Raw genomic sequence first — 47889 nt, forward strand, 5'->3', positions numbered from 1 at the left:
ATGACATCGACAATTATTTGACTATTAGTGCCAATAGCTGCTAAAAGTTTTGATTTCCAGGTATTGAGTTGATTTTCACTTTCTGTTAAGAGTTGCTTGACTAATGATTGAAAGGCTTTAACAACTGCCGCGTAAGGGATGTTTCGTTGAAATTGGTCGAATTTTCCGGCAATAAAATAACCTCTGGCTTTAGTAATTGGTTTATATACTTCTTGTACTAGGGCGGATTTTCCAATGCCCGAGTAACCGGATACTAGCATCATTTCGGTGCTGCCTCTGCTGACTCGCTCAAAGGCTGCTAATAATGTTTCAACTTCTGTTTCTCTGCCGTAGAGTTTTTCGGGGATGAGGAAATGGTCTGTAATATCTCGCGTTCCCAATGCAAACGTCTCAATGTTACCCGTGTTTTGTAACTGAGCCAGACAATTTTCTAAATCGTGTTTCAGTCCTAATGCAGTCTGATAGCGATTTTCCGCATTCTTTGCCATCAGTTTACTAACAATTTGCGATAAAATTAGGGGAACTTCTGGCTTGATTTGATGTACCGGAATCGGCTGTTTTGCTAAATGACAATGCACTAACTCCATTGGGTCGTCTGACTCGAATGGTAACTGTGTTGTCAACAATTCATAGAAGGTCACACCGAGGGAATAAAAGTCACTCCGATAGTCAATGCCTCGATTCATTCTTCCTGTTTTTTCTGGGGAGAGATAAGCTAAGGTTCCTTCGAGGGTGTTGGGATTCTGGATTTCTTGGGTTTCTCTCGGCAGCAGGGAAGAAATACTGAAGTCAATGAGTTTAATTTCTTTGCTATGTGGGTTAATCAGAATATTGGCGGGTTTGATATCTTTATGAATAACTCTGTTTTGATAGAGAGAGTGGAGAATATTTGCTAGTTTGAGGGCTAGGTTGAGAAAGTTTTCTAAAAATACAGATTTATCGGGTTGGTTTTTATTAGTTGCTGACGGGATATAAGTAGACAGGGAAACTCCTCCAAAGTCCTCCATTATCAAAGCATAGGCGTTTTTGTAAGGTGCTAAATCGAGGGGTTCAACCACTCCCGGCAGACGTAGATTTTTGGCAATGGTATATTGATTGCGGAATTGCAGCAGTTCGCTGAAGCTGGGGTATTCATTTCGCAGCAGTTTGATGACGACTGGAGTGCGATCGCTCTCCCGAACACCGCGATAGACTAAAGTGCGAGATCCTGCATAGAGTTGCTCTGTTATGCGATACCCTGGCAGGTCAGTAATTGTCTCCATTTTCCAGTTCTCAATAAATAGGGGGTTACTATATCTCTAGTTTACTCAGCCAACTTGAAAAATTCTCAATGGCCTCTAATGTTCCTGTAATTGTCAGTGGGCATTCTGTACGAACGATCGCAGTTCGTTGGATAGTGAAGCCATATTATTAATTGTTTTACAGGTTTTGATTACCAACTGATAATAAGCGGCAATCCAGGCCGGAAATCTACCTGTTGTCCCTGCACTTCTCCATCAAAACCGAGCTCGACAAAATACTCGGTTCCTATCCGCAATTTTAATTGATTTGTCTCAAGCACTGCTTGAAGTTCAGGTGACGGATTATTTGCAGCAGGACTGACTAATTCTACACGAGTAATTTCCCGGAAACCAACACCATGATCCAAAGGCTGTGACTTAGGGGCCGAGTCTCGATCTGGACGTTTACCAAAGGCAATTTGGAAAAGCATGGGTTCAGTCAACACATCACTATTTGTTCCTACTGCAATACTCATAGTTTCAGATAAATAAGGTGGACGATATGCCCAACTTGAAAATGCAACTGTGTCCTCAGCACCTTTGGCTGGACGCAAACAGATGCCAAATGGACACGCACCATTATTCCGATTTGTCGATCGCTCCCAAAGACGAGTCTGATGAATTGGCTCAGACTGCGCCTCTTCTGGATCGTGAATCCATAACAATTCCAACATTGCGTTATGGAAAAAGAAACAGCGATTGGCTGTACCTTGTCCGTGATGAATGCGAGATCCACCCTCAACTAAACCGAAGGATGATAAACGATTAGCTTCCGAAGCACCAATATCAGTAAGGATGAAAAGATGGTCGAATTCAACTGTCATACAATTATTCATCGAATTACTCGATCGCTCAAGTAATTTTAATCCTCTGTGATTGCTTTTTTTCCGATCGCCACGCTGATGCTGCACAGCGTACTGTACCAAAGCCCAAAACCTGTACTCAGTAAATCTTTCCCAATCTAAAATCTAAAATCTAAAATCGGTCGCCCCAACCTTCAAGTTACAACCAGATTGAGGAACCATCCGCCCGCATCCAGCAGTCTCAACATCCAGTTACCGACAATTCTGCTAAAGTCAGGTCATCCAAGGAGTGCATCTTGTAGAGAGGCGATTCGCAGCCTCTGCCCCGAAAGCAGTAAAATCCCATCAGCTTGTCACCTGCAACCCGATCGGCAGTAAGTTAAAAATTAAGGTAGTTTGAAAATAATCGCCCAAATTTGAAAGAAGCCTTGACATCTGACCTAAACTCTCTAACTTAGACCCTCTAGCTGCGCTGCCATCCACATTTAAAAGATGCCATGTCAACCTTAGTCATCGTCGAATCTCCTACCAAAGCCCGCACCATCCGCAACTTCCTGCCCTCCACCTACCGTGTAGAGGCATCGATGGGCCATGTCCGCGACCTACCATCCTCCGCCGAAGAAATACCAGAAGCCGTTAAAGGAGAAAAATGGGCGCAACTGGGCGTAAACGTGGAAGCAGACTTTGAACCCCTCTACGTCATCCCGAAAGATAAAAAGAAAATTGTTAAAGAACTCAAAGACGCCCTCAAAGACGCCACAGAACTGATACTAGCTACTGACGAAGACCGAGAAGGCGAAAGCATTTCCTGGCATTTGCTGCAAATCCTCAAACCCAAAGTTCCCATCAAGCGGATGGTGTTTCACGAAATCACCCGCGAAGCTATCCGCGACGCCTTAACTCACTGTCGCGATATCGACAATCGAGTAGTACAAGCCCAAGAAACTCGCCGAATTCTCGACAGACTCGTCGGTTACACACTCTCTCCGCTATTGTGGAAAAAAATCGCTTGGGGTTTGTCCGCCGGTAGAGTACAGTCAGTCGCAGTCAGGCTTTTGGTGCGCCGGGAACGGGAACGCCGCGCCTTCCGCCAAGGTAGTTACTGGGATTTAAAAGCCCTTTTGGAAAAGGGCAAAATTTCCTTTGATGCCAAACTCGTGACAGTCGGCAATGTAAAAGTTGCAAACGGCAGCGATTTTGATGAAAATACCGGGCAAATTATCGCAGGCCGCCGTGTACTTTTGCTGAACGAAGAACAGGCGCGGGCTTTACTCTCACGCATTCAAAACAAACCCTGGACTGTCGGGAATATTGAAGAACGGCCAGTCACCCGCAAACCCTCGCCACCATTTACAACCTCGACTTTGCAGCAGGAAGCTAACCGCAAACTGAGGCTGGGTGCGCGGGAAACTATGCGAATTGCCCAAAGTCTCTACGAACGCGGTTTTATCACCTATATGCGGACGGATTCGGTACATTTGTCCGAACAGGCGATCGCAGCGGCGCGCAGTTGCGTGCAAGAACTTTACGGCAGCGAATACCTCAGCCCCCAACCGCGCAAATACACCACCAAAAGCAAAGGCGCCCAGGAAGCCCACGAAGCTATCCGTCCGGCAGGCAGCACTTTTCGGACTCCGCAGCAAACGGGATTGGATGGGATTGATTTCCGCCTCTATGATTTGATTTGGAAGCGGACAGTCGCTTCTCAAATGGCCGATTCCCGCCAAACTCACGTTACGGTACAAACTCAGGTAGAAGATGCCGGTTTCCGTTCCAGCGGCAAACGGATTGATTTTCCAGGCTTTTTGCGGGCTTACGTGGAAGGTTCCGACGATCCGAATGCGGCGTTGGAAGACCAAGAGGTGATTTTGCCGGCGCTGAAGGTGGGGGATAAACCTAATTGTAAGGATTTAGAGGCAGTTGGTCACGAAACTCAACCTCCCGCCCGCTACACGGAAGCTTCTCTGGTCAAAATGCTCGAAAGCGAAGGTGTGGGCCGTCCGAGTACCTATGCGAGTATTATCGGTACAATTGTCGATCGGGGATATGCCAAATTAATAGCTAACGCCCTAATTCCGACCTTCACCGCTTTCGCCGTCACGACTTTATTGGAAACACATTTTCCTGATTTAGTAGACACCGGTTTTACTTCCCGAATGGAACAAACCCTCGATGAAATTGCCACGGGCGAGGCGAAATGGCTGCCGTATTTGCAAAAGTTTTATACAGGGGAAACCGGACTCGCAACCCAAGTCAAAGAACAGGAAAGTCAGATTGACGCGAAAGTTGCCCGAACTGTGGTATTGGAGAATATTACTGCTAAAGTCTGCATCGGCAAATTCGGCGCCTATCTGGAATCTGAAAGCGAAGAAGGCTTGGTAAAAGCATCTATTCCCCAAGATTTGACGCCGGCAGATTTAGATCCGGAACAAGTGGAGTTTCTGTTAAAGCAAAAAACCGAAGGCCCGGAAAAATTGGGTCTTCACCCGGAAACTGGGGAACCGATTTATGTGCTGATTGGCAGTTATGGGCCATACGTTCAGTTAGGGGAAGTTTCGGAAACGAACAAGAAACCGAAGCGGGCTTCTTTACCGAAGGGGACGGATAAGGATAGCGTGACGCTGGATATGGCGGTGAGTTTGTTGACTTTACCCCGGTTGTTGGGCACTCACCCGGAGACGGGAGCGAAGGTGCAAGCTAATTTGGGGATGTACGGGCCTTATGTGGTGCATGACCAGGGTAAGGTGGGGAAAGATTATCGATCGATCAAACCGCCGGATGATGTTTTGACGATAACGCTCGATCGGGCTTTAGAGTTATTATCGCAGCCGAAAGCCGCCCGCGGCCGCAGCAAAACTGCTACACCTTTGAAGGAATTGGGCGCACATCCAGAGTCGGGAGAACCGATCAATGTTTACGATGGCCGCTACGGCCCCTACGTGAAACACGGCGATATCAATGCTTCTTTGTCGAAGGATGAATCTGTGGAGAATTTCACCTTGCAAAGAGCACTGGAATTGTTAGCAACGAAGGAAGCAGCGGGCCCAAAAACTAGCAGCAAATCGAAGAAGTCAACTAAGACAACTGCGGAGAAATCGGAAACTGCAACGAAGAAGACTGCGGCGAAGAAAACCACTGCTAAAAAGACCGAGACTGCGGCGAAGAAAACCACTGCTAAAAAAACGGCGACTGCGACAACAGCCAAGAAAACAACTAAGTAAAATTAGTTGAGTTTTTTCTCATTCCCAAAACTCGGTTTATTCAAAAAACCGGGTTTTTTTATTTATCAAATACTAGAGAACATGACAAAAATAGGTTTGTAGTAAGGAGTTTAGTCCTGACAATTTTTTTCTCTTAGGTATTTGTCATCAGCCTCTGCGGGGTTCGATCGCCCCTATTTTTTTTGAGACATATCAACTCAAACTCTTGTCAAGCCTAGCTTTTGGGCTTACTTGTCACCCGTCGGTCAAATCATCCTATTTACTTATTGACAATTGCTCTTCTCTGTTGAATTGTCAGGGAACGTATATATAAGGTTACAAATTGTATCACAAGCAACAGAAAGTACCGAATGTTTTATGTAATGCCCTACAATTGAGAAAAGAAACAAGATTAAGAGGCGCGATCGCTATGGGTATCAATGAAAACTTAGACTGGGAAGAAGCATTTGAGTACAGAGCGGGCTTGACAGTGGAGTTGAAGTCCCAGCCAGGTGTTTTCGATACGATCGCTTACTATGAAGTGATGATGGTACCGCCCATCTGGTTAGAAAATGACCCGCGTCCCCGCTATCCTCACGAACTGCGAGTCGTTTCCCACCAGCCAACTGTGTCCAATGTTTGCCGGATTTCAGAGAGTCCTGTTTTAGTCGCCTCGTAGGTTTTTTCAGCGGGAAATATTGGCAATGGCATATAGCCAGCAATCAAACCGATGCAGTGATTTTCGGATTGAGATTGCTTGAGTTTACTTTGTGGCATCGGCTAAGTAGTCGTAGGGTGCGCCGCCATGAACAACCCCTAACGCAGCATATCGACAATCTCACAGATCCGCACCTGTGCGATCGAGAGGCGATGTAAACAAACCCAAGACTTATTTTCTAGCGAAACTTTGTAAAAATGGTATTATTTTAGGGTTTCGGTAATTCCTTTCCCTATCAATAACCGCACGTTGGTCTAAAATCTCCTCAGCGACCAGAAAGGCGATATGGGCGATCGACTTTCACGAAAAAACTGCGGTAATCCAAAAGTATATTGGTACAAATGGTAGAAATCCATCTGGGTATTAATGAGAGTTGTTTGAGGTTTTTCCTAGGGCGACTAATTAGGTTTATTAACACAAAAGTGACAACTTTAACCAGAAAAGTTAAATTGGTATGTTAAGATGACACAAGCCCTTACCATACTTGATTTCAATTATGGCTGAAAAATTAATAGTTAAAAACTTTGCTGGCATCAAGGATTTGGAGATTGAAATCAAACGAATAAATATACTTATTGGCCCTCAAGCTAGTGGTAAAAGTGTTTGCGCTAAACTCCTTTTTTATTTTAAGAACTTTGTATGGGAAATTTTCTCGGTTGTAGATAATGAGCAGACAAAACGAAATCTAGATTCAAATTATTCCAAGAGGTTTGAGGAATATTTTCCTCCTGATTGTTGGGGAAAAGAACATTTTTTCATCAGGTATGAAATTTCCAATGTTTTTATAGAAGTTAGTAGAAAACAGGATACCAAAGGTAGAATTTCCCTCAGCTATTCAGATTTTTTCAAGAAAGAATTGGCAGACCTACGCAATTTACTCAAAAAAGCAAGAGAGGAAAGCTCTGAAATAACTTTTAGTTTTAATATTCTTAATAGTTCATTTTTTGGCAATAAAATTTTAAAAGATCGCTTAGTAGAAAGTTTAGGCAGATCCATTGGTCGAGAGGCAGCCTTCAATCAGCTTTTTATTCCTGCTGGCCGCTCATTTTTCGCTAATCTTCAGAGCAATATTTTTTCTTTTCTTTCAAGCAATAATACCTTAGATCCATTTCTAAGATCGTTTGGCTCAACATACGAAGGGATAAAAAATTTGCGTATACAATATAAAATTGATCCTGAAGATAAATATACACAAGATATACTAGAGGAAATAAACACGCTAATAGAGCAGTCTTTATGTGGTAAGCATATACAGGAAAAAGGCAAAGATTTTCTGGAGGTGGCAGATGGAAGACGTATTAGTATTGCGAACTCATCTTCCGGTCAACAGGAAACATTGCCTCTGACAATTATGCTAGCTGCACTAACTGTTCTAGCTTACCCTCCAGCCGGTCAGACAGTGTATATTGAGGAGCCGGAAGCGCATTTATTTCCAAGCGCACAGCGTAATATTGTCGAGTTGATCGCTACTGTCTTTAATTTTCGCAAAGAGCAACTTCAATTCTTTATCACTACCCATAGTCCTTATGTCCTGACAGCACTTAATAATCTACTCCAGGCTGGGCTTCTTTATGAAGAGTCCAGCGAAGATATACAACATCAACTAGAAAAGATTGTATCTAGATACAAATCATTAGATGTTGACGATCTCTCAGCCTATGTTGTGAGCGATGGAAAATGCAATAGTATTGTGTGTCCTGATACTGGGTTGATTGATGCGCGAGTGATTGATTCTGTTTCTGATGAACTAGCTATTGAATTCGATCAACTTCTCAACTTAGTTTGAATCGTATATGAAAAGTCTTCCAGAGTGTGAGGAACATAGATCCGACACCAAGATTGTCTTGCAGGAGAACAAAAGTAAAATAACGTTCCTCAACCCGAATGAAGACGAAATATTAATAATTAAGGTTGATGGCTGCGTTATTAGTGACAATGAGACTTTGCGTTGCGACTACGCACTGATTCCTTCTGATGCAATAGAAATATATGTAGAGTTGAAAGGAAGCGATATTGCACAGGCGGTTAAACAAATAGAATCAACTATTAAATTACTTTCGGAAAATCCCCAAAAGATTAAGAAGCTATGTTTTGTCGTGTCTACACGTGTGCCAAAACAAACAACAAGTATACAACAGCTACAAAGTCAGTTTAAGAAAAAATTTAATGCTAGTTTCCGAATCAAGAATATTCAAGATGAGTATGATTTAAGTACCTCCATAAGCTAAGCTCACGAGAACTTTGATATGACGAACATACAAAACTTTAGCAGAAAAGGAGTCAGCCGACGATCGCCCTGCCTCAACTAAATTTGAGTTCGTATTTATTATAATTAATTCTGACACCTACCTTAAGAAATATCTTTTCGGGACTTCCCTAACACATCCCACCACTCCCAACATCTACTACGGATCAGTGGGCAGTGCACACCCTACAAAAAATTTTGTGTAAATCCTATTTTATATTGCTTAATTCCTTGATCCCCGTAATTTGTCACCTTTATTCGAGCAGAACTGTGCGATGTTTAGCCATAAATTAACATTGATTTAAACTTTAATGGAGGCATAAACAAGCTAGAATTCAATAGTTTGCGTGGAAGACATGGAGTTTAAATACAAAATGTCACAAATAACAAATTAATATCGATCGCACTTCACGATCGCACTTTACAAAACAACCAAAACTCAGGAGTCAATCGCTGATGATGCTAGGAACAACCGAGATCCCGCAATTAAAGCCGCTTTCCGACTCAGAACTACACAAAATGAACGCCTACTGGCGGGCGGCAAACTACCTATCCGTCGGACAAATCTATCTCCTCGACAACCCCCTACTCAAAGAACCCCTCAAAATCGAACACGTCAAACCGAGACTCCTCGGACATTGGGGCACCACTCCAGGCCTCAACTTCATCTACGTTCACCTCAACCGCATCATCAAAGCCCAAGACCTCAACACCATCTACATCGCAGGCCCCGGACACGGCGGGCCGGGCTTGGTCGCCAACACCTATCTCGAAGGCACTTATACCGAATATTACTCGAACATTTCCCAAGATGAAGAGGGTATCAAACGGCTGTTCAAACAGTTCTCCTTTCCCGGCGGTATCCCCAGCCACGTCGCCCCGGAAACCCCCGGTTCGATTCACGAAGGCGGCGAACTCGGCTACGCCCTGGTGCACGCTTACGGGGCGGCCTTCGACAATCCCGATTTGATCGTGGCGGCCGTTGTCGGCGACGGGGAAGCGGAAACGGGCCCGCTGGCTGCTAGCTGGCACTCTAACAAGTTTCTAAACCCGGTTCGGGACGGGGCCGTGTTGCCGATTCTGCACTTGAACGGCTACAAAATTGCCAATCCAACGCTGTTGGCCCGCATTCCGCGCGAGGAATTGGAAAGTTTGATGGTCGGTTACGGCTACAAACCTTATTGGGTGGAAGGTTCAGACCCGGAAACCATGCACCAGTTGATGGCTGCAACTCTCGATACTGCGATCGGCGAAATTAAGGCGATTCAGGAAAAAGCCCGGACAGAGGGCTATTCGGGCCGTCCCCAGTGGCCGATGATTGTGATGAAAACTCCCAAAGGCTGGACGGGGCCGAAGGAAGTTGACGGTAAGAAAACTGAGGATTATTGGCGATCGCACCAAGTCCCACTTTCGGAAATGGCTTCTAAGCCGGGACACGTCCAACTCCTGGAAGATTGGATGAAAAGCTACAAGCCGGAAGAACTCTTCGACGAAAAGGGCAAGTTAATTCCCGAATTGGCGGAACTCGCACCCAAGGGATCTCGGCGGATGGGGGCAAATCCCCACGCTAACGGCGGCCTGCTGCTGCGAGACTTGAAAATGCCGGAATTTGAAGACTTTGCGGTTGACGTGCAAAAACCGGGCACTGTAATGGCAGAAGCAACTCGCGTTTCCGGTCGCTTCCTGCGAGAGGTGATGAAACTGAATCAGGAAAACGCCAATTTCCGCATTGTCGGGCCTGACGAGACGGCCTCAAACCGGCTCGATCCGGTGTTTGAAGTGACGAACCGGATGTGGGCGGGAGAAATTTTGCCCGAAGACGACCACATCTCCCCCGACGGCCGGGTGATGGAAGTCCTCAGCGAACATCTATGTCAGGGATGGCTGGAAGGATATTTGCTGACGGGACGCCACGGCTTTTTCTCTTGTTACGAGGCGTTTATTCACATCATCGATTCGATGTTCAACCAACACGCCAAGTGGTTGAAAACTACTCGTCACATTCCTTGGCGCCGACCGATCGCCTCTCTGAATTACTTACTAACTTCTCACGTTTGGCGGCAAGACCACAACGGTTTTTCTCACCAAGATCCGGGTTTTATCGACCACGTAATTAACAAGAAAGCGGAAGTTGTGCGGATTTATTTGCCGCCGGATGCGAACACTTTGCTGTCAGTAACGGATCACTGTCTTCGCAGCCGCCACTATGTCAACGTGATTATTGCAGGGAAGCAGCCGGCATTGCAGTATTTGGATATGGATGCTGCGATTAAACACTGTACCGCCGGCATCGGCATTTGGGAGTGGGCTAGCAATGATAAAGGCGGGGAACCGGATGTGGTGATGGCTTGCGCGGGTGATGTTCCGACGCTGGAAACTTTGGCTGCGGTTGACATTCTCCGCCGAGATTATCCCGATTTAAAAGTGCGGGTGGTGAATGTGGTGGATTTGATGACGCTGCAACCTGCTAGCGAACATCCCCACGGTTTGTCTGACAAGGAGTTTGATACTTTGTTCACGAAAGATAAGCCGGTGATTTTTGCTTTTCACGGCTATCCTTGGCTGATTCACCGCTTGACTTATCGCCGGACAAATCACCCGAATATTCACGTTCGGGGTTACAAGGAAGAGGGAACGACTACGACGCCGTTTGATATGGTGGTGATTAATGACCTCGATCGATTCCATTTAGTTGGAGATGTACTCGATCGCGTTCCGAAACTGAGTTCTGTCGCAGCTTACGGCAAACAAGCTATTCGTGACAAGCTGATCGAACACAGGCAGTATATCAACGAACACGGCGATGATATGCCGGAAATCCGCGACTGGAAGTGGCCGCACGCGGGCCCGGTTTCGTCGGAAGCGCCGAAGGAAACGAAAGATCCGACAACGACTGGAGATCAAACTGTGCGATCGGGTGCACCGGGATAGGTGCGATCGCTGTCTGAAAAGAAAGTCCTCAGAAATTGAGGGCTTTTTTAGTTGCTATGAGATATCTGTCGTTAGTCCGCGAGTCCGCCAGGGGTTGAAAACCCCTGTCTCATAGCAAAAGTCAGTTGAAACTGACTATCGATTTTAGATTTTAGATGTTAGATTGGAAATTATTGATTTGAGATTGGAGATTTGAGATTTGAAATTAGGAATTAAGTGGTTTATTTAATTGGCTTTTCAGTCCTCTTTCAGAGGACTTTCGCTATGAGACGGGGGTTTTCAACCCCCGGCGGACTTGCGGGTTAATCGATATCTTCATGCCTGCGCCATCTGCGTTATTGAGGCTAGGGCGCGATCGAGTAATACCTCAACTTGGGCGCGAGTTACTCCCGGAAACCATTCGAGAAACTGGTCAATAGATGCTCCATCTTTAATATTCTCGAAAAAGGCGGCAACAGGTACGCGCGTTCCCCGAAATACCCATGCACCACTCACCTTGCTTGGATCGCGTTCAATGACTTCAAAGAGGTCTATAGTCTGCATGACATTCGTCGCTTGTTGCGGATGAAGTAAAACAACTAAGATAGAATTAATCTTAGCATAAATCAACGGTGGTTTAGGATTTGTACATTCAAAAGAGGCGGGAATGCTTAAAGAAATAGAAATCCAAAATTTTAGGTGTTTTGAGCAAATCAAAATTTCTGGGTTTGAAAGAGTCAATTTAATCGGCGGTAAAAATAATGCTGGCAAGACAGCCTTGCTAGAAGCAATTTTTCTCAATTTTGCTCCCGATCTTAGTAGTATAGTAATGCTAAGAGAGCTGAGAAGAGAGTCATCAGCCGCCCTAGATGCTATGCCAGATAGAGCATGGAATAACTTATTTTATGCCTTAAAAAAAGATAAAACTATAGTTATTCAGGGAAAGAATGATAATGCCAATGATAATCTCGATCTAGTAGAGATTCAAATAGAAATCAATTCACGTGATTCTGATTTAATTATTAAAACAATAAAAGGTGAAAAGATCTTTAACGAGTTAGTAGGAAGTGTTACTTATAGAAGCTCAATGAGTAATACAAATTTCCTTGTGTACGAAATACCGATCGTTCCTCCTTTTATCAGAATTCCAGGAAGAAAACTCATAGAGTCATTCGATCACGCGCGCTTGGAAGATAAAGATAGCGAAGTTTTGAAAGCTTTTCAAATTATTGACCCTACGATCGAATCTGTAGAAAGTTTTTCAATTGGCGAACCCACACTTTACTTAAGAAGAAAGGGCGAAAAGCGTTTGCCTTTATCATTGTTTGGAGATGCAATGAATAGAGTTGCATATATTATTCTTAAATTAGTAAACAATAAACACAAAATACTGCTAATTGATGAAATAGAGAATGGCATACACTATACAAACCAGCGGGAGTTTTGGAGAATTTTATTTCGCTTGGCGGTGGAACTGGATACGCAGATTTTTGCCACAACTCACAGTTTAGAGATGCTGCAAGCATTTGCTGATGTGGGTTTGGAACCCAATCAAGAATGCAGCAGCGCATATTTTGAACTAGCAAAGAAACCCAAAACAAATCAAATCATCGGCATCAGACGCGATTTGGAAACCTTGAATTACGCACTAGAGCATCAGAAAGGAGTGAGAGGTGAGTAATATTGTCATAGTAGAAAGTAAAAATGATGCAATTTTTATGAAGGCAATGGTTGAGAAACTAAACTGCGATATTGAGGTAGAACCACCTATCTATATAGATTATGAAAGTTTGGAAGGTTTGAGCGAAACAAAGTTAATCAATACTTTAAAAGATTTAGAAGCCGACCTGCAAAAAAGAGATATTGAAAAGATTGGGATTATTATTGATATTGATAACGATTCAGAGCAAGAGAGGCTGAAATTCGTAGATAAATGTATAAAACAGGTGTTTGAATCTGAAACTTTGTTAAGCACTAAACAATTTATCGATATTTCTGGAGATAATGGAACAAATGCAAAATTGGCTTGTTACTTTACAAATGTTGGAGGTAAAGGCGAACTGGAAACGCTTTTAAAGACAATAAAGGCTAGAGAATCTCCTCATGCTGATTGTTTGAATAGTTGGCAAACTTGCATAGAAAGTCACCGAAAGGAAATCAACCAGAAAGAGTTTGATAAATTTTGGGTGAGCATCTATCTTAGGTATGATACTTGCTCAGATAAGGAACAGCAACAAGCTGGCAGGAAATGCACTATGTCTGGGTTTGATTATGTTATGGAACACAAAAAAGATATTTGGGATTGGGATAATCCTGCTCTCGATGATTTGAAGGAGTTTTTTAAACTCTTTTGCTAACATAGTAAAATTCACACACAATTAACTCATGAGCTTAAAAATCTACTTTCTGCGGCATGGTGAAACGACTTACAGCCAAACAGGTGGTTTCTGCGGCGACCTCGATCCAGAATTAACAGCAGAAGGTGTTCAAATGGCAGCACAGTTTGCCCGAACTTACGCGAAATTGCCTTGGAATGCTGTTTATGTCAGTCCGATGAAACGCACAATTGCTACTGCAAAACCTTTGTGCGATGCTGTGGGAATTGAAATGCAGCTTCGCGACGGACTGAGGGAGATTAAGTACGGTGAGTGGGAGGGCAAAACAGTAGAAGCGGTCAAAATAGAATACGAAGAAGATTATATTAATTGGCTGACTGAACCTGCTTGGAATGCACCAAACGGCGGCGAAACTTCGGTGCAAATTGCTAGTAGAGCTTCCTTAGTTATTGCCGAAATTGAGGAAAAATACAAGAATGGAAATGTGTTGGTTGTCTCGCACAAAGCAACTATTAGAATTATTCTGTGCAGTCTGTTGGGGATTGATTTGGGGCGTTATCGCGATCGCATTAGCGCTTTAGCAGCTTCTGTCAGTATTGTCAAGTTTGATGTTCGCGGGCCGCTGCTGGAGGTTTTGGGCGATCGATCGTACATGGATGAAAACCTCCGCAATTTACCCGGTACTTGAAATCGCGGGTAAGGTGCGGAGGCGCACCCTACAGTCTGCCACTAAATCGCACCGAGGTAAGACAATCCTAAAATCGTACCCGTTCCCAAAATATGACCGAAGCAGAGACTTCCCACAAGTGCACCCAAACTCAAGCCGCCGACCAAACCCGATGAGGGCGCGGCTGGGCCTGTGTGAGGCTTTTGGATGGTTGATCTGCCGATCGCAATAGCTAAAATATTGCAAATAATCATAATCAAACCAGTCGTGGGGCTCCACTCTACGGTTCTGGCGACAGTGGCAAGTAAAATTGGTGTAAACATCGATCGGCTCCTTAAACTTTAGTAAATGAAAATCTGCCTAGAAGATATATCAAAAAAATGCAACTGTTAGCTACAGATTGCATTAACAGTTAATTTTTCGACATTTTTCTTAATAATTTTCCCTGAGTCTCAAGATTTTTTAGTCCCCCTCTGCTGGGAGGAAAGTTTGACAAGACGCGATTTCAATCGCCTAGCGATCGAAAGAACGAATCAACAGGAAATAATAAAGCATGAAAATACTGGTGTTAAATGCGGGTTCTAGCAGTCAAAAGAGCTGTCTTTACGAGTTAAACGATGTCCTGCCCGATCGCCCGCCCCAACCCCTCTGGGAAGCGCAAATTGACTGGACTCACCAGCAGGGTATAGCAGAGTTGAAAGTCAAAACAGCAAAGGGCGATCGGCTTGAAGATGAGTTTGCCTCAGACTCTCGCAAAGATGCTATTTCTCGAATGCTGGAGACTCTTTGGAGGGGAAAAACTCAAACCATTAATAATTTAAAGGAGATTGATATTGTCGGCCACCGCGTCGTACACGGCGGACAAGAATATCAGGAAAGTACGTTAATTTCGCCGGATGTTAAAAAGGCGATCGCCCGTTTATCGGTTTTCGCCCCCGTACACAATCCGGTTAACCTCGAAGGTATCGAAGCGATTGAAAAAATCCTCGAAAAAGTGCCACAAGTAGCAGTATTTGATACAGCTTTTCACGCACAATTGCCGCCCGCAGCCTTTGTATATCCCGGTCCCTATGAATGGCTGGAAAATGGGATTCGGCGCTACGGTTTTCACGGGATTAGCCATCAATATTGCGCGCGTCGGGCTGCCGACATTCTGGGTAAAAATTTGGCAGATTTGCGGTTGATTAGCTGTCATTTGGGCAACGGATGTTCTCTGGCAGCCATTCGCGGGGGCTGGAGTGTAGACACGACGATGGGATTTACGCCTTTGGAAGGTTTGATGATGGGAAGTCGATCTGGTTCGATCGATCCAGGCATTCTCATTCATCTGTTAAAACAATCCGATTTTACTGCTGAGAAACTTGATGGTATTCTCAATCGAAATTCTGGTTTAAAAGGAATTTCAGGGGTGTCTAGCGATCTGCGGCAGATAGGAGATGCGATCGCCCAAGGTAATCAGAGAGCTCAACTTGCTTTGGATATTTACATCCACCGTTTGCGTGCGGGAATTGGTGCGATGCTGGCGAGTTTGGGAGGGTTGGATGCTTTAATGTTTACGGCTGGAGTTGGGGAAAATTCTGCTGTTGTGCGATCGGCAGCTTGCGAAGCTTTTGGATTTATCGGGTTAAAATTGGATGATGAGAAAAATCAACATTCACCGCTCGATCAAGATATTGCTGCAGTGGATTCAGCCGTGAGAATTTTGGTAATTCACACGCAGGAGGATTGGGAAATTGCGCGAGAATGCTGGAAACTTTATCACTAACTTATTTTATGAATTCCTGCAACAGCCATGCCCACTCAGCTTCGCAGAAGGGTCAACAATCACGAACGGCGCCACCGGAATAGATCTAATTCATCTGCGTTAATCTGTGTTAATCTGCCCTCATCTGCGGTGAAAAAAAGAGGATGTAATAACCGCAGATGACAATGGATGGACGGCGATTTACGCAGAGAAAGAGATGTAGAGACGTTTCTTCTTCCATTTTCCCTGAAACATCATAACTCTTTCAGCAATGCTGTTGATTGATAGTAGCGCCGATTACAAAACTTGCCTGGGGGCGATCGGAATTTCAATAATAAACTCGCTCCCCTCTCCGGGTGCAGAAACGCAAGTCAATTTTCCACCGTGAGAACTCACAACAATCGAGTGAGAAATAGACAATCCCAAACCAGTTCCCGAACCCACTGGCTTAGTTGTAAAAAATGGATCGAATATCTTGTGCAGCACCTCAGTGCTCATCCCCGGCCCGCTGTCGGCAATTCTAATTATGACAGAATTCCTGTCAGTCACGTCTGTAGAAATTGTAATTGTAGGCTGTTGATGAGAGTTTTTCGGGTAATCTCTTGCTACGAGGAGAGCATCGATCGCATTGGTGAGAATATTCATAAACACCTGATTGAGTTGTCCGGCGTAGCATTCCACCAGAGGTAGAGAACCGTAGTTTTGAATCACCTCAATAGACGGTCGTTCCAATCTATTTTTGAGGCGGTGTTGCAAAATCAGTAGGGTGCTGTTAATACCCTCATGGATATCCACTGCTTTAAAATCTGCTTCGTCCATCCGTGAAAAGTTCCGCAACGACAGGACAATTTGGCGGATGCGATCGGTACCCATTTTCATCGAAGACAGCATTTTGGGCAGGTCTTCTTGCAAGAACTCCAGGTCGATTTCTTCGGCTGCAATTTGAATTTCGTCAGCAGGGTTAGGATAGTGCTGTTGATAAAGCTGCACGAACTTTAACAAATCTTGGGTGTATTGCTGTGTATGGACGAGGTTGCCGTGAATGAAGTTGACCGGGTTGTTAATTTCGTGGGCAACTCCACCAACCATTTGCCCCAAACTAGACATTTTTTCGCTCTGAATTATCTGTGATTGGCTGCGTTGCAACTCACTTAGGGCGTTTTTGAGTTCACCGGTGCGGTATTCCACCCGGTCTTCTAATTCTGCATTACTTTTTTCTAAGGCGGTAAACGATTCGCGCAGTTGTCTTGCCATCTGGTTAAAGGAGTTGGCAAGGGCGTTGAGTTCTTGAATACGGCTGTCTTCTACAGCTTGGTCGAAGTTGCCAGATGTTATTGCCTCACTCGCCCGGTTCAGTCGCAGAATCGGACGCGCAATCCAGCCGGAGGTGAGAACGCCCATCCCACAAGCTACCCCCAATGCTGCTAAGCAGAGCAAGATTGTGGTGCGGGTGTTGGCATCAATCTGTGCCATGAACTCGCTTTCTGGGACACTCACCACCACTAACCAATCCAATCCATATTGGTCGCGCCAGGGAGTGACTTGCACATAGTAGAGTTCTCCCTGAAAATCAAGTCGGAGATTGGTGTCTTTAGAAATGGATTGAAACCCTTTGAAGCGTTGCTGGATTTGTTTGGCAATTCCCTGCACTATGGGATTGGGACTGTCGATCGCCTTCAAACGCCGAATCTCGTCTTTGACGGTGGTAAAGGGTTGTTCTTTCGCAGAATTAGCGATCAACATTCCATTGCGCTCGATGATGAAAACCTGCCCTGAGCTGCTGACATCCATATTCCGTAAGAAATCGCTCAGTTTCAACAGATGAATATCGACTCCAACCATTCCTAGCAAGCGATTATTTGCGTCATAGATGGGGCGACCAGCGGAGGCAGCGATGTAGGGATGATTGGGATAATTTACGGTGACGATCCGCGACCAGATGGGTTTACCTGCTTTCATGGGTTCGGTGTACCAAGGTTCTTGCAAGTTGTCCCAATCATAAATAGTCACGACGTGAGTGCGATCGCCTTTGTTATCGGTGGCATAGTTGATGACATTATTCGGCGGTTTGGGACTCCAATCATCAATCACGACGCTTTTGGGGTCGTAGCGTGCGGCTCCTACTCCCTCGCCCGCGATCAGTCCAATGCCGATGTAATTCAGGTCATAGGCCTGCATTTGGTGCCAGAAATACTTACCGAGGGTTTGGCGATCGCGCACATCTAGCAATCCCATCCGAATCGCATCGGCGTTAACCTGAATCACTTGATGCGGAATAGATAAATAAGCCTCCAGATGTTGATTCACCGAAATGCTGGTTCGATCCATCAACCGATCCGCCAGGTCGTTTACCGCTTTTTGTCCATTTTTGAACGACAAATATCCAACCAGACCGACCGCTCCAAAGATTTGCAAAACAAATGGCACCATCAGTATGAGCTGCAATGGGATCGCCTGAGTTTTGCCGAAGTGACGTATCTTCATGATCGGAAATTACTTTTATTTTAGTATGATCTACTATCTACAGTTCGATCGTGAAGATACACAGAATATTTACTTTTTTAATAAAAAATCTGACACTTTTTATGCTTTGCCGGAGCCTTGCCACCTCGTCGTGATGAACAATCCTCAGTGCGGCTGCAAAAGGGCGATCGCCCTTTTATGAAAACCAGATCGCTCGCCTTTAATGCAGAGTTTTTGCCGAGCTTGAATTGCAAATTCAAAGTTTAGTAAACGCAATGCGTGGCCGGATTGTTAAGGGTTGCTAACTGGAATTGATTTGGGGATGTTGGTTAATAGTGGTGCCGATTACAAAACTTGCCTGGGGGCGATCGGAATTTCAATAATAAACTCGCTCCCCTCTCCCGGTGCAGAAACGCAAGTCAATTTTCCGCCATGAGAACTCACAACAATCGAGTGAGAAATAGACAATCCCAAACCAGTTCCCGAACCCACGGGCTTAGTTGTAAAAAATGGATCGAATATCTTGTGCAGCACCTCATTGCTCATCCCCGGCCCGCTGTCGGCAATTTTAATTATGGCAGAATTCCTCTCAGTCACCTCTGTAGAAATTGTAATCGTCGGCTGTTGATGAGAGTTTTCCGGGCAATCTCTTGCTACGAGGAGAGCATCGATCGCATTTGTCAAAATATTCATAAATACTTGATTCAACTGAGACGCATAACAAGTAATTAGGGGTAGCGTGCTGTAATTTTTAATTACCTCAATTCCCAAACGCCCGCCCTCTTTTCTCAGGCGCGGTTGCAGCAACATCACCGTACTGTCGATGCCTTGATGGATATCTACCGACTTCATTTGCGCTTCGTCGAGGCGCGAGAAATTCCGCAAGCTTAGCACAATATCCCGGATTCTTTCCGCTCCTACTTTCATGGAATCCAGCAGCTTTTGCAAATCCTCGCTCAAGAATTCCAGCTCAATTGTTTCTATTTCTTCGAGAATTTCATCCGCCGGTTCTGGATAGTGCTGCTGGTAAAGCTCAATCAAGTTTAGCAAGTCTTTAACGTATTCGCTAGCCGGATTAAGATTGCCGTAGATGAAACTTACAGGATTATTAATTTCGTGAGCTACACCAGCGACCATTTGCCCCAAACTAGACATCTTTTCCGTTTGGATTAATTGAGCTTGAGTTAGTTTAAGTTCCCGCAAAGTTTGTTCTAAACGCTCGTTTTTTTCATTTAGCTCCTGCGTCCGCTCTTGCACTTTCTGTTCAACAGAATTGTAAAGTAGAGCATTTTCCAAAGAAATAGCAACTTGGGAAGAAAGCAACCTTAAAACTTCCAATCTGTGGGGAGTAAATGCTCCGACAGTCAAATTGTTTTCTAAATAAAGAATGCCGATCAGTTTGCCTTGATTGATGATTGGAGTACACAAAATAGATTGCAGTTGGTGTTTAGCGATGTAAGGATCTGCTGTGAATAGTCCCTCAGCCGCCGCATTGCTCAACACCAAATCCGAGCGAGTCCTTTCCACATAATTAATCACCGTCACAGGTAAATCATGATAGTCTCCAACAGGCGTAAATTGCAGCACAGCTACATCTTCAGCAAATACTGACGCTTTAGCTGAAATCAACAGTTTACCATCTCTGACTAAAATCAGAAAACCTAATTGAGCCCCCGCATTTTCTAAGGAGATTCTCATCAAAGAAGCCAGCAACTTATCGAGGACAATTTCGCTAGAAATCGCCAGAGATGCTTTCATTACCGTTGCCAAATCCAGCACTCTCGCATCGCTGCCAGTAGAAGTATGAATAGTTGTGGTAGTTTGACTGTTGTTAAAACTGCCGTTGAGCGGCGTCATTTCCCGCAACTGCGGATACTTCTGTTCTAAATCTTCTACTTTGCGAACTGCACCCCAGCGCAAGTAGCACGAGTGAGCTTCGCGCAAGTGAATTTTGGCATATTGATACTTGCCTTTACTCAACCAAAACTTAGCTGCTAGTTCATTAGCTAGCGCTTCATTTTGGACAAACTCATTGTCTTGGGCTAAATTTATAGAAAAATCGTACAGTTCTACAGCTTCTGAATCTTTCTTAGAAATTCTGGCTATTTCTGCTTGAACTAAAAGATACTTGTGCAGAAAATTTTCTGCACAGTTATCTGACCAAATTTTCATCTGTTTTTGGTTTTCCTCTAACTTTTCCAAGTATTCCTTTTGCTTCTCTTCTGAAACATTTGGGAAAACGGCGGCTAAAGTTAGAGAAAAGAAAAAATTCCATTCGGTAGCGGGTATCGCTCCGGTAATAAAAGATAGCTGTTTTTCTACTTCAAAAGCTAGTTGTAGCGCTTCGTTGAAGTTACCGTACCAGTACATTACCTGGCATTTGCGAATCTGATAAAGGCAGAGCGAGTACAAATTTTGATGAGCTTGACAGTTGTGTACGTATTCAGCTTCGCTGATATCTTCGCTTTCAAATACAAACTTTTCAGGAGTTAGTTTGCTCAAGTTACGCAGGATTAACTCTACCCCTAATAATATATCGGTTACGAGCTGATTTTTGGTTTTTTGGCTGAACTGCAAATACCTGCTCGTGTCTGCCAGAATTTGCGAGATTTCTTTACCTTGAAAAAATGAGTTAGCTATGCGGTTGGACAGGATATAACCCGCATACTCTAAATCTCCTGATTCTAAAGCTGCTTGATATCCTTCATTGCTGATTGCGTGGGAATCTTTGATGTGATTGAACCAGTAATAAAAAATACTGACCAGGGATGAACAAGCTCTGCACTTCAAGCCGATATTGCCAGATTTTTCACTGAGATTCAGCGAGAGCAAGCCGAATTGATACGCAGCTTTGTAATCTCCCGAAACTGCGTTTAAGAACATACCGTAGCCAGCATAGCAAAGAGAGGCTTCGGGTACTAAACCGTATTGTAGAGAAAGATTGACTCCTTTTAAAACGCTGACTTTCCACAAGTCGGGATTTTTGAGGTACGCCGATGTCAGCAAGTTTGTAATTAATTTGACTGCAACTTTTTTGTCGGGTACAGTCATTTCGGGGGCGTCAATTAGGGAAGCTATTTCTCTACCTGCTAAAATATTTGTAGCTGCTGCAAATTCTTCGGATATGACTTTTTGTAGCCCGTCTAGCGGCAAGTCAATGCCTAGCAAGTCCAAAGCTTGGATTCCGGCTTTAACGGCTTCTTCGTACTTCGCCCGCAGGGTGTACTGCACGATCAGCAGGTTGTAAATTTCTACCTTTTCTAAGGGCGATCGCGCTTTTTCCAAAGTTATATTAATAAATTCTTCAGACTTCTCGAAAAAACCGTTTAAATACTCAACATTTGCCCGCTCCATGTGCAAAGCAAAGGCTAAGTCGTAGTGGGCATCCCAAATATCGGCACTCAAACCGTCCATGCCTGCGGTCAAATACTGCAAGGCAGCAACATAAGCAGTGGCATCTTTGGCTCTGCGGGCGGCGTCTAAATTCAGCGTTGCCAGTTCAATTAATTCTCGATCGTCTTTAATTAGCGATCGAGCCACATTCAAGTGATCGACTAATTCAAAGATTCTGTCAGCGCGATATTCAGCCGGAGTGTTTTCTAGGATTTGCCTGCCTATTTTCAGGTGAACTGCCTTTTTTTGCGAGTCGTCGATCAGAGCGTAAGCTGCTTGCTGTACCCGATCGTGCAAAAATTTATAATTCAGAATTAATAGCGGAAACAGCACGTAATCTAATGACTTGCTTTCCAATTCCGAAGTTGGCAGAATCAATCCCGACTTAATGGCTGGCAACAGGTGAGAAAAAGTTTCCGAGGCTTCTTTTTCATGAATTAAAGAAAGAGTATTCAAGTCAAACTCGTTGCCCAAACAAGCCACTAAACGCAAAACTTGCTGCGTTGAACTTGGCAGTTTTCTCAATTTTTGTACCATCAAATCTACTACATTGTCAGTGATAGCGCACTGCTCAATTTGGGTCATATCCCAATGCCACCCGCCCTTGCTCCCCGACTGTGGCGGGTGAAAAACTAGCAGGTTTTCCTGATACAATGTTTGCAGAAATTGATTGACAAAAAAAGGATTGCCGTCGGTTTTGCTGATTACCAATTCAGCTAATGGTTTGACAGATTCTCGATCGCTGTGCAAAGTCTCGGCAATCAAATGAGTTATGTTTTCCACCCCCAGCGGCGACAAAGCAATCTGATTAATGATAGCTTCCTGATTTCGCAGCGTCTCCACTGTCATCATTAAAGGATGAGTAGGACTAACTTCATTATCCCGATAAGCGCCAATTAAAAACAGATATTGCGTAGCTTCATCTGTCATCATCAATTCGATCAGCTTGAGAGTAGCCGAATCAGCCCACTGCAAATCGTCGAGAAAAATGACCAGGGGATGTTCTGGCTGGCAAAATACGCGAATGAAATTTTGAAATACTAAATTAAAGCGGTTCAGAGATTCCGTTGGCCCCAATTCAGCTACAGGAGACTGAGCACCGACAATTAGTTCAACTTCGGGAATAACATCAATAATAATTTGTCCGTTTTGACCGAAGGAACTGCGGAGTTTTTCACGCCAAACTGCTAATTGAGCCTCACTTTCAGTTAACAGTTGCCGCACCAATTCCGAAAAAGCGCTGACAACGGCAGAGTAAGGAATAGTTCGCTTGTATTGGTCAAACTTTCCCCAAATAAAATATCCACGCCTGCGGGTAATGGGTTTGTCTAAAATCTTCACCATTGCAGATTTGCCAATACCGGAATAACCGGCAATCAGCATCATCTCGCTGCGGGATTTATGCTGTCCTCTCGCCAGGACTGACAAGGGACTTTCTTTTTTCGATTTGCTCTCTTTTTTGATGACAGAAATTTGAGAATCGTCGCTGCGGTAGCCTCGATGATTTGTTGCTGCTACCCGTTCAAATGCCGCTAAGAGAGTTTCAACTTCGCGCTGTCTGCCGTAAAGTTTTTGAGGTATTTGAAATTTGTCAGAAATATCTTGGCTGCCGAGAGGAAACTCAGAAACAACCCCAGAGGTTTGCCACTGAAACAGGCAGGATTCCAAATCGGCTTTTAGCCCCCAAGCACTTTGATAGCGCTCCTCAGCGGTTTTTGCTAACAATTTCATTACAATATCTGAAACAGCTTGAGGAATCTCTGGGGCAATTTCAGCGAGAGGTACTGGCTGTTTGGCAATGTGACAGTGAACTAACTCCATGGGATCTGTAGTCGGAAAAGGGAGTTGTCCTGCCAGGATTTCATAGAAGGTCACGCCGAGGGAATAAAAGTCGGTGCGGTAATCGACTACCCGGTTCATTCTGCCGGTTTGTTCGGGCGACATATAGGCTAAAGTACCTTCTAAAAAATTGGGATTTTTACTGGGAACATTTTCCAAGTTGGATGCTGTTGAAATGCTAAAATCTATGAGTTTCACTTGTCCTGTAGCAGGATTAAAAACTATATTAGAAGGATTTATATCTTTATGAATTACATTTTTTCCATGAATTTCTCCCAAAGTTTCAGCAACTTTGATTGCCGTAGTCAGAAATCCTAAAATGGTAAATTTTTGAGAACCCATAAATATTTTTAAAGATTCCCCGCCAAAATCTTCTAAGATCATTGCCAGACTATTTCTAACCTGTTGCAACTTATACACTTTCACAACTCCGTCCAACAGGCTTAAGTTGGCAGTGATCTCATATTCGCGCTTGTATCTATTCAGTTCTTCAGGAGTCGGATAGTCTTCTTTGATAAGTTTGATAATAACAGGTTGGTTGTTCTGCTCGTTGTGGCCGCGGTAAACCAGGGAAGTGCTGCTTTCATAAATGAGAGCGAGAACTGCAACGCCGGGAATTGCCATCATAGTTGGGTTCTCTCAAATTAGGTGTGCTTGGTCAATGTTACAGGACTGACGCGCGGCGGGCTAGAAACCGGGTTTCTTCGTTGCTAGTCGTTGACAAACCCAAGATTTTATCGTGTAAATCGGGTTTCTTTTCGTAAATCCTATGTTATTCTTCATTATCGCTCAAGAGCTATCTTTTGGGATGTGTGGGTAGGCAGGCCTTGACAGCAAAGAGCTACTGCTGACAAAAGCACGCTGGGGCTTTCGTCACCTCAGCAGTTAGGTAAACAAGATCGCAAATACAGGATTTGTGCAAAGATTTACTCTAATGCTCGATCGCCATGCTGACAACTAAATCCTCTCAGATTCCAAGTAATCGCTTGACTTTAGTGGAGCGTCACCACATCTCGTGAAAATATGCAAGTGCTGAAAGATTTATTTTTTCCGGCGATCGGGTACGAATTTGCGGTGCTTCAAAAAAACCGGCCGATGCAAATCTTAACTATAATTCGCGACCGAGGCGCTGAGGGAAGTAAGTGTTGCTTCGGAATCTGAAATTTCCTTCAGTTCTATCTATTTTGACCGATCGATTAACAATACTAACTGAGCGTTTGACCAGAGTAAATTTGACAAGAAATTCAGAATTATTGCACCTTGTCTGGTGCGCGGCAGCGAACCCTACATTAATCAAATTTGCCTAACTCTTAAGAAAATTTGAGGAAAGATTAAGAATTATTGCCATAAAACCCAGGTAAAGTTGTTTGAATTGCGAGTCAAATCCCAAGCAGGCAAAGCGTTTGAGCATTTCCTAAATCTGTAAATTCTCAGAAAATTAGTATTTCTCAAGGATTCATCCGGTGAGAAAATCAGAAACAACCTTAAAATTTAGCAGTAATCGCCCGATCGGGCAATTCTCAACCAGCACCAGGAAAAAACCTATGAAATTGGCTTATTGGATGTACGCAGGCCCAGCCCACATCGGCACTTTGCGCGTCGCCAGTTCCTTCAAAAACGTCCATGCGATCATGCACGCACCGATTGGAGACGACTATTTTAACGTCATGCGTTCCATGCTGGAGAGGGAACGGGATTTCACCCCAGTAACTACCAGCGTCGTTGACAGACACGTACTGGCGCGGGGTTCGCAGGAACGGGTGGTGGACAACATCACCCGCAAAGACAGAGAAGAACACCCAGATTTAATCGTGCTCACCCCGACTTGCACCTCCAGCATTCTGCAAGAAGACTTGGAAAACTTCGTGGAGAGAGCTCAATTGGATGCTAAAGGCGATGTATTGCTGGCGGATGTTAACCATTACCGGGTAAACGAACTGCAAGCTGCCGATCGCACTTTGGATCAAATCGTCCAATTTTACATTAACAAAGCCCGCAAAAAAGGCGATTTAGTAGAAGCCAAAAGCGAAAAACCATCTGTCAACATTATCGGTATGTCTACCCTGGGTTTCCACAACCAGCACGACTGCACCGAGTTGAAGCGTTTGATGGCAGATTTGGGCATTGAAGTCAACGAAGTTATTCCCGAAGGTGCTTCGGTTCATAACTTAAAAAGACTGCCCCGCGCTTGGTTTAACTTGGTTCCTTATCGGGAATTGGGGATGATGGCCGGGGAGTATTTGCAAAAAGAATTCGGTACGCCGATGGTGGATATTACGCCGATGGGTGTGGTAGAAACTGCGCGCTGTATCCGCAAGATTCAGCAAGTTTTGAATGCTCAAGGTGCGGATGTTGATTACGAAAATTTTATTGACCAACAAACTCGATTTGTGTCGCAGGCTGCTTGGTTTTCGCGATCGATCGACTGCCAAAACTTAACGGGCAAAAAAGCCGTCGTATTTGGCGATAATACGCACGCTGCGGCGATGACGAAGATTTTGGCTCGCGAGATGGGAATCCACGTTGTGTGGGCAGGAACATACTGCAAACACGACGCTGACTGGTTCCGGGAACAGGTAAGCGAGTATTGTGATGAAGTGCTGGTGACGGACGATCACGGGGCGATCGGAGATGCGATCGCCAAAGCGGAACCTTCGGCAATTTTCGGCACCCAAATGGAACGCCACGTTGGTAAGCGATTGGATATTCCCTGCGGCGTAATTGCGGCACCGATTCACGTCCAAAATTTCCCGATCGGCTACAAGCCATTTTTGGGTTATGAAGGCACGAATCAGTGCGTAGATTTGGTCTACAATTCTTTCACTTTGGGAATGGAAGACCACTTGCTGGAAATCTTCGGCGGCCACGATACCAAGGAAGTGATTACGAAGGGTATTTCGGCTGACTCTGATATGGGTTGGACGAAGGACGGACAAGCTGAGTTAAATAAAATCCCTGGCTTTGTGCGGGGTAAGGTGAAGCGGAATACTGAGAAGTTCGCGCGCGATCGGGGGATTGATAAGATTACCGTTGAGGTGCTTTACGCAGCGAAGGAATCTGTCGGCGCGTAGTTAGTTGGTAGGGTGGGCAAATGCCCACCTTACTCAAAATGCAAAACTGCTTTAAGCAGGAATGACCTTTTCTATACGAGATAGTAGATTAAGGGCCAAATCATCTTCTTCTATCACATCTCGGTTTAATCTCTCTTGAAGTAGCCAAATAAGATGATTTGCCGAAACTTCCTTAACTTTGATATTACCGTAATCACTGATTTCTCGCGTTTGACCTAGAGTAATAATCCAAACTTGCTTGCTTTTGCCATCAATTCTAAGAGTCTTTTTCTTTTGTACACCGTCTGAAGATCTCAGGTTAAATGTCAACTGAGCCTGCTCAAGCTTATTTATATAGTTTTCAATCTGGTCTTTTTTATATTCTTCAAAACCCTCCCTGAGCGTGCAATCATACATTACTGCAAGGTTGCCAATAATGAAAAATCCATCGGCTCTACCAGCTTGGTTTCTTTTGTCATATTGATAGAGATAATGGATGCCCAAATTTTTCAGTAATAAAAAAGTCAAGTCCTCAAATTCACTTGAGCTGGTTGTATGTACTATTCGCTTAAATTGCTCAATTATTTGGTTTTTAAGTTCATCACAGGTGATAGGAGTGGGGAGCAACTCAGCAGGAGTATCATTTTGCTCTATTTGGTCAAAATTAATATGTTGGATTCTATTGGCAAATCGTCTCCCATCTTCGCTCTCACCAATGGTAAAGGTAACTGCATCGCCTACTTTCAAACTTTCAAATTTATTATTTTCTACTTCCTTGGCTATAAAATAGAGATCTTGAGTGCTTCCCTCAAGCGTAATATAACCCCATTTTCTGTCAGTAAAAATGTTTTTTACATAGCCAGAAAAACGAAGTTTTGTTGGAGAAAGCCTATGATATCCTTCGCTGACTACTTCTATTTTATTAGCAAAAAACCGCTTGCCATCCTTGCCTTGACCAACAGTAAAAGTAACGACATATCCCGGCTTCAAAGTTCCAAATTTATCGTGTTCAACTTGTGAAGCGATAAAATAAAGGTCATCACTTTTATCATCGGGGGAAATGAATCCGCCTCTTTTATCACTAAAAATTTTTACCACTCGTCCTTGAAAACGGCTTGTCTCTGAAATTTCCCCCATTTTTGGCCTCGAATACTGAACGATGATTGAGAAAGTAATATTTTATCTGAAAATGATTAACTCTCTCGTAACTTTAGGAGCCACTTGAAAGAATATTTAGTACAATAGATTTATTAAATCAGTATACCTTAGATATTATAAGCCAATCCACACATAATAAAATGGTAGTCCTGCATTGTCACGACTACGCGATCGCACTTATCGAAATTGATAAAAACTAGCATCCGCGGCCGCAGTTGGCGCACCATATTTAAAATAATTCTCTGCTTTGTCCTCGCGATCGCCTGTTAGTGCATAAGTCCTATCAGCAATCGAAAGTGCCAGTTAGTTAATTGTCCGCCGGCTAGTCAGTTGCAGGGAAACTCACAGAAAAATATCATTCTCAGTAATCAGCTTTCGACTATACAGCAATTTCCAGGTTTATGGAGTACGGTTGCAAGGGTTTGTCAACCATTTTGGTAAGTGTTTGGGATTAAGGTGTACTCTATTTGCGTGGAATCTGCTGTATATTCAATCCTATTGTGGGGCGGGCTTCTAGCTTGCCCCTAAAAGCTTATTGAGAATAGTGCCCGCTCTCCGGGGAAACGGAAATTGCATCCCAGGATTTCCTCCTTGAGGCCAATTATGAAAACTGTACTGTTCGATCGCCCTCATCAATCCAACTTACCTAGATTAGACGCATCAACATATTTTCAAGGAATGACTTATGAACTTCACAGCAAGACTCACACAAACCAGCTTACTCGGTTTAATGCTATTTGCCAGCAATCCAGCGGCAACCTTTGCTCTAGGACAATCGAACACAAGCACTGCACCAACAGCGTCTCGCACTCAGTCTCCGATTGAAACCATACAAATAGCTCATGTATCCACTCCCCAAAAACAGGTGAGAGATTTTTGTGTTCGCAAAAGACAGACACTGGCAAACTATTTCGAGACCAGCAACTTTCGGATTTATCTGTGCTACAACCACGCTCATCAACTATATTACTACGGCGTTAAAAAGAGTAACGGCAGCACGATCGCCCTGCGTGCTCGAACTGAAGAGGGGACTGGTTACGTGGCAAAAAATGGCACCTACGATTACATTGTTACAGGAGCCAGCCTTAGTATTTATAACAAAGGCAAACGCATTCTCGAACAACGAGTGATTCGCTCCCTTTAGTATTTAAATGCGATCGGGCTTTCCAGCCCCGACTTCTTCAAAAAGCCGGGGATCTAACAGAATATCTGGCTTTTCTGCTGAGGCAGACAAAAGTTTGTGTAATTTAACCTCGAATTCAAATGACCGGCGCTTCGCCACATTTGAGTTTGAGGTTAACAGGTTTCAACCGCCGAATAATCTCAAAATAAAAAAACCCTCCCCAACAAGGAGAAGGGAGGGTGAAAAGACAGTGAGAAATTTATTTTTTTGCAGAATTAACAATAAGGAGTTACATCTTCGCCACACTCGTCAGCCAAATAACACAAAGCTCGAAAGCGCAGCCCAACCACTTGCTCGTAAAGCGGATTTAACTTGCACAGTGGCGGAATGGATAATAAAGTGTGATCGCCAATTTTGACTTCTCGCTCAAACGGACACTGGCTGGGAATAAACTTACACAGCAACCGAGCCAACTTTTGACTTTTAATTGCAGTGTTATCAAGCCATTCTTTTAGCGGATGCAAGGGGTCAAAATGTGGCTTTTGACCGTAAGGTTGAGAATTTGTAGCGACATTAACGGCGGTTTCTTGTTTGCCAAACCCTACCCAATTTGGCAGAGTTCGGTAGGAGATTGTATGCTCAAATACGTTCATTTTGCTCTGTTCCTCTTTTATAACGAGGTGCCAAGAACTCTCTGTAGAGCTTGTGCGATATTATCTACAATCAGTATCTACAGCATCTCGTTTTGCTTTACCGGATTGAACTTCTAAAATTAATGACTTAGGGCGAGAAAAGTAGTTCCTGATTTTTTTTAAAGACGGTGTGCGCTCTAAAAACTGTCCTCATTTCAAGCCCAACAATTGATTGATAGGGTAAAAATTCTGTCTTCTACGTTTTAGCTTCAACCTTCGGTTGACTCTCCTTTTGTAGTTCAATTACTATTGTGAGGCATCCAGGTGAATTATCCTATACGTGAAAATGCGGAATTTTTAATAAAACTTATAATATTTCTAAATAAGCTCTGCTGCAAAAAACCCTCAAACCTCGCCCCAACAATCTTTGCTCGCGATCGCTCAGAAACTTCTACAATGAGAAATAATCGGTATCGCCGCCCTCACAACCCATGAGTAACCCAGAAACCAAAGCTATCACCCGCGAATTGCAAAGCCACGCCGCCATTCTCGGTGGCTTCGTCTCCCTCCTGTGGATTATCGAAATTGTCGATGTATTCCTGTTCGGAGGCAGGCTGAATGACTACGGAGTCCGCCCCCGCAGCCTCGACGGACTTGAAGGCATCTTGTTTATGCCTTTTCTGCACGGCAGTTTTGCTCACTTAGCCGCCAATACCCTCCCTTTTGTGACATTGGGTTGGTTGATAATGCTACGAGAAATTAGCGACTTTTTTATCGTGAGTGCCGTCACTGTGCTAGTCAGCGGATTGGGAGTTTGGCTGACGGGCGCGCCTAATTCCGTTCACATTGGTGCTAGCGGATTAATCTTTGGTTACTTCGGCTTCTTGCTGCTGCGGGGCTATTTTGAACGCAGCTTTACATCTATTTTGGTATCTTTAATTGTCGGTTTCTTCTACGGCAGTTTAATTTGGGGAGTTTTGCCCTCGCAGCAGGGAGTTTCCTGGCAAGCGCATTTCTTTGGCTTTGTCGGCGGGGTATTAACAGCTCAACTTTTAGGACGGCAGAAACGAGAAATTAACTAGAATAAGACTGAGGCTGCATGGTATCATCACCTTAGTTTATTGCCCCGAACTTATCTGAAAGCGTAGGTTTTTTGTCACTAAACCTGGTTTCTTGTGTAACAATTGCCTCCCGGATAGCAAGACTAACTGCTGACCAATAATTCAACGCGGGCCGGCAAGCACACAGTAAAAACCGAACCGCAACCTAACTCGCTTTCAACCTGCATATCGCCACCCATCATCACGCAAAAGTGACGGCTAATAGTCAATCCCAAACCCGTGCCGCCATACTTGCGCGTAGTTGAGGCGTCGCCCTGCATAAAAGCTTGAAATAAATGCTGCAATTGTTCGGGGGGAATCCCAATACCCGTATCAGCTACGCGAAAAATTATTGAGTCGGAAGGTTCTGCTATTTCTTGAGTTGTTAAGCTTTCATGTTTAACTCTTTCAATGCAGAGGGTAATAGTGCCACCTTCCGTAAATTTGGCTGCATTGCTCAGCAGGTTGAGCAATATTTGACGAGTTTTGGTAATGTCAGCATACATAATTCCCAAGTCGCTACCACAATCAACTTCAAACTTATTAGAATTTTTATCTACCAAGGGTTTGACAGTAGAAACTACCTCGTCAATTAAATTAACCGGATTGAAAGTTTCTAAGTAAAGTTCCATCCGACCCGCTTCAATCTTAGAAATATCTAGAATGTCGCTAATTAAAGATAGCAAGTGTTTGCCCGCTGTTTGAATTTTTTGCAAGTCGGGGATAAAATCTTCGCAGCCTAAATCCTCGGCGTCTTCTTTGAGGATATCGCTGTAACCAATAATCGCGTTGAGAGGAGTTCGCAATTCGTGGCTCATATTAGCTAAAAAAGCGCTTTTGGCTTGGTTTGCAGCTTGAGCGGTTTGAGCGACTTTTTGGAATTCTTCTGCTAATTTGCGCTGGGTAATATCTTCGGCAATACCGACGATGCGGTAAATTTCTCCGGTTTGGCTGCGGACTGGAAAAGCCCGATCGCGCACCCAGCAAACTGAACCGTCGGTTGGCGTAGCCCCCTTAGGGGATCGCACTACTCGATACTCTTCATCATAATCGCCCCGCACCTGTTTCTCAAAAGCAGCCTTGACGCGATCGAGATCCTCCGGGTGAATAGCATCCCAAAAAGCCTCCGGTTCTGATTGCAAACTCTGACAGCTCAAATTCCATATTTTTTCGCAAGCAGGGCTCACATAAACTAGCTGCTTTTGATTGGGTTCTCTAATCCAAAATACCTCATGAATATTTTCTGCCAACTGACGAAACCGCTCCTCGCTGGCCCGCAACTTCTCCACAGCACTGTGAAATTCAGTCACATCCTGAATCAGCGATGCCACCCCGATGATGGTGCCGTCAGCATCAACCAAAGTCGTATTGTACCACTCGCAAAGAATAATTTTGCCATCCTTTCGGATGTTCTCGTTAATGCTACTAATTCCTCCTTGATTAGTGAGCAAAGTTATAGATAGTTGCCTAACATACTCCTTAGCACTTTCAGGAACTATTAGATCGACTCCGTGGCGTCCCATTGCTTCCAAGCGGCTGTATCCAAAAATTCTTTCGGCTGACAAATTCCATTCCGCTACTTCAAAGTTGAGATCCCATTCAATCGCGCCCAATGGAGTTTGGTGAAGATGGAGAGCCAGTTTTTGCTGCGATTTTTTCAGAGAAAGAATTAATTCATTTTTGTCGGCTATCGCAGATTCTACCCGCTCTTCGAGAGTAGTAAACGACTCTTCCAATTGACCGGCCATCCTATTAAAAGAGCGAGCTAAGACACCCACCTCATCCTCCCGATCTACAGACGCCATCAAGCGGGGATCTACCGCCATCCCGTCCCATTCTTCCCGCGACAAAGCCTCCGCAGCCTTGCTCAGACGCTGAATCGGTACAACAATCCACCTAGAAGTCAGAGCGCCAATCGCCGTTGCCAGCACCAAAGCACCCAGACACATCACCACAGTATACCGAGTGTTGGCATTAATCCTTTCCATAAAATCGGCTTCAGGAACCGTCACCACAATCAACCAGTCGAGGCCCCTGCTGTCTAAAAGCGGCGTCACCTGTAGAAATTGCCGTTGACCGTCGATCGTAAAATCTAACTGGCGAGAGCTGTCAATTTTGTGCAAATCCCCGAAGCGTTCTGTCAAATAGCGGGCGGTCGATCGAATTAGAACATTCTTGCTGCTCGTTGCCACAATCCGTTTCGCAACACCATTGCTAACAATAAATGGCGGTTCCTGAGTAGAATTTGCCACCAATTGCCCAGACCTTTCTACAATAAAAGTCTGTCCTGATTTGCCAATTTTTAGAGTTTCCAAGAATTGATTGAGCTTGGAAAGTGCCAAGTCAGAACCCAGGATGCCAATCAGTTTACCATCCTCGCCATAAACTGGTTGAGCAGCCGTAATCGCTAGTTTGGGAGCGTCAAAATAATTATAGATTTTACTCCAAGTCGGTTTGCCTGCCCGCACCGGAGCTATGTACCAAGGTCGGACGCGGGGGTCGTAGTTAATAGTGGTTTTTAATAGCTTGGTTTGTTTCTCGAACTGGGACAGCCCGTAGCTATGCAAATTATAGCCAGTAGATTGATTAGAAATCTGAACTTGCAACTTGCCGTCGTCGAGGCGTTCAACTCCAATAAAATCTTTTGCTTCGGATGCGAATTGAATGTAGCTAATTTTATCAAAAATTTTTATTTGTTTGTAGAAGTAGCGTTGCAAACTATCACTATCCTGCTCGTTCACAATGCCGAGACGGATGGCATCGAGATTTAGCTGATTGATTTGGTGTGGCGTTTCAATATAACTATTAATATGTTGCTGGATACGCGATGTGACTTCTGTCCGCAGTTGTGCGGCAACATGGTTGACGGCTATGCGCCCGTTCCGCAGCGACAGCCACCCCGTCAACCCTACCGCAGCGAAAGTCTGGAGGGCAAAAGGCACAACAAGGACGATGCGAATTGGCACTTTGCCCGACATTTTTAAAATCGGGTCGGTCAGATATTTGATTGGCATGGTAAAGCAGAACTCTTATGAACCCACAACATTCCGGTCAAGTACAACTTGATGAGCGCAGGTTTTGAAGTTGAGATGGTTTTAGTAGGCACAGTGCTGTTAATAACTCGGAATCTGCCGCTGGCAACTGAATTTTTAACGACTGCCACCGCCATCTTAGCGCGATCGCGAGCTTTGGGAACATTGGCGATCGAGATGAATGCAGTATCAATTCTCCATGCACTCTACACGCTCATAATATTATAGATTTTGAGATTAAAGAATTGAATAATTGGGAAAAACTGATTCTGTAAGGGTTTAGAAGTTGCCTGCTGTTGCATTCTTTTTTTTAACCGGTTTCAGAAACCGGGTTTTTTAGCGTTTTGGCGGGCTGTAACTATTGTCGTGAAAAAACCCATTGGTGAATAGCCACCCGTCCATCCGCCACTAACTATTTTTCCACTTCTGAGGCGCCCTAATCAAACAAATCGAGTTTTTGGTTGACTCATTCCTGAAAAGACGTATTCTGGGGTTTCAACCGGGTTGCTGGGTTAGTTCTATTTTTCCGATAGCGCGATCGAAAATTATAAGTTTTCACAGCAACTGCAATTGATATCTCCACAAGCAGCTACTTTGGATAGAGTGCAACTTAATGCCGACTCGGTACAATAAGCGCATAGTAGGATGCAACTAGCGGAGGCATGGATGATGAACGCAGTTATTGCTACTCTTGGCACTGCTCTCGGACTGAGCTCAATTTTTATCGGTTTAACCCCGGCGGTTCTCGCCCAACAAAGACTGCAAGCAGCGCCCCAATATTCGGAAACGACTTTATCTGGGGATTCATTGAGGGCCGTGGAGGACAGAACCTTAGACTCGGACTACCAAAACTTGATTGGTGAACCAGAAACGGCAGGTAATTCTGCTAGAAGGGAAAGCAGCTTGGGCGACACATTTCGCCTCAAAATCGATGGCCCATTGGAATTTATTACTACTCCTTCGGACGCCCAGCGTCAAGGAAATCCTTTACCTCCAAAACAAACCGACAGCGGTACAGAAGCGGGAGTTCAGCTTCAGCTAGGACTTTAGCAATTTTAAATGAATTCATTTAAAGCAAGCGATCGCGGAACCCAATTTTTGACTCTCGGAGTTATTGTGACTGCGATCGCTTTTTTATCAGAGTTTTATCACAAGTTTTGTGCGGTTTCCCTCACACAAGGTTCTCTATTGTGAACCTACAATTAGACCAATTAAACTTCCGATACAGACCGATTAGCTACATTTCTTTACAATAGCGCATAAAACTGGCGGTGAAGGTGATGAGAAAGGCTCAACTTATCGATTATTTGCGGGGAGAGTTGGCGATATCGAATTCGGCGATCGCCGTTGCTCTGCGACACGGTGAACAAGATGCCGGCGAACTGCCGATGGTACTGTGGCAGTACGGGTTAGTAACACTGGAACAGTTAAACCTAATTTTTGATTGGCTGGAAGCTCAGCCGACTTAGCAATTTAAAATCCTGAGTTAAAAAATATGGATATCGGATTGCAATTTTTTGACAAATAAAGCTTGCACAAACGGTCGTCGAAAAGTATACGGTTGAGTGTTTAGGTTGAGGGTGGGTCTTATTTTGTCCCAATTAGAAAAATACAAATATACAGTAGGGACACAGCAGTGCTGTGTCCTCATTTTTTTGCCGCCTAAAATAAACTGCTTTCATATCAAATGTGGCAGCATCGGAATTAATATAGCCCACAGATTTCGAGACGGCAGTGGCGTCTCCTCTATATCATGTCGCTCGTGCAACCGGAAACGCTATCAATCGTCGAAGATGCGATCGCCGACGGCCTCCAACAGACGGCATAAAACAAACCCCAGCAACTTTTAGGCTGCCGGGGCTTGTCTTGTTTAATTTGGTGGCGGGAAGTGGATTTGAACCACTGACCTTCGGGTTATGAGCCCGACGAGCTACCAGGCTGCTCTATCCCGCGTCGCTTTGTCTCTCTCTAATATAAACATATCTTTCTGAAAATAGCAACCCCACAATCAAAAAAACTTTTTAGATTGTGGGAGGGGTTGCTTAAATCGGCTCAGAGTCTCGATCGCCCTAAAGCATCGAAACTTCCCCGATTACCTCCAAGCGCTTGAACTCGCTGAGAGTAAGGTAAGTTTCCGAAAGAGTTTCGGCGATCGTCGGAGTAATCCACCCCAACTGCTTGAGCAAGTGAATCGCCACAGCAAATTGAGCCCGCTTTCCCCCATCCGTCACCTTAATTGCCAAGCCCATGCCTTCGCCAACGCGGCCAATGCACTGTACCCCTTCGGCGCCGGATTTGCTCACCAATTCCCCTTGAGTCAAGCGCATCAGTTCCGTGTCAAATTTGCCCTCACCAGCAACCATCATCGGGTGGTGAGTCATAGCGCGGACAATCCGCTCCATATCCACATTGTTACCGGAGGCTAACTGAGCGTACAAAGAGGCCATTTGCCCCAACTGCAACAGATAGGTAGGAGCGCCGCAGTCGTCGCGAGCGCTGATAAACTCTTCGGCAGGCATTGCCAGCAAGTCAGCCACTTTGCCCAAAATAAGCTGTTGGACAGGATGTTTGCGGCGCAAATAAGTGTCCAGAGGCCAGTGCAGTTGCTGGCAGACAGCCAGCATACCGGCGTGTTTGCCGGAACAGTTGTATTGCAGGGCGCTCTTTTTGCCTTCAGGAATCGGGCATTGAAGTTTAGATGGGTCAATGTCGCAGCGCCACAGGACGTTAAATACCTGTCGCGATTGCTCGATCGTACCTTGATGGGAACTGCAAATAATCGCTAAATCTCGATCTGTCAATTCGTAGCGTTCTAAAGTGCCAGTCGCCGTCACCGCCAAAGCTTGAAAAGGCTTGAGTGAAGAACGGACAAATGAGGCCGTTTCCGAGTTACCAGCAACAGACAGAACGCGCCCGCGGTTGTCGCAGACAGCGGCCTGGGCGCGGTGCCTCGATTCGACAATACCTTCGCGCAGCAATGTGACTTCCAGTTCGGGAGCTTGGGTTCGTTTTCCCCTTGTCATATCAATTTTAGATTTTAGATTTTAGATTTTAGATTGGGGTTCAGGAAGTTAGGAGTTGCGAGCTGCCAGTTAAGAGTTATAAAGTTAATCTTTCTGCAATCGTTTCTCACTCATGCACTCCGGGCGTGTTGTTGGCTGTGCGCGGCAATCTCAAAACTCAAAACTCCCTTGCATTCCCGATTACAAACAACTCCAAGTTAGTCCCCCGGCAACCAGCAATACTGTCAAACCATAAAATGTCTGCCGCAGACGCCTGAGAATTGGTTCTAGTTGGTAGTTGACAATCAACTGATCTTGAAGCAAAACTTCTGGAGTTTTAGGCCAAGATTGACAATCGTACCAACCAGACTCTTCGTAGACGACCGTGGGATTTGAAAGGCGCGATCGCACGTAGAACCAACCCAAGTAGAGCCGCAGCAAAGCTAATCCTAGAATAAAACCGGCACCTGCGGCACTGCTGAGGACAAACTGAGCTGGATACTTGACAGGAGCAAAGCTAGAAGCAGCTATCGGCCCCGATACCAAGCAACTCCAAGCCCACACCCAAGCTAGTTTTGCCAGGTATCCTGGCCAATTGAGTGTTACCCAGCTAAAAAACCAGGATTCTTTAAGTTCTTGGTATTCATTGATCGGTCGCTGTTCTTGCGGAACGGGACAAATAGAAGCAGAAACGTTTTTCACATTAGCCATCCTCACGGCGCGGGGGAAAAGTCAATGCGTTCGGCGTGTCCCCAGAACGCTTCTAAATTGTAGAACTCCCGCTCTTGAGGCTTCAAGATGTGAACGATCGCGTCGCCGTAGTCCATGACCACCCAACTAGCGTCTGATAGGCCTTGTGTACGCAGTGGCAAGCGTTGCCACTCTTCTTCCACTTGGTCTGCTATCGCTTGGGAGATGGCTCGTACCTGCACATTGGAAAATCCGGTGACGATCGCAAAGTAGTCTGCCAAGTAGCATACTTCTGACACGCGGAGCAATACAATATCTACTGCTTTGCGGTCATCGGCTGCTTGGGCAACGGTCATGATCAGACCTCGGGCTTCGTCTGAGGAGGTGCCGCCCGTTGCTGTAGACTGGGCCCTGGAGTATTCGAGTTGAGTTAGATCTGACATTAAGTGTTTAATTTCCTAAGTGATAGGGTAAGGGGAAATGGGTGCGCTATTCGCTTTCGGTTGTTGGCAGTTTGAGACGGGAAATAGGAGTTAGGTTGAAGCTAAAAGTAAGGACAGGATTTCTGATAAATTTTACTTTTAACTTGTGATTTGTTCGATCGACTTTTCTGTCGAATTTCCTGTTTCCGGCGATTCGCGGGCCATTTGCAGCGCCCAATTCCGCGTAAGTACGGTGCGGGGGTGGATGTAGCAGCGAGTTTCTAGCAAATATTTAAGAGAATAATCGCTAGTTTGCCACACGGCTGCATAAAGATTGTGCAAGCTTGCCTCGCGCAGTGCTGTTAGTTCGGCTGTGTTGCCGCGGCTCGGCTCTATGGTATCTGCTACAAATACGGTACAACTGAGCTGACTCATGTTTGGTCTGCCGAGGGTGTGATTGGCGATTGCTTCCAAAATTTCTCGATCGACCACCCCGAATTCGTCTCTGGCGACGATCGCGCTCGCGTCTGCGTGCAGCAAATGCGGGTGTGCTTCCAACACTGAGTCTAACTCTAAACCTTCCTTCTGGGCCATTTGGAGCAGCAGGTGAGGTTTGAAGTATTTTGCCAAATCGTGCAACAAACCGGCCGATCTGGCTTTTGCTTCGTCGAGGCCGTAATGGCGAGCCAAGTCACCTGCTGTCTGTTCGACTCCCAGAATATGTTTGATGCGGGCAGCAGGAACTCTGTCTGACAGCCAAGCTAGAACGTTTTCGCGCGCGGGTGCAAGTGTCAAATATTAACTCCAAAATTGTATGAGCTACTATTTTAGCGTTTTGTTTCGATCGGCTGCGGTGTCGGGCACGCAGGGGTGTGGTGGCTTCTGGGATGGGGAGGGGTGACAATCAAGGTATGGATTTTGACGTATCCGCTCAAGAATCCGGGGTAAATCGCTCAACGATACACCTCAAAGGACGCAAAATTTTTCCTGAGTGGGTAGTCCGCCCCGAATTATTGAGCGGATACGAATGTGAAATTTTTGTCTTTCATCAAACTGTGGCAAATTCTGTCAAAGGTCTTTTGCTAGGATGATGAAACCCCAAAACAATATCGCCCTTAGAAATTCCTGCTGCTAGTAAATCATCAACTACGCACAAATCCGTCCAATCTTCTTCCACCCAAACTTTACCCTCTTTAATCCGAAGATACATAGTAATGTGGCGGAGCCGTTTTTTGCCATCCCAGCCAGAACGAAACCATAGATATTGATCTCGTTCTTCGTCAAATGCTAGACGATGCTCAGGCTCTAATTCATCTAGTGCGATCGCCCCTGTGACGGTCATTTCATAATATCCAGTCAATATTTGTTGAATTGTATTGCGATAGTATTCTAATTTATCCATTCCAGAATTTCCTCCTTTGCCATTTCAACTACCATTAACAAAACCTGATTTTCATTAGTAATTACTTGGATAGACTTGCGTTTAAAAAAATCTTGGTATACAATATCATCAATTGCCAAATAGAGCCTGTATTCTGGAGCCGTGAGTTGAATCAGATTTCGGTAGACAATGTATTGACCGAGTGCGCCGTGAAAATCATACATTAGCGATCGCCCAATAAAGCTCTTAATTTCAACAACTATTTTTTGTCCTTGGCGTTCTGCGGCGATCGGCTTTTCTTCGGCTATATCGGCATACAACTCGGCATCCTCATATTTGATGAAGTACGGGTCAGCCGTAATTTTCCAACCATCTTTTAGCAGGGCATTTTTAACTGCATTGTGATAGGTGTCTTTGGCAGGCATTATAAAAACACTTAAATATTACTCGCTCTTTAAATACAGTAAATACATTATAACTCTATAAGATTCGGTTTCACCAATAAACAAATAACGGTCGGCACTCACTAACATAAGGAGCTTATTATTTCGGCAAAGGCGCCAATATTTTCTCAGCATGACTCGCTGCCACCGCCGCAAATAAAGCTTCATAATGATTCAAAGCTTCCTCAAATCCGTAATTCTCCACAGCATAATTTCTGCCTTGCTCGCCCAACGCATCGACCTTAGCAGGGTGCAGGTACAAATCCTCAACAGCCTCAGCCAAAGCCTGCGGATCTTCCGGCGCTACCACCACCCCGCCACCGCTTTGCTGCACTGCTTTCTGGGCCGTACCAGTTTCGGGAACCGACGCCAAAATTGCCCTGCCACTGGCGAGAATTACTTGAATTTTTGATGGCATATTGAAGTTAGTAACGCGGCGCTTTTGTACGACTAAACTAACATCAGCAGCAGCTAACAATTCGGGCAATTTCTCTCGCGGTTCAAATGGTAGCAGCATTACATTATTAGCTTTGTAAGTTTCGCAATCTTGTTGCAATCGCGCCAAGGCTGTTGATTCCCCCACAATTACAAAAGCAATTTCGGTTATGTGTTTCAAACGAGCCGCTGCTTGGACAACTGTTTGCAAGCCTTGAGTTAGGGCAATATTGCCAGCATAGAGAACGACAAATTTGCCCTTGAGTTTGTGAGTTTCTCGAAATGAGTTATTTTCCTTGGGTAAGGGCCGAATGAAATTGACATCAACCCAATTGGGAACGCAAACTATTTTTTCGGGGGGTACTCCCTGAGAATGCAATTTTTTGACAAAACCGCTGTCGATGACGCTGACTTGGCTGGCTGTGTTGTAGGCCAATTTTTCCAAAGCGTCAGCAATGCCAACTAGCAGTCCGTTTTTTTTGACCAAACCGACGCGCACGGCTGCTTCTGAGACGATATCCTGAACGTTGAGGACGATCGGGCAAGCGCGAATCCAGCCGTAAAAGGCGACTGGGACGCAAATCGGTAAAGGGGGCATTGTCGAGAAAATCACGTCGGGACGCCAGCCTCTGAAGGCTTGGACGGCGCTGGAGACGACAAAACTCCCGTCTAGCACAAGTCGGTCTAGGAGGCTGGGGTGGGGGCCGTTGACGCGCAGATAGCTGCGCTGAATTGTGACGCCGTTGTGTTCTTCGGTGAGGTAAAATTTGCCCTCATATTGCGGATAAATCCGACGCTGGGGATAGTTGGGCATTCCTGTGACGACTCGGACTTGGTGGCCGCGCTTGACTAAGCCTTGCGCTAGTTCTGTCATCAGGGGGGCAATGCCGATCGGCTCTGGATAATAGTTATAGGAATAAATTAGAATACGCATAATATTTATTTTGAAGCCAATTGTCCTGCAGCCGCGTGCATCAAGCCTGCACCCGCAGAATTGCAGAGGATGTGGTTGGGTTCCGGGTAGGACAATAGGGGGCGAGGGGATCTTCCACTCTTTGGGAAAGAAGCCGCCCTTACCGGGCGGGTATCGCGCCCTCAGCTAATGTTTTTTCGCATTACCAGGCAGTTGCGGCGATCGTCGGTACGGATATAGCGAAGATCGTCTGTGAGCTTGTACATGAAAACCAGTCCCCTTTCTCCTTCTCTGTCCAAAGGATCGCGCTGCTCTTGCATGATCGAATGCAGCTTTGCTTCGAGGTTGAACGGTTGACCCCTGTCCCAAATCCTAATTTCTAAGTAATCGGCAAACACTTTTACCTCAATGTCTATGGGCGTCGCGGGGGGCAAGTTCTGGTGAGCGTGGCGGACAGCGTTTGTAAAGCCTTCGTTGATTATCAGCCGGCACTGCCACCAGAAATCCGCTGGCAGCAGGGGCAAAACGATATTCTCCAACCATTCCAAAACGGATGTTAAAGCATTCAGGTCTGTTTCAACCTGAAGGTGCTGCTCAGCCTTTGGTTGCTTGTCTTTCATCTTTCTTCCCCCTGGTCGGCCCCCACCACCGCTGTACTCAGCGCCGGAGAGAGAGAAAAAGGAGGGCAAGGTCTTGGCAACATATTAGTTAAGTCAAGCTTGAGTTGAAGAAGCCCGTTTTGCCTCAAGGTGAGCATTCCTTTCGCACCATTTACTCGCACAGCAAATGAGAGACTTCCGATACTGTAACCCGCCTCGGTAGGGCGTTTAAATAGGGAAAATTCCCGAGTCAGCTTGCGAGGAAGTGATTTAAGCTTCGATCGTGTTAGCAGTCGGTACTTTTCTAAACACAGGTGAGTTCTTCTCGTCCTCGAAAATCATGCTGGGATAATTCGAGTATGACCTCGAACTCGCCAATTGCTAATTATTAATGCTCTGATTGCAGAGCTGGCAACTAGCTGTGCATTTTCTGGGCGTGTGAATTTTAACACTTAATGCTAACGTAGGTATCGCTAGCGATCGTCTGCTTGACTAAGTATCGAGTTCGAGTTCCCGTCCCCCCTCGGCAACAGCACCTCAAAGTTCAGCGGTTGGTTGTTGAGGGTTCCTACACAGCGCCACTATTTTTGTTAAACAGGACTGTTACAGTTTTGACTATTAGTTTGAGGTCATACACCAGGCTCCAGTTTTGTTGGTATTTTAAATCTAAACGGATGACATCTTCAAAATCGCGGACTTGAGAGCGACCGTTGACTTGCCATTCCCCTGTCATCCCGGGTTTGACATCCAAACGCTGCCACTGAGGGACTTCGTAGCGCTCAACTTCGTCTGGGGTAGGCGGTCTAGTGCCGACTAGACTCATTTCGCCTTTGAGCACGTTCCAAAACTGAGGCAATTCGTCGAGGCTGGTTTTGCGTAAGATGCGCCCGACTTTGGTAATCCGCGGGTCGTTGTCATTTTTGAAAAATGCGCCAGAAGCCTGGTTTTTGATTTGGGCTTTCATGGCTTCGGCGTTGGTACACATCGATCGAAATTTCCAAATCCGAAATTGTCTGCCCATCCAGCCACAGCGGGTTTGACCGAAAAATATCGGGCCTGGATCGTTGATAGTGATTGCTGCAGCTATGGGTACGAGCAAAATTCCTGTAATCATCAAACCAACTATTGCCCCAACAATGTCTATCAGCCGCTTCACCCACGATTGCACTGAGGGGTGGGTCATCGGTAGCTGATTGTCCGAGGGGTTGGTCTCTGTGGGAGTTGAGGTTGCAGAGGGCTGCTCGATCGTCAGCACTTGATCTAGGCTGGTGAGAGCAAATACTGCCATCACCTGCGGCTTGAGGCTTCGGAGCACCAAGTCGCTACCACGCTGTTTGGCAAATTTCAGATTGCTGACTAAAGCACCGATCCCGCTACTGTCGATGAATGTCGTCTGACTGAAGTCTAGGACAATCTTGCTGGGAACGGTGGTGCTTTCCGAAAAAAGTTGCTGGCAGGTTGTCTTGAAGTTTACAGCTTCAAGTACGCTCAAGCGCACGGGTATGTGAACTGAGGGAATCTCGTCCGAGTACGTTACCCGAAAATCTGCCTCTGGGGTTTGACTGACCATGAAGTCCTGGTTTCAAATTTCAAGCTGATGTCTTTAGCCTATTCTGTCCTAGCAGCTCCACCTTTACCAAATATTATGGTTAACAAAAGGGTAGCTTTATACAAACTTTACAAAAACGCCTGCAAACTCGCCCGCCGAGAATGATATCAAAGGCAAACATAGACTTAAGTCTACCAGTGCCAGTTTTGGTCCAAAGATTTTTGAACGCAGTCGCGGTCAAACTTTGACATCGGAATCAAGATTTTTGTGGATTCAGGCCGATTAATCTTGTCGTTAATTATTTTGGTGCCTGTCTTGCACAAGATAGCCATCGCAGTTAACAGTTAACAGCTAACCCACAAGTCAACAGTTAACGGTTAACTGGAAAACCCCCGTAACCAGCGTCGGGGGATGAGGTTAAGAATTGTAGACGTTTTCTGACTGGGAAGTTTCGCGGGTGATGGGTTTGACTTTGGCTTTGGCTTTGGCTGCGTTGCGTTTGAGGGCCTGGAGACGAGCTTCGTATTTAGCCCGCTGCTGTTTTTTGGAGGTTTGCTCGATTAAGGTTTTTAAGGCGCTGCCGAGGCTTTTGTAGGCGTTTGGGAGAGTGTAGCCGAAGCGGGTTGCCAGGGCGAGGGCTTTTTCGTCGGCGTCTACTGCTTCTTTTAAACTTTTCTCTCCGTTGTTTTTTTGGTAAAGTCTCCAGCCGGAGACACCGCATAAGGATAGGGCTAGTAACAGCAGCAAGCCGTCTTGCACCCAAAGTTCGCCGACAGCGCCGCCTAAACCAATGGCGAGGGCTGCCATTTCCCAACCGTCTCTGGGGATAGTGTCATTTTGGATTCTGGCAACTTCGTGCCAAAATAGGAGGTTCCGCTGATCCATTGCTAGCTGTTCCCAGCGGATCAGGTCTATTTGGATTTCTACCTGGTCTTTGCCTATTTCTTCGCTGCGGATCAGGGTAGGATTAACTTCTATTGTTTTTTCTACTGTTACCCAACTTTGGAGTTCTGGGGGCAGTATGTTTTTCAAGCGCCGGATCTCACTCATCTCGGCTCTTGCTGTAGAGGTTGCATAGGATGTCATAGCTCCGGCCTATTGATTTTCCAAAGGTTAATATGTGTCTATTTCTGGAGTATAGCAAACCTTTAATCAAAATCTAGTCGAGTAACGGGGGTCGATCGACCAATACTTGCAAATTTACTTGATTTTAGTCTCAGGGGGCGATCGCAACTGCCTGCTCCATCATTTCCGTTGTAGTATTTGAGCGGCGGACTGACACTCATCTAAGCGATAAAGTACCAGTTACCCTACTGCTATTTCTGGCTTCGGCTTTGATAATCCTTTTCGGCAAAAATAGAGTTTTTTGTGAACAACTTATTACTGTTTTCGCGATTTTTATACCTTGGCTTTAGGCCCGGTTAATTAACAGCTTTCAATATTCGATAGTAACTTGACTATGATTTAAATATTACATCATAATTCTACCTCAAATATCTTTCTTGTTCTGATAAATTTGGGCTTCGGATTGAGAATAGGAAGTCGAGGGGTTGTGGAGAGATGTTTAGCCGCGATCTTTTAACTTTAATTCCGACATTACCGGATAAGTTTTTTCTGTGAGTTTGGGCAATAAAACTTGTTGTTGAAATTTCTCATTCTTTTATATTTATTGATAACTAAATCCTTGTGAGTAGAGTTAAAAAGCTTGCGTTTTATGCCGTTTAATGATATTTTTATATCCGATTAAATCTTGCCACTCTTCTAGTTTTTGCTCTATCTTATCTTGTTTTACGTTGCTGATTAACGGTATGAAGCAACTTTTTTCTGAAGTTACAAAACTCACCAAGCTTGGCTTATGGCAATTTCGAGTTCTTCAACTCATACCTGTATTAAGCAACGCCAAATTTAAAGTGACTTGAGAAGACCGATTTCTAACTGATAAATGGCTGCCATGATTCCACTTTCAGGATTTGTGAGCAGGGACTTTTTGACATCTTTCAAGTATTCTACAATATGTTCCCGCAAAATCGGTCTTTCTAGTTTGACTGTGTGATTGTAATCCCACAAATCCCAGATGATAATCCCGATGCCGACAATCGGGTCGATTAAACTTACTCCCAACTGACTAGCAACTGTACCGCCTGTTTTTGTGGCTACCTTGGCGGCGGCTTTGCTGGCAACTTTTGCGGTAACTTTGCTGCCCACTTTAGCTGCTACCCCCAAAATTAAGGGTTTAGCAACTAAGTAGCCGCTGCCGCCAACTAATACTTTTAATGATAAATTAGAGACGTTTCCTTTGTCGCTAATTGTGGTGGCAATATCGTTCAGATATTTGTCCCACTGTACTTGCGGTATATTATAATTGTTTTGAACTACTTTCACATTCTTGCTAACTTCTGATATGTACAAATTAGCAGTATCTTGAGTGATTAATTGAAAGCGCAGTTGAGCGTTTTTGGGTACGAGTACGCGGTTAGCAAATTCTCTTTGAAAGTCTTCGGTTAATTTTTCGGAAACAGCACGAGATGCTGCATTCATATCAAATCTGTTGAGTAGGGCAGATTTCACGAAATTAAAAGGTACGGTAAACTCCATCTTTTTTTGATTGAAGTAATCGAAGTACCAATCGAGGAAACTATTGTCTACTCGTGCAATTACTTCGGCTTCCCATTTATCCAATTCTTTGGAGGCGAAAGTTTCGGCTGTTGTATGGGATTGTTGGATAGCGTTTTTAACGTCTTGGTTGACTTTGCTAAAATCGTGCGGTAGCGAGACGAAAACTGCTGTGGTTCCGGTATTTGTTAGTGACTGGGAAATTAGAAAGTTACCTAATAGGGGAATGATGACTACTAAAATTACGATCGTCCAAATCATCGGTGTGACAGTTTTGATAAACTGACCGATAACTCTGAGACGTTCTGTTTTCTGTGAATAGCTAATTTCTTCCTTGTCTTGACTCATGGCGGTTTCTCAACTGATGAGAGTTGGGCTAGTTTCGATTATAGGCGATCGTACTTGCGATCGTGTTACGGGCGTGTGGCCTGAGATTCTGGAAAGGTTGGGGAAAAGTGCGATCGCTCACACAGTCTTATTATAGCAAGCTGTTTTTCTGAGCGTACTCAAATACCAAGTTCTGTATTATTGTTAATTCTCATTTGTGAACAGAGGCTGTTAAGTTTCATTTCTGAAGTGGTATGCTTCTGTAATTTCATGTTATAGTACCAAAATAACGGGTAATACACAATTCTCACAATTAAACGGAGAATCTCTATGAAAGAAACCATTCAAGAAATTTACTGCGATGAATCAGGTTTCAGTGGTAATAATCTTATTGACCGAGATTCAACGATTTTTGCTTATGCAAGTGTAGCAGTTAACCATGAAGAAGCTACTGAATATGTAAATAATATAATCAAAAAATATAAGCTACAAGGTGGCGAATTAAAAGGTCGAAACCTTCTTAAAAATTCCAAGGGTAAAAAGGTAATAGCTGAGATATTAAGTACCTTTAAAGATCGTATAAAAGTAGGTGTTTATCATAAAAAGTTTAACTTGGCTTGCAAATTTTATGAATATATATTTGAGCCACCTCTATCAGAAAAAAGCTCTCTATTTTATCAAATAAAATTTCACCGATTTATCAGCAACATTTTATATCTGGATTTTGTATGTCTGAGCGAGGATGCTGAAAAAATTTTTAGTGATTTTCAGAAGCTTATGAGAAGTTTGGAGGACACAGAACCTAACTCTCTTTTTAGTTCTTCTAAAACACCTGATATTTCGCCTACACTCGACGACATAAAGACTTTCTGTATTCATCATAGAAATACGATTAATCAAGAATTAAACTCTTTACGAGGAACTGATATAGGCAAGTGGATTTTAGAGCTTTCGACCTCGGCTTTGTTTTCTATTCTCTGTGACTGGGGAAAAGAGTTTAACCAACTTAAAGTTTTTTGTGATGTTAGTAAACCACTAAAAGAAAACAATGGACTGTTGGATACTATGATTGGGAGAGAGGATAAGATTTATACTGACTTTTTTCAAGGAGTAGAAGAACCCATTACATTTAATCTGTCCCAAGAAGTTCAATTTGTGGAATCCGATAAATTTCCAGGCATACAAATAGCTGATATTGCTGCGGCTGCTTGTACCTATGCTTTTAAAGAAAGTGTCAACCCAAATACAGAGAGTTGGATAGAGCATATACCTGGTATTGTAATTGGTAAGTCAGTGATTCCTGATCCTGATTGGAGTTACATTGACCCAAATACATTTGATGCCACCCGAAATAGTATGTTGTTAAGGTATTTGGTGGAGCGAAGTATCAACAAACAGCCATTGCTCGATGGAATAGAAGAGTTTTTATCGGCGGTTACTCATCATTTAAGTCTCAATCCGAGCAATCGGATAGCTACTATTGCCGAGAATTGTCGAAGCGACGCACCCTACTTTAACTTTTAGCAGGTAAAGGAATCTCATCGCCGCACTCATAAGCAGTCTCTACCCACAATTCCCTAGCTTCCTGAATATTATCCATCGCTTCCGACAAAGTTTCCCCCACAGACATACAACCCGGAAGGTCTTTTATTATGGCTGTATAACCTTCAGATTCTGGATAAAAACTGATAGCATATTTCAGACTCAAGTAATAATCTAGAGATTTAACGTTGACTTTCATCTTCTAACCCACATTCCGCAGATGTGGGTGGAATTTTTTTATCAGTTGTGAAAAGTTGGAACCCCAAAGTTTTTCCGTTTA

The 47889-nt window shown here is 44.6% G+C and carries 40 protein-coding genes and 1 tRNA gene; 19 read left to right on the top strand and 22 right to left on the bottom strand.

What is annotated here, in order from left to right; translation table 11 throughout:
• Positions 1 to 1262, bottom strand: a 1262-nt coding sequence (locus QUA53_RS21180; protein WP_333099685.1) for a protein kinase domain-containing protein, incomplete at its 3' end; no start/stop codon positions are given.
• Between the two features lie 170 nt (positions 1263 to 1432).
• Positions 1433 to 2104, bottom strand: a complete 672-nt coding sequence (locus QUA53_RS21185; RefSeq protein WP_333099683.1) for a VOC family protein — start codon at positions 2102 to 2104, stop codon at positions 1433 to 1435.
• A gap of 476 nt (positions 2105 to 2580) precedes the next feature.
• On the opposite strand from QUA53_RS21185, the gene topA reads away from it, so the two are divergent.
• The 5 genes from topA to QUA53_RS21210 all read left to right on the top strand — a co-directional run bounded on the left by topA (position 2581) and on the right by QUA53_RS21210 (position 11177).
• Positions 2581 to 5304: a type I DNA topoisomerase gene (gene topA, locus QUA53_RS21190; RefSeq protein WP_333099681.1), complete on the top strand. Its 2724-nt coding sequence runs from the start codon at positions 2581 to 2583 to the stop codon at positions 5302 to 5304.
• A gap of 409 nt (positions 5305 to 5713) precedes the next feature.
• Positions 5714 to 5962 carry a hypothetical protein gene (locus QUA53_RS21195; protein ID WP_333099679.1) on the top strand — a complete coding sequence of 83 codons (249 nt, stop codon included), beginning with the start codon at positions 5714 to 5716 and terminating at the stop codon, positions 5960 to 5962.
• Between the two features lie 535 nt (positions 5963 to 6497).
• Positions 6498 to 7787, top strand: coding sequence for an AAA family ATPase (locus tag QUA53_RS21200; RefSeq protein ID WP_333099678.1), 1290 nt, complete (start codon positions 6498 to 6500; stop codon positions 7785 to 7787).
• 7 nt (positions 7788 to 7794) lie between these two features.
• Positions 7795 to 8229, top strand: a complete 435-nt coding sequence (locus QUA53_RS21205) for a hypothetical protein (RefSeq protein WP_333099676.1) — start codon at positions 7795 to 7797, stop codon at positions 8227 to 8229.
• Positions 8230 to 8702: 473 nt separating this feature from the next.
• Positions 8703 to 11177, top strand: coding sequence for a phosphoketolase family protein (locus QUA53_RS21210; protein WP_333099674.1), 2475 nt, complete (start codon positions 8703 to 8705; stop codon positions 11175 to 11177).
• Between the two features lie 315 nt (positions 11178 to 11492).
• Here QUA53_RS21210 and QUA53_RS21215 read toward each other — a convergent pair whose 3' ends face one another.
• Positions 11493 to 11720, bottom strand: coding sequence for a DUF433 domain-containing protein (locus QUA53_RS21215; RefSeq protein ID WP_333099673.1), 228 nt, complete (start codon positions 11718 to 11720; stop codon positions 11493 to 11495).
• A 103-nt stretch (positions 11721 to 11823) separates the two neighbouring features.
• Between QUA53_RS21215 and QUA53_RS21220 the strand changes: the two genes are divergently transcribed.
• Genes QUA53_RS21220 through QUA53_RS21230 form a run of 3 tightly spaced genes read left to right on the top strand, consistent with a single transcriptional unit; the run spans position 11824 to position 14180 of the window.
• Positions 11824 to 12837 carry an AAA family ATPase gene (locus QUA53_RS21220; RefSeq protein WP_333099672.1) on the top strand — a complete coding sequence of 338 codons (1014 nt, stop codon included), beginning with the start codon at positions 11824 to 11826 and terminating at the stop codon, positions 12835 to 12837.
• On the top strand, positions 12830 to 13513 hold the full coding sequence (locus QUA53_RS21225) for a DUF3226 domain-containing protein (RefSeq protein ID WP_333099670.1): 684 nt from the start codon (positions 12830 to 12832) through the stop codon (positions 13511 to 13513). Before QUA53_RS21220 ends, QUA53_RS21225 begins: the two co-directional genes overlap by 8 nt.
• Before the next feature lie 28 nt (positions 13514 to 13541).
• Entirely contained in the window at positions 13542 to 14180 is a 639-nt protein-coding gene (locus tag QUA53_RS21230; RefSeq protein WP_333099669.1) for a histidine phosphatase family protein, read from the top strand.
• A gap of 41 nt (positions 14181 to 14221) precedes the next feature.
• Here QUA53_RS21230 and psaK read toward each other — a convergent pair whose 3' ends face one another.
• Positions 14222 to 14482 (bottom strand): photosystem I reaction center subunit PsaK, encoded by a 261-nt coding sequence (psaK, locus tag QUA53_RS21235; protein ID WP_333099668.1) that lies wholly within the window; start codon positions 14480 to 14482, stop codon positions 14222 to 14224.
• A 230-nt stretch (positions 14483 to 14712) separates the two neighbouring features.
• Here psaK and QUA53_RS21240 point away from each other — a divergent pair, with 230 nt between their 5' ends.
• Positions 14713 to 15924 (top strand): acetate kinase, encoded by a 1212-nt coding sequence (locus QUA53_RS21240; RefSeq protein WP_333099667.1) that lies wholly within the window; start codon positions 14713 to 14715, stop codon positions 15922 to 15924.
• Positions 15925 to 16200: 276 nt separating this feature from the next.
• Here the strand turns inward: QUA53_RS21240 and QUA53_RS21245 are convergent, their stop codons facing one another.
• Positions 16201 to 18333, bottom strand: a complete 2133-nt coding sequence (locus QUA53_RS21245) for an ATP-binding protein (RefSeq protein WP_333249063.1) — start codon at positions 18331 to 18333, stop codon at positions 16201 to 16203.
• A gap of 79 nt (positions 18334 to 18412) precedes the next feature.
• Here QUA53_RS21245 and QUA53_RS21250 point away from each other — a divergent pair, with 79 nt between their 5' ends.
• The gene (locus tag QUA53_RS21250) at positions 18413 to 18568 is read left to right on the top strand and encodes a hypothetical protein (RefSeq protein ID WP_333099665.1); all 156 of its coding nucleotides are present in this window, start codon (positions 18413 to 18415) and stop codon (positions 18566 to 18568) included.
• Between the two features lie 143 nt (positions 18569 to 18711).
• On the opposite strand, the gene QUA53_RS21255 is transcribed toward QUA53_RS21250, so the two are convergent.
• On the bottom strand, positions 18712 to 24225 hold the full coding sequence (locus QUA53_RS21255) for an AAA family ATPase (protein ID WP_333099664.1): 5514 nt from the start codon (positions 24223 to 24225) through the stop codon (positions 18712 to 18714).
• A gap of 917 nt (positions 24226 to 25142) precedes the next feature.
• Between QUA53_RS21255 and bchB the strand changes: the two genes are divergently transcribed.
• Complete coding sequence (gene bchB / locus QUA53_RS21260) at positions 25143 to 26669, top strand: ferredoxin:protochlorophyllide reductase (ATP-dependent) subunit B (protein WP_333099663.1); 1527 nt, start codon at positions 25143 to 25145, stop codon at positions 26667 to 26669.
• 51 nt (positions 26670 to 26720) lie between these two features.
• On the opposite strand, the gene QUA53_RS21265 is transcribed toward bchB, so the two are convergent.
• Entirely contained in the window at positions 26721 to 27785 is a 1065-nt protein-coding gene (locus QUA53_RS21265) for a cold shock domain-containing protein (RefSeq protein WP_333099662.1), read from the bottom strand.
• Between the two features lie 706 nt (positions 27786 to 28491).
• Here QUA53_RS21265 and QUA53_RS21270 point away from each other — a divergent pair.
• Positions 28492 to 28950 carry a hypothetical protein gene (locus QUA53_RS21270; RefSeq protein ID WP_333099661.1) on the top strand — a complete coding sequence of 153 codons (459 nt, stop codon included), beginning with the start codon at positions 28492 to 28494 and terminating at the stop codon, positions 28948 to 28950.
• A 254-nt stretch (positions 28951 to 29204) separates the two neighbouring features.
• Here QUA53_RS21270 and QUA53_RS21275 read toward each other — a convergent pair whose 3' ends face one another.
• Positions 29205 to 29582 (bottom strand): Mo-dependent nitrogenase C-terminal domain-containing protein, encoded by a 378-nt coding sequence (locus QUA53_RS21275; protein ID WP_333099660.1) that lies wholly within the window; start codon positions 29580 to 29582, stop codon positions 29205 to 29207.
• A gap of 470 nt (positions 29583 to 30052) precedes the next feature.
• On the opposite strand from QUA53_RS21275, the gene QUA53_RS21280 reads away from it, so the two are divergent.
• Positions 30053 to 30643 (top strand): rhomboid family intramembrane serine protease, encoded by a 591-nt coding sequence (locus QUA53_RS21280; protein ID WP_333099659.1) that lies wholly within the window; start codon positions 30053 to 30055, stop codon positions 30641 to 30643.
• A 122-nt stretch (positions 30644 to 30765) separates the two neighbouring features.
• On the opposite strand, the gene QUA53_RS21285 is transcribed toward QUA53_RS21280, so the two are convergent.
• Positions 30766 to 33675: a PAS domain S-box protein gene (locus QUA53_RS21285; RefSeq protein ID WP_333099658.1), complete on the bottom strand. Its 2910-nt coding sequence runs from the start codon at positions 33673 to 33675 to the stop codon at positions 30766 to 30768.
• A gap of 51 nt (positions 33676 to 33726) precedes the next feature.
• Between QUA53_RS21285 and QUA53_RS21290 the strand changes: the two genes are divergently transcribed.
• The 4 genes from QUA53_RS21290 to QUA53_RS21305 all read left to right on the top strand — a co-directional run bounded on the left by QUA53_RS21290 (position 33727) and on the right by QUA53_RS21305 (position 35162).
• The gene (locus QUA53_RS21290; protein ID WP_333099657.1) at positions 33727 to 33921 is read left to right on the top strand and encodes a hypothetical protein; all 195 of its coding nucleotides are present in this window, start codon (positions 33727 to 33729) and stop codon (positions 33919 to 33921) included.
• Positions 33922 to 34359: 438 nt separating this feature from the next.
• A complete protein-coding gene (locus tag QUA53_RS21295; RefSeq protein WP_333099656.1) occupies positions 34360 to 34743 on the top strand; it encodes a hypothetical protein in 384 nt (127 codons plus the stop codon).
• A gap of 9 nt (positions 34744 to 34752) precedes the next feature.
• Complete coding sequence (locus QUA53_RS21300; RefSeq protein WP_333073122.1) at positions 34753 to 34887, top strand: hypothetical protein; 135 nt, start codon at positions 34753 to 34755, stop codon at positions 34885 to 34887.
• Between the two features lie 86 nt (positions 34888 to 34973).
• Positions 34974 to 35162 (top strand): DUF2949 domain-containing protein, encoded by a 189-nt coding sequence (locus QUA53_RS21305; protein ID WP_333099655.1) that lies wholly within the window; start codon positions 34974 to 34976, stop codon positions 35160 to 35162.
• A 407-nt stretch (positions 35163 to 35569) separates the two neighbouring features.
• Here the strand turns inward: QUA53_RS21305 and QUA53_RS21310 are convergent.
• The 12 genes from QUA53_RS21310 to QUA53_RS21365 all read right to left on the bottom strand — a co-directional run bounded on the left by QUA53_RS21310 (position 35570) and on the right by QUA53_RS21365 (position 46088).
• A tRNA-Met gene (locus tag QUA53_RS21310) sits at positions 35570 to 35646 on the bottom strand.
• A 116-nt stretch (positions 35647 to 35762) separates the two neighbouring features.
• Positions 35763 to 36716, bottom strand: a complete 954-nt coding sequence (locus QUA53_RS21315) for an asparaginase (RefSeq protein WP_333065553.1) — start codon at positions 36714 to 36716, stop codon at positions 35763 to 35765.
• 180 nt (positions 36717 to 36896) lie between these two features.
• Positions 36897 to 37406, bottom strand: coding sequence for a CGLD27 family protein (locus QUA53_RS21320; RefSeq protein ID WP_333065555.1), 510 nt, complete (start codon positions 37404 to 37406; stop codon positions 36897 to 36899).
• Between the two features lie 2 nt (positions 37407 to 37408).
• Positions 37409 to 37828 (bottom strand): ribosome silencing factor, encoded by a 420-nt coding sequence (rsfS, locus tag QUA53_RS21325; protein WP_333099654.1) that lies wholly within the window; start codon positions 37826 to 37828, stop codon positions 37409 to 37411.
• Positions 37829 to 37966: 138 nt separating this feature from the next.
• Complete coding sequence (yqeK, locus tag QUA53_RS21330; RefSeq protein WP_333099653.1) at positions 37967 to 38602, bottom strand: bis(5'-nucleosyl)-tetraphosphatase (symmetrical) YqeK; 636 nt, start codon at positions 38600 to 38602, stop codon at positions 37967 to 37969.
• A 253-nt stretch (positions 38603 to 38855) separates the two neighbouring features.
• A complete protein-coding gene (locus QUA53_RS21335) occupies positions 38856 to 39209 on the bottom strand; it encodes a XisI protein (protein ID WP_333099652.1) in 354 nt (117 codons plus the stop codon).
• Entirely contained in the window at positions 39197 to 39613 is a 417-nt protein-coding gene (locus QUA53_RS21340; protein WP_333099651.1) for a XisH family protein, read from the bottom strand. The genes QUA53_RS21335 and QUA53_RS21340 overlap by 13 nt, the downstream gene beginning before the upstream one ends.
• Positions 39614 to 39731: 118 nt before the next feature.
• Complete coding sequence (locus QUA53_RS21345; RefSeq protein ID WP_333099650.1) at positions 39732 to 41000, bottom strand: WcaI family glycosyltransferase; 1269 nt, start codon at positions 40998 to 41000, stop codon at positions 39732 to 39734.
• A 161-nt stretch (positions 41001 to 41161) separates the two neighbouring features.
• Complete coding sequence (locus QUA53_RS21350; RefSeq protein WP_333065568.1) at positions 41162 to 41599, bottom strand: ATP-binding protein; 438 nt, start codon at positions 41597 to 41599, stop codon at positions 41162 to 41164.
• 547 nt (positions 41600 to 42146) lie between these two features.
• Positions 42147 to 43148: a sugar transferase gene (locus tag QUA53_RS21355; protein ID WP_333065569.1), complete on the bottom strand. Its 1002-nt coding sequence runs from the start codon at positions 43146 to 43148 to the stop codon at positions 42147 to 42149.
• A 396-nt stretch (positions 43149 to 43544) separates the two neighbouring features.
• Positions 43545 to 44213: a DUF3318 domain-containing protein gene (locus QUA53_RS21360; RefSeq protein ID WP_015178535.1), complete on the bottom strand. Its 669-nt coding sequence runs from the start codon at positions 44211 to 44213 to the stop codon at positions 43545 to 43547.
• 819 nt (positions 44214 to 45032) lie between these two features.
• On the bottom strand, positions 45033 to 46088 hold the full coding sequence (locus tag QUA53_RS21365) for a hypothetical protein (protein ID WP_333099649.1): 1056 nt from the start codon (positions 46086 to 46088) through the stop codon (positions 45033 to 45035).
• Here QUA53_RS21365 and QUA53_RS21370 point away from each other — a divergent pair.
• Together QUA53_RS21370 and QUA53_RS21375 are read left to right on the top strand one after the other, a co-directional pair.
• Positions 46087 to 46224, top strand: a complete 138-nt coding sequence (locus QUA53_RS21370; protein ID WP_333099648.1) for a hypothetical protein — start codon at positions 46087 to 46089, stop codon at positions 46222 to 46224. The genes QUA53_RS21365 and QUA53_RS21370 overlap by 2 nt on opposite strands.
• 173 nt (positions 46225 to 46397) lie before the next feature.
• Positions 46398 to 47591 carry a DUF3800 domain-containing protein gene (locus tag QUA53_RS21375; RefSeq protein ID WP_333099647.1) on the top strand — a complete coding sequence of 398 codons (1194 nt, stop codon included), beginning with the start codon at positions 46398 to 46400 and terminating at the stop codon, positions 47589 to 47591.
• On the opposite strand, the gene QUA53_RS21380 is transcribed toward QUA53_RS21375, so the two are convergent.
• Positions 47581 to 47808, bottom strand: coding sequence for a type II toxin-antitoxin system HicB family antitoxin (locus QUA53_RS21380; protein WP_333099646.1), 228 nt, complete (start codon positions 47806 to 47808; stop codon positions 47581 to 47583). The two genes, QUA53_RS21375 and QUA53_RS21380, sit on opposite strands and share 11 nt — an antisense overlap.
• Positions 47809 to 47889 lie beyond the last annotated feature (81 nt).

Origin of the sequence: Microcoleus sp. Pol12B3, from assembly GCF_036701355.1 — a bacterium.
Lineage (GTDB): Bacteria > Cyanobacteriota > Cyanobacteriia > Cyanobacteriales > Microcoleaceae > Microcoleus.

What these genes read in the sequence shown, in the direction of transcription:
- QUA53_RS21355 (WP_333065569.1), bottom strand. Translation starts at nt 43,148, where the DNA reads ATGGTCAGTCAAACCCCAGAGGCAGATTTTCGGGTAACGTACTCGGAC.
- QUA53_RS21365 (WP_333099649.1), bottom strand. Translation starts at nt 46,088, where the DNA reads ATGAGTCAAGACAAGGAAGAAATTAGCTATTCACAGAAAACAGAACGT.
- bchB (WP_333099663.1), top strand. Translation starts at nt 25,143, where the DNA reads ATGAAATTGGCTTATTGGATGTACGCAGGCCCAGCCCACATCGGCACT.
- QUA53_RS21380 (WP_333099646.1), bottom strand. Translation starts at nt 47,808, where the DNA reads ATGAAAGTCAACGTTAAATCTCTAGATTATTACTTGAGTCTGAAATAT.
- QUA53_RS21300 (WP_333073122.1), top strand. Translation starts at nt 34,753, where the DNA reads ATGAATTCATTTAAAGCAAGCGATCGCGGAACCCAATTTTTGACTCTC.
- QUA53_RS21255 (WP_333099664.1), bottom strand. Translation starts at nt 24,225, where the DNA reads ATGATGGCAATTCCCGGCGTTGCAGTTCTCGCTCTCATTTATGAAAGC.
- QUA53_RS21240 (WP_333099667.1), top strand. Translation starts at nt 14,713, where the DNA reads ATGAAAATACTGGTGTTAAATGCGGGTTCTAGCAGTCAAAAGAGCTGT.
- QUA53_RS21335 (WP_333099652.1), bottom strand. Translation starts at nt 39,209, where the DNA reads ATGGATAAATTAGAATACTATCGCAATACAATTCAACAAATATTGACT.
- QUA53_RS21290 (WP_333099657.1), top strand. Translation starts at nt 33,727, where the DNA reads ATGAGCGCAGGTTTTGAAGTTGAGATGGTTTTAGTAGGCACAGTGCTG.
- topA (WP_333099681.1), top strand. Translation starts at nt 2,581, where the DNA reads ATGTCAACCTTAGTCATCGTCGAATCTCCTACCAAAGCCCGCACCATC.
- QUA53_RS21185 (WP_333099683.1), bottom strand. Translation starts at nt 2,104, where the DNA reads ATGACAGTTGAATTCGACCATCTTTTCATCCTTACTGATATTGGTGCT.
- QUA53_RS21275 (WP_333099660.1), bottom strand. Translation starts at nt 29,582, where the DNA reads ATGAACGTATTTGAGCATACAATCTCCTACCGAACTCTGCCAAATTGG.
- QUA53_RS21250 (WP_333099665.1), top strand. Translation starts at nt 18,413, where the DNA reads ATGATCTACTATCTACAGTTCGATCGTGAAGATACACAGAATATTTAC.
- QUA53_RS21210 (WP_333099674.1), top strand. Translation starts at nt 8,703, where the DNA reads ATGATGCTAGGAACAACCGAGATCCCGCAATTAAAGCCGCTTTCCGAC.
- QUA53_RS21215 (WP_333099673.1), bottom strand. Translation starts at nt 11,720, where the DNA reads ATGCAGACTATAGACCTCTTTGAAGTCATTGAACGCGATCCAAGCAAG.
- QUA53_RS21220 (WP_333099672.1), top strand. Translation starts at nt 11,824, where the DNA reads ATGCTTAAAGAAATAGAAATCCAAAATTTTAGGTGTTTTGAGCAAATC.
- QUA53_RS21350 (WP_333065568.1), bottom strand. Translation starts at nt 41,599, where the DNA reads ATGAAAGACAAGCAACCAAAGGCTGAGCAGCACCTTCAGGTTGAAACA.
- QUA53_RS21265 (WP_333099662.1), bottom strand. Translation starts at nt 27,785, where the DNA reads ATGGGGGAAATTTCAGAGACAAGCCGTTTTCAAGGACGAGTGGTAAAA.
- QUA53_RS21195 (WP_333099679.1), top strand. Translation starts at nt 5,714, where the DNA reads ATGGGTATCAATGAAAACTTAGACTGGGAAGAAGCATTTGAGTACAGA.
- QUA53_RS21340 (WP_333099651.1), bottom strand. Translation starts at nt 39,613, where the DNA reads ATGCCTGCCAAAGACACCTATCACAATGCAGTTAAAAATGCCCTGCTA.
- QUA53_RS21230 (WP_333099669.1), top strand. Translation starts at nt 13,542, where the DNA reads ATGAGCTTAAAAATCTACTTTCTGCGGCATGGTGAAACGACTTACAGC.
- QUA53_RS21360 (WP_015178535.1), bottom strand. Translation starts at nt 44,213, where the DNA reads ATGACATCCTATGCAACCTCTACAGCAAGAGCCGAGATGAGTGAGATC.
- QUA53_RS21305 (WP_333099655.1), top strand. Translation starts at nt 34,974, where the DNA reads ATGAGAAAGGCTCAACTTATCGATTATTTGCGGGGAGAGTTGGCGATA.
- QUA53_RS21245 (WP_333249063.1), bottom strand. Translation starts at nt 18,333, where the DNA reads ATGGTGCCATTTGTTTTGCAAATCTTTGGAGCGGTCGGTCTGGTTGGA.
- QUA53_RS21205 (WP_333099676.1), top strand. Translation starts at nt 7,795, where the DNA reads ATGAAAAGTCTTCCAGAGTGTGAGGAACATAGATCCGACACCAAGATT.
- psaK (WP_333099668.1), bottom strand. Translation starts at nt 14,482, where the DNA reads ATGTTTACACCAATTTTACTTGCCACTGTCGCCAGAACCGTAGAGTGG.
- QUA53_RS21270 (WP_333099661.1), top strand. Translation starts at nt 28,492, where the DNA reads ATGAACTTCACAGCAAGACTCACACAAACCAGCTTACTCGGTTTAATG.
- QUA53_RS21370 (WP_333099648.1), top strand. Translation starts at nt 46,087, where the DNA reads ATGGCGGTTTCTCAACTGATGAGAGTTGGGCTAGTTTCGATTATAGGC.
- QUA53_RS21200 (WP_333099678.1), top strand. Translation starts at nt 6,498, where the DNA reads ATGGCTGAAAAATTAATAGTTAAAAACTTTGCTGGCATCAAGGATTTG.
- QUA53_RS21315 (WP_333065553.1), bottom strand. Translation starts at nt 36,716, where the DNA reads ATGACAAGGGGAAAACGAACCCAAGCTCCCGAACTGGAAGTCACATTG.
- QUA53_RS21285 (WP_333099658.1), bottom strand. Translation starts at nt 33,675, where the DNA reads ATGCCAATCAAATATCTGACCGACCCGATTTTAAAAATGTCGGGCAAA.
- QUA53_RS21280 (WP_333099659.1), top strand. Translation starts at nt 30,053, where the DNA reads ATGAGTAACCCAGAAACCAAAGCTATCACCCGCGAATTGCAAAGCCAC.
- QUA53_RS21295 (WP_333099656.1), top strand. Translation starts at nt 34,360, where the DNA reads ATGATGAACGCAGTTATTGCTACTCTTGGCACTGCTCTCGGACTGAGC.
- QUA53_RS21320 (WP_333065555.1), bottom strand. Translation starts at nt 37,406, where the DNA reads ATGGCTAATGTGAAAAACGTTTCTGCTTCTATTTGTCCCGTTCCGCAA.
- QUA53_RS21345 (WP_333099650.1), bottom strand. Translation starts at nt 41,000, where the DNA reads ATGCGTATTCTAATTTATTCCTATAACTATTATCCAGAGCCGATCGGC.
- QUA53_RS21375 (WP_333099647.1), top strand. Translation starts at nt 46,398, where the DNA reads ATGAAAGAAACCATTCAAGAAATTTACTGCGATGAATCAGGTTTCAGT.
- rsfS (WP_333099654.1), bottom strand. Translation starts at nt 37,828, where the DNA reads ATGTCAGATCTAACTCAACTCGAATACTCCAGGGCCCAGTCTACAGCA.